This window comes from Spirosoma fluviale, assembly GCF_900230225.1.
GTDB classification, from domain to species: domain Bacteria; phylum Bacteroidota; class Bacteroidia; order Cytophagales; family Spirosomataceae; genus Spirosoma; species Spirosoma fluviale.
The window spans coordinates 172,409-230,079 of sequence record NZ_OCNH01000002.1; the positions used below are offsets into that span (position 1 = coordinate 172,409).

46 protein-coding genes (2 of these 46 running past the window's edge) are annotated in these 57,671 nt (G+C 48.1%); 24 read left to right on the plus strand and 22 right to left on the minus strand.

Going from position 1 to position 57,671, the window contains the following annotated elements:
- The 4 genes from CRO74_RS11610 to CRO74_RS11625 all read right to left on the minus strand — a co-directional run.
- Nucleotides 1-299, minus strand: partial view of a phytoene/squalene synthase family protein gene (locus CRO74_RS11610; protein ID WP_097126235.1) — the beginning only. Its footprint begins 538 nt before the window's first position; the window shows 299 of its 837 coding nt (coding positions 1-299); it begins with the start codon at nt 297-299; its stop codon lies beyond the left edge, outside the window.
- A gap of 95 nt (nt 300-394) precedes the next feature.
- Nucleotides 395-1,867, minus strand: a complete 1,473-nt coding sequence (locus tag CRO74_RS11615; protein WP_097126236.1) for a bifunctional phytoene desaturase/3,4-desaturase — start codon at nt 1,865-1,867, stop codon at nt 395-397.
- A gap of 339 nt (nt 1,868-2,206) precedes the next feature.
- Nucleotides 2,207-2,722 (minus strand): RNA polymerase sigma factor, encoded by a 516-nt coding sequence (locus tag CRO74_RS11620; protein WP_012930413.1) that lies wholly within the window; start codon nt 2,720-2,722, stop codon nt 2,207-2,209.
- 350 nt (nt 2,723-3,072) lie between these two features.
- Complete coding sequence (locus CRO74_RS11625) at nt 3,073-4,041, minus strand: KpsF/GutQ family sugar-phosphate isomerase (protein ID WP_097126237.1); 969 nt, start codon at nt 4,039-4,041, stop codon at nt 3,073-3,075.
- A 107-nt stretch (nt 4,042-4,148) separates the two neighbouring features.
- On the opposite strand from CRO74_RS11625, the gene recQ reads away from it, so the two are divergent.
- The 3 genes from recQ to CRO74_RS11640 all read left to right on the plus strand — a co-directional run bounded on the left by recQ (nt 4,149) and on the right by CRO74_RS11640 (nt 9,008).
- Entirely contained in the window at nt 4,149-6,359 is a 2,211-nt protein-coding gene (recQ, locus tag CRO74_RS11630; RefSeq protein ID WP_097126238.1) for a DNA helicase RecQ, read from the plus strand.
- An 83-nt stretch (nt 6,360-6,442) separates the two neighbouring features.
- Entirely contained in the window at nt 6,443-7,729 is a 1,287-nt protein-coding gene (gene purD / locus CRO74_RS11635; protein WP_097127076.1) for a phosphoribosylamine--glycine ligase, read from the plus strand.
- 82 nt (nt 7,730-7,811) lie between these two features.
- Nucleotides 7,812-9,008 carry a PSP1 domain-containing protein gene (locus tag CRO74_RS11640; RefSeq protein ID WP_245877825.1) on the plus strand — a complete coding sequence of 399 codons (1,197 nt, stop codon included), beginning with the start codon at nt 7,812-7,814 and terminating at the stop codon, nt 9,006-9,008.
- A gap of 39 nt (nt 9,009-9,047) precedes the next feature.
- Here the strand turns inward: CRO74_RS11640 and CRO74_RS11645 are convergent, their stop codons facing one another.
- Genes CRO74_RS11645 through CRO74_RS11655 form a run of 3 tightly spaced genes read right to left on the minus strand, consistent with a single transcriptional unit; the run spans nt 9,048 to nt 11,932 of the window.
- Nucleotides 9,048-10,007, minus strand: a complete 960-nt coding sequence (locus tag CRO74_RS11645; protein WP_097126240.1) for a hypothetical protein — start codon at nt 10,005-10,007, stop codon at nt 9,048-9,050.
- 9 nt (nt 10,008-10,016) lie between these two features.
- The gene (locus CRO74_RS11650) at nt 10,017-11,567 is read right to left on the minus strand and encodes a M56 family metallopeptidase (protein WP_097126241.1); all 1,551 of its coding nucleotides are present in this window, start codon (nt 11,565-11,567) and stop codon (nt 10,017-10,019) included.
- A 5-nt stretch (nt 11,568-11,572) separates the two neighbouring features.
- The gene (locus tag CRO74_RS11655; protein ID WP_012930420.1) at nt 11,573-11,932 is read right to left on the minus strand and encodes a BlaI/MecI/CopY family transcriptional regulator; all 360 of its coding nucleotides are present in this window, start codon (nt 11,930-11,932) and stop codon (nt 11,573-11,575) included.
- Nucleotides 11,933-12,043: 111 nt separating this feature from the next.
- On the opposite strand from CRO74_RS11655, the gene CRO74_RS11660 reads away from it, so the two are divergent.
- The 3 genes from CRO74_RS11660 to CRO74_RS11670 all read left to right on the plus strand — a co-directional run bounded on the left by CRO74_RS11660 (nt 12,044) and on the right by CRO74_RS11670 (nt 15,173).
- Nucleotides 12,044-12,520: a gliding motility lipoprotein GldH gene (locus tag CRO74_RS11660; RefSeq protein WP_097126242.1), complete on the plus strand. Its 477-nt coding sequence runs from the start codon at nt 12,044-12,046 to the stop codon at nt 12,518-12,520.
- A 17-nt stretch (nt 12,521-12,537) separates the two neighbouring features.
- A complete protein-coding gene (locus tag CRO74_RS11665; protein ID WP_097126243.1) occupies nt 12,538-13,176 on the plus strand; it encodes a phosphatase PAP2 family protein in 639 nt (212 codons plus the stop codon).
- 104 nt (nt 13,177-13,280) lie between these two features.
- Entirely contained in the window at nt 13,281-15,173 is a 1,893-nt protein-coding gene (locus CRO74_RS11670; protein ID WP_097126244.1) for an amidophosphoribosyltransferase, read from the plus strand.
- Between the two features lie 94 nt (nt 15,174-15,267).
- Here the strand turns inward: CRO74_RS11670 and CRO74_RS11675 are convergent, their stop codons facing one another.
- Complete coding sequence (locus CRO74_RS11675; RefSeq protein ID WP_245877826.1) at nt 15,268-16,536, minus strand: vanadium-dependent haloperoxidase; 1,269 nt, start codon at nt 16,534-16,536, stop codon at nt 15,268-15,270.
- 320 nt (nt 16,537-16,856) lie between these two features.
- Here CRO74_RS11675 and dnaG point away from each other — a divergent pair, with 320 nt between their 5' ends.
- Nucleotides 16,857-18,956, plus strand: coding sequence for a DNA primase (dnaG, locus tag CRO74_RS11680; RefSeq protein ID WP_097126246.1), 2,100 nt, complete (start codon nt 16,857-16,859; stop codon nt 18,954-18,956).
- Nucleotides 18,957-19,022: 66 nt separating this feature from the next.
- On the opposite strand, the gene CRO74_RS11685 is transcribed toward dnaG, so the two are convergent.
- Entirely contained in the window at nt 19,023-19,574 is a 552-nt protein-coding gene (locus tag CRO74_RS11685) for a hypothetical protein (protein ID WP_245877827.1), read from the minus strand.
- A 61-nt stretch (nt 19,575-19,635) separates the two neighbouring features.
- On the opposite strand from CRO74_RS11685, the gene CRO74_RS11690 reads away from it, so the two are divergent.
- On the plus strand, nt 19,636-20,331 hold the full coding sequence (locus CRO74_RS11690) for a LuxR C-terminal-related transcriptional regulator (RefSeq protein WP_097126247.1): 696 nt from the start codon (nt 19,636-19,638) through the stop codon (nt 20,329-20,331).
- Here CRO74_RS11690 and CRO74_RS11695 read toward each other — a convergent pair.
- Complete coding sequence (locus CRO74_RS11695) at nt 20,315-21,337, minus strand: LytTR family DNA-binding domain-containing protein (RefSeq protein ID WP_097126248.1); 1,023 nt, start codon at nt 21,335-21,337, stop codon at nt 20,315-20,317. The two genes, CRO74_RS11690 and CRO74_RS11695, sit on opposite strands and share 17 nt — an antisense overlap.
- 158 nt (nt 21,338-21,495) lie before the next feature.
- On the opposite strand from CRO74_RS11695, the gene CRO74_RS31540 reads away from it, so the two are divergent.
- Together CRO74_RS31540 and CRO74_RS11700 are read left to right on the plus strand one after the other, a co-directional pair.
- Nucleotides 21,496-21,660 carry a hypothetical protein gene (locus CRO74_RS31540; protein ID WP_179830176.1) on the plus strand — a complete coding sequence of 55 codons (165 nt, stop codon included), beginning with the start codon at nt 21,496-21,498 and terminating at the stop codon, nt 21,658-21,660.
- Nucleotides 21,661-21,672: 12 nt separating this feature from the next.
- The gene (locus CRO74_RS11700) at nt 21,673-22,788 is read left to right on the plus strand and encodes a lysophospholipid acyltransferase family protein (protein ID WP_097126249.1); all 1,116 of its coding nucleotides are present in this window, start codon (nt 21,673-21,675) and stop codon (nt 22,786-22,788) included.
- A 90-nt stretch (nt 22,789-22,878) separates the two neighbouring features.
- Here the strand turns inward: CRO74_RS11700 and CRO74_RS11705 are convergent, their stop codons facing one another.
- The 3 genes from CRO74_RS11705 to CRO74_RS11715 form a co-directional block, all read right to left on the minus strand.
- Entirely contained in the window at nt 22,879-24,441 is a 1,563-nt protein-coding gene (locus CRO74_RS11705) for an Rne/Rng family ribonuclease (RefSeq protein WP_179830177.1), read from the minus strand.
- A 375-nt stretch (nt 24,442-24,816) separates the two neighbouring features.
- The gene (locus CRO74_RS11710; protein WP_097126250.1) at nt 24,817-25,701 is read right to left on the minus strand and encodes a tetratricopeptide repeat protein; all 885 of its coding nucleotides are present in this window, start codon (nt 25,699-25,701) and stop codon (nt 24,817-24,819) included.
- Nucleotides 25,702-25,756: 55 nt separating this feature from the next.
- Complete coding sequence (locus CRO74_RS11715; RefSeq protein ID WP_012930434.1) at nt 25,757-26,059, minus strand: HU family DNA-binding protein; 303 nt, start codon at nt 26,057-26,059, stop codon at nt 25,757-25,759.
- A gap of 141 nt (nt 26,060-26,200) precedes the next feature.
- Here CRO74_RS11715 and mutY point away from each other — a divergent pair, with 141 nt between their 5' ends.
- The 4 genes from mutY (at nt 26,201) to CRO74_RS11735 (ending at nt 30,405) form a co-directional block, all read left to right on the plus strand.
- Entirely contained in the window at nt 26,201-27,289 is a 1,089-nt protein-coding gene (mutY, locus tag CRO74_RS11720; protein ID WP_097126251.1) for an A/G-specific adenine glycosylase, read from the plus strand.
- A 73-nt stretch (nt 27,290-27,362) separates the two neighbouring features.
- Entirely contained in the window at nt 27,363-27,878 is a 516-nt protein-coding gene (locus CRO74_RS11725) for a single-stranded DNA-binding protein (RefSeq protein ID WP_097126252.1), read from the plus strand.
- 39 nt (nt 27,879-27,917) lie between these two features.
- A complete protein-coding gene (gldE, locus tag CRO74_RS11730) occupies nt 27,918-29,279 on the plus strand; it encodes a gliding motility-associated protein GldE (RefSeq protein ID WP_097126253.1) in 1,362 nt (453 codons plus the stop codon).
- Nucleotides 29,280-29,370: 91 nt separating this feature from the next.
- Nucleotides 29,371-30,405 carry a phytanoyl-CoA dioxygenase family protein gene (locus CRO74_RS11735; protein WP_097126254.1) on the plus strand — a complete coding sequence of 345 codons (1,035 nt, stop codon included), beginning with the start codon at nt 29,371-29,373 and terminating at the stop codon, nt 30,403-30,405.
- 64 nt (nt 30,406-30,469) lie between these two features.
- Here the strand turns inward: CRO74_RS11735 and CRO74_RS11740 are convergent, their stop codons facing one another.
- Complete coding sequence (locus CRO74_RS11740) at nt 30,470-31,579, minus strand: LBF_2804 family protein (RefSeq protein WP_097126255.1); 1,110 nt, start codon at nt 31,577-31,579, stop codon at nt 30,470-30,472.
- A gap of 166 nt (nt 31,580-31,745) precedes the next feature.
- Here CRO74_RS11740 and CRO74_RS11745 point away from each other — a divergent pair, with 166 nt between their 5' ends.
- Both CRO74_RS11745 and CRO74_RS11750 read left to right on the plus strand, forming a co-directional pair.
- A complete protein-coding gene (locus CRO74_RS11745) occupies nt 31,746-32,861 on the plus strand; it encodes a DUF3500 domain-containing protein (RefSeq protein WP_097126256.1) in 1,116 nt (371 codons plus the stop codon).
- A gap of 75 nt (nt 32,862-32,936) precedes the next feature.
- Nucleotides 32,937-34,544: a S8 family peptidase gene (locus CRO74_RS11750; RefSeq protein WP_097126257.1), complete on the plus strand. Its 1,608-nt coding sequence runs from the start codon at nt 32,937-32,939 to the stop codon at nt 34,542-34,544.
- Between the two features lie 80 nt (nt 34,545-34,624).
- Here CRO74_RS11750 and CRO74_RS11755 read toward each other — a convergent pair whose 3' ends face one another.
- Together CRO74_RS11755 and CRO74_RS11760 are read right to left on the minus strand one after the other, a co-directional pair.
- Nucleotides 34,625-37,360, minus strand: coding sequence for a S8 family serine peptidase (locus tag CRO74_RS11755; RefSeq protein WP_245877828.1), 2,736 nt, complete (start codon nt 37,358-37,360; stop codon nt 34,625-34,627).
- 131 nt (nt 37,361-37,491) lie between these two features.
- Nucleotides 37,492-41,547 (minus strand): GEVED domain-containing protein, encoded by a 4,056-nt coding sequence (locus tag CRO74_RS11760; protein WP_097126259.1) that lies wholly within the window; start codon nt 41,545-41,547, stop codon nt 37,492-37,494.
- A 423-nt stretch (nt 41,548-41,970) separates the two neighbouring features.
- Here CRO74_RS11760 and CRO74_RS11765 point away from each other — a divergent pair, with 423 nt between their 5' ends.
- The 4 genes from CRO74_RS11765 to CRO74_RS11780 all read left to right on the plus strand — a co-directional run bounded on the left by CRO74_RS11765 (nt 41,971) and on the right by CRO74_RS11780 (nt 46,252).
- On the plus strand, nt 41,971-43,407 hold the full coding sequence (locus CRO74_RS11765; RefSeq protein ID WP_097126260.1) for a DUF1800 domain-containing protein: 1,437 nt from the start codon (nt 41,971-41,973) through the stop codon (nt 43,405-43,407).
- Nucleotides 43,408-43,503: 96 nt separating this feature from the next.
- Complete coding sequence (locus tag CRO74_RS11770) at nt 43,504-44,751, plus strand: DUF1501 domain-containing protein (protein WP_097126261.1); 1,248 nt, start codon at nt 43,504-43,506, stop codon at nt 44,749-44,751.
- Between the two features lie 190 nt (nt 44,752-44,941).
- A complete protein-coding gene (gene purE, locus CRO74_RS11775) occupies nt 44,942-45,424 on the plus strand; it encodes a 5-(carboxyamino)imidazole ribonucleotide mutase (RefSeq protein WP_012930447.1) in 483 nt (160 codons plus the stop codon).
- Nucleotides 45,425-45,442: 18 nt separating this feature from the next.
- Nucleotides 45,443-46,252, plus strand: coding sequence for a LysM peptidoglycan-binding domain-containing protein (locus CRO74_RS11780; protein ID WP_097126262.1), 810 nt, complete (start codon nt 45,443-45,445; stop codon nt 46,250-46,252).
- A 254-nt stretch (nt 46,253-46,506) separates the two neighbouring features.
- Here CRO74_RS11780 and CRO74_RS11785 read toward each other — a convergent pair whose 3' ends face one another.
- Nucleotides 46,507-47,358, minus strand: a complete 852-nt coding sequence (locus tag CRO74_RS11785) for a DUF481 domain-containing protein (RefSeq protein ID WP_097126263.1) — start codon at nt 47,356-47,358, stop codon at nt 46,507-46,509.
- 107 nt (nt 47,359-47,465) lie between these two features.
- Here CRO74_RS11785 and CRO74_RS11790 point away from each other — a divergent pair, with 107 nt between their 5' ends.
- On the plus strand, nt 47,466-48,434 hold the full coding sequence (locus CRO74_RS11790; RefSeq protein ID WP_097126264.1) for a Gfo/Idh/MocA family protein: 969 nt from the start codon (nt 47,466-47,468) through the stop codon (nt 48,432-48,434).
- A gap of 244 nt (nt 48,435-48,678) precedes the next feature.
- Here the strand turns inward: CRO74_RS11790 and CRO74_RS11795 are convergent, their stop codons facing one another.
- The 4 genes from CRO74_RS11795 to CRO74_RS31285 all read right to left on the minus strand — a co-directional run bounded on the left by CRO74_RS11795 (nt 48,679) and on the right by CRO74_RS31285 (nt 51,483).
- Nucleotides 48,679-48,987 (minus strand): DUF3784 domain-containing protein, encoded by a 309-nt coding sequence (locus tag CRO74_RS11795; protein ID WP_097126265.1) that lies wholly within the window; start codon nt 48,985-48,987, stop codon nt 48,679-48,681.
- Nucleotides 48,988-49,357: 370 nt separating this feature from the next.
- Nucleotides 49,358-49,666 carry a hypothetical protein gene (locus CRO74_RS11800; RefSeq protein ID WP_097126266.1) on the minus strand — a complete coding sequence of 103 codons (309 nt, stop codon included), beginning with the start codon at nt 49,664-49,666 and terminating at the stop codon, nt 49,358-49,360.
- Nucleotides 49,667-50,048: 382 nt separating this feature from the next.
- The gene (locus tag CRO74_RS11805; protein WP_097126267.1) at nt 50,049-50,927 is read right to left on the minus strand and encodes an Rpn family recombination-promoting nuclease/putative transposase; all 879 of its coding nucleotides are present in this window, start codon (nt 50,925-50,927) and stop codon (nt 50,049-50,051) included.
- Between the two features lie 91 nt (nt 50,928-51,018).
- Entirely contained in the window at nt 51,019-51,483 is a 465-nt protein-coding gene (locus tag CRO74_RS31285) for an HNH endonuclease (RefSeq protein ID WP_179830178.1), read from the minus strand.
- A 566-nt stretch (nt 51,484-52,049) separates the two neighbouring features.
- Here CRO74_RS31285 and CRO74_RS11820 point away from each other — a divergent pair.
- The 3 genes from CRO74_RS11820 (at nt 52,050) to CRO74_RS11830 (ending at nt 57,590) form a co-directional block, all read left to right on the plus strand.
- Nucleotides 52,050-53,219 (plus strand): AIR synthase related protein, encoded by a 1,170-nt coding sequence (locus CRO74_RS11820; protein ID WP_097126270.1) that lies wholly within the window; start codon nt 52,050-52,052, stop codon nt 53,217-53,219.
- 66 nt (nt 53,220-53,285) lie between these two features.
- On the plus strand, nt 53,286-54,386 hold the full coding sequence (locus tag CRO74_RS11825; protein ID WP_097126271.1) for a T9SS type A sorting domain-containing protein: 1,101 nt from the start codon (nt 53,286-53,288) through the stop codon (nt 54,384-54,386).
- Between the two features lie 141 nt (nt 54,387-54,527).
- Entirely contained in the window at nt 54,528-57,590 is a 3,063-nt protein-coding gene (locus CRO74_RS11830) for an endonuclease/exonuclease/phosphatase family protein (RefSeq protein WP_097126272.1), read from the plus strand.
- Between the two features lie 77 nt (nt 57,591-57,667).
- Here CRO74_RS11830 and CRO74_RS11835 read toward each other — a convergent pair whose 3' ends face one another.
- Nucleotides 57,668-57,671, minus strand: the end of a protein-coding gene (locus tag CRO74_RS11835; RefSeq protein WP_097126273.1) for an efflux RND transporter permease subunit. The gene runs 3,107 nt beyond the window's last position; 4 of the gene's 3,111 nt are visible here — the last part of the coding sequence; the start codon falls outside the window, past its right edge; its stop codon occupies nt 57,668-57,670.

Genomic DNA, 57,671 nt, shown 5'->3' on the forward strand with positions numbered 1-57,671 from the left:
TGATCGATTTTGTACTCATTGACCACGAGTTGAAAGGATTGTAATATGGGATTCAGACTGATTCCTTCCTCAATGGCCTGATAAGTATCATGTTTAAAGCGCAGCAGGAGCGTCTTTTTGTCATAATCATGGAACGTGTCCACAATTTCATCGGCATATCGCACAAATCCATAGATGGCATAGATAGGTAAGTGGAATTTACGGTCAAGCGTTTTAATGCCTAACGTAAACGACGTACTGTACTGCTCAGTAATGAGTTTACTGCACTCCAGTGCCGTTTTATTGAACAATGCCATCATAAAAATTAAGCGTATAGTATTATTTAGGGTTAGAAAGAAAATTGGTGCATCGAAAAATGATTGACGACTTACGGAATCGTACTTTATGGAAGCAACTAATTAAACTCTTTAGCGACTTCGTCGGCCACAACCAGCCCTGATATGAGCGAAGGCGGGACGCCGGGGCCAGGTACGGTCAGTTGGCCAGTGTAAAATAAGTTATCAACGTGTTTGTTCTTTAGGGACGGCTTTAAAATTGCCGTTTGCCGTAAGGTGTTTGCCAACCCATATGCATTACCCCGAAATGCGTTGTAGTCCTGTTTAAAATCATTATGTGCGTAACTACGTTTAAAGACAACATGGCTGCGAATATCCTCACCCACATAAGCTTCGAGCCGATTCATGATCAAGTTATAATAGTGTTCACGAGTCGCATTGTCATCGGTTAAGTCCGGAGCTACGGGAATTAACAGAAACAGGTTCTCGTACCCTTCGGGGGCAACGCTGGGATCTGTTTTCGACGGGGCCGATGCATAAAACAAGGGTTTGGATGGCCAGCGTGGAGCCTCGTAGATTTCCTGTGCGTGAATTTTAAAGTCTTCGTCAAAGAATAAATTGTGGTGCAGCAACCGTGGCAGGCGCTTGTTAACACCCAGGTAGAACAGCAAGGAAGAGGGTGCCATTACGCGACTTTTCCAGTACGCATCGTCATAGTTCCGGTTTGTTTCGTCGAGAAGGCTTGTTTCAACGTGGTTATAATCGGCACCGGCAACGACCACATCGGTTTCGAAAATACCGTCTGTGGTGACTACACGCTGGGCATTCTTTTTCTCCACATCAATCTTTTGTACGGTCTGGTTCAGCAGAATCTTAACTCCTTTCTCTTCGGCCAGCCGGACCATGCCTTTTACGATTTCGTGCATGCCACCCATCGGATACCAGGTTCCCAGGGCCATCTCGGCATAGTTCATCAGGCTATACATGGCAGGGGTGTTTTCGGGCGTAGCTCCCAGAAACAGAACTGGAAACTCAACAATTTCCAGTAAACGAGGGTGGGTGAAGAACTTACGGGCGTGCGACGCAAATGACTGAAATACATCAAGTCGCGTAACATCGAACAACAGTTTCAGGCTTAGAAACTCCGTTACTGACCGGCTTGGTTTCCAGACGAACTTGTTCATGCCAACCTCGTATTTATAAGAGGCCTGCTTTAAGAACTGTTGTAGCCTCTTACCACTGCCCGGTTCGATTCCTTCAAACAAGGCTTCCAGATTATCCAGTCCGGCCGGGAGGTCTACTGATTCATCGGGTCCAAAAACAACTTTATAGGAAGGATCGAGCCTAACAAGGTTGTAATAGTCACTTGTCTTCTTGCCAAAACGGGCGAAATAGGTATCGAAAACGTCTGGCATCCAATACCAGCTTGGACCCATATCGAAAGTGAATCCTTCGGCTTCAAACACGCGTGCGCGTCCACCAGGTACAGAGTTTTTCTCAAGAATGGTAACATCGTAACCTTTATCGGCTAGACTGGTTGCAGCAGCCAGCCCGGCAAATCCGGCTCCTATAACAAGAACTCGCTTGGGCATTAGTACAAGAATGATGGTTAAAAAGTGGAAAAGTAATTGATGAAGAATTTTGTTCAAGCTAAATGGCCTAAAATTTCTACAAAATACCTGTCTGGAAAAGTATAAATGGAGTTATATAGTTCGGTTAACTGTTTTGGTTAAGTACTATTACTGTAGATATAGAAATGTATAGATAACAGAAGAAAACAGATATGTATGGTATAAGTGCTTGTTGGTGAAATCCTTAAAAACGAAAAAAAGTTGGGTAGAAACCTACCCAACTTTTCGAACCTTCCTCTTTTTAACCAAAAACTACTCAATCAATGAACCTTAGACGGTGGACTTTCGAAAAAGTCTCATCTAGGCATTAAAATAGGCGTAAACTTTTAGTTGTCCCTTTAACTCCTTACGGGCAATGTGAATTCTGTTTTTCACGGTTCCAATAGGAATGTTGAGTTTTGCCGCTATCTCGTGGTACTTGAAGCCACGAAAGTGCATCATAAATGGAGTCTTGTATGTGTCTTCCAAACCATTTACGGCACGGTTAATATCGTCTTGAGCGAAAGAAGAGTAAGCCAGATTATCGGTGCTGCTCTCAATCGAGTTAATGTAATGAAGATTATCAGTCGTATCGATGAATGTGTTCTTGCGCACCATCCGTTGGTAGTTGGTGATGAACGTATTCTTCATGATTGTATAGAGCCAAGCTTTCAAATTTGTACCGTCTGTGTATTTGTCGCGATTCGTAAATGCTTTCAATAAGGTATCTTGTAACAGGTCATTTGCATCTTCAACATCCTTAGTTAAACGAAGAGCAAATGGACGTAACGATTTAGACACTTTGCCAATATGGTTAGTAAATTCGAGAGCGGTCATGGCTGTTATAAGTTTTTCTGTTGAATCGATTGTACTAGCATTTAGACAAAAAGGCGACCAGTCTTCTACTTTCACCTTAAAAGCTGTACTCTCCTTATGGTAAGTAATTGTTAGTCAGTTCGTTGTATTAGGTTAAAATTAAGTTGCTGCGATAATATAGAGTGCTTACCAGTTGTGGAGTGTGGAATATTTCCCCCATTCTGTGGAATCAAAAGTGTGGATTTTGTTTAACAATCGGGATTTTATCTTCAACAAAACGCAAATAATCCCACCTTATTTCCCTTTGAATTGGGATAAGGTGGGATTATTTATCCAGAATACTGGAATAGGATAATGAAATATTGATAAAATTAAATAAGTCCTTCGCGCAACAGATCGTGCAGATGAATGAATCCAAGAACTTGTGTATTGTCGGCAACAACTAGCTGAGAAATATCTTTTTCCTGCATTAATTGTAGCGCCACAACGGCATATTCATCAGGACCTACGCACACAGGTTGGGTCGTCATGACGTCCTGAGCGCAAAGCTCCCAGAATGAGGTATGATCATAGGCCGTTCGGCGTATATCGCCATCGGTAACGATGCCTGCAAGGACACCATTTTGATCAACAACTGCTGTTGCCCCCAGTCTATTGGCGGAAATCATAAAGATAACCTCTCTGAGTGGGGTATCCGGTAGAACCCTAGGACAGGTGTTGTGTGGAAAAATATCAGCAACTTTCAAATACAGCCGCTTTCCCAGTGAACCACCGGGGTGGTAACGGGCAAAGTCCTGTCGTGTAAAACCACGGACTTCTAATAAACTAACTGCGAGGGCATCACCTATGGCCAACGCAACCGTCGTGCTCGTTGTGGGGGCTAAATTGAGCGGATCAGCTTCCACTTCCGCATACGCGTGAAGAACATGATCTGCATGCCTGGCCAGATACGAGTCGCGGGCACTAACCAGCGCAATCAGACGCACCCCTGTACGCTTTAATAAGGGAATTAAGACCTTAATTTCGGCCGTGTTTCCGCTCTTCGAGATCAACAAAACAACATCGTTGGTCTGGATCATACCCAGGTCACCATGGATGGCATCGGCAGCGTGCATAAACAGAGACGGAGTGCCTGTTGAATTCATTGTGGCTACTATTTTCTGCCCTACCAGTGCGCTTTTTCCAACACCGGTTACAACCAGACGGCCCGACGAATTAAGGATCGTTTCGACCGTTTCATTGAATTGCTCATCCAGTAAGTCAACAGCTTTACGGATTGCGTCAGCCTCGGCCAGCAAAACCGAACGGGCAATAGTCTTAGGATTTTTTATTACTTTCAACGTCAGTTTTGATAATAAGGAATGGTTTGCAGTGTATATTCGCTAACTTTATATAGCAAAGATACAGCAAGCGCATAGAGTAAAGTAACTTTTGTACGATTTGTAGAATGATGCAGGTTGATCAGTCGGTCCATTCAACTCTTAGAGAGCGGCTAAAGGAAATTTTCGGGTATAGCCAGTTTCGGGGCGAACAGGAAGCTATTATATATAGTATTCTGGCAGGGCGGAATACATTTGTTATTATGCCCACTGGTGCGGGTAAGTCTCTTTGCTATCAACTGCCCGCCATTGTAAGTGAGGGTACTGCCGTCGTCATTTCGCCCCTGATTGCGTTGATGAAGAATCAGGTTGACCAGTTAAACGCCTTTGGTATCAACGCGCAATTCCTGAATTCGACGCTCTCAAAAGCGGAGATGAACAAGGTAAAAAAGGATACGCTCAACGGCACTCTCAAGTTGCTTTACATTGCGCCTGAGTCATTGACGAAGGAAGAAAACTTGGATTTTCTGAAGAAAGCGAACATCTCATTTGTCGCTATTGATGAAGCCCATTGTATTTCGGAATGGGGGCACGACTTCCGCCCGGAGTATCGAAAAATCCGGGGAATAGTCGATAACATTGGCAACTTACCCGTCATTGCACTCACGGCAACCGCTACGCCTAAAGTGCAGCAGGACATTCAGAAAAACCTGCAGATGGAGGATGCCAACCTTTACAAGACATCCTTTAATCGGAAAAACTTATATTACGAGATAAGGCCGAAGGTTGATGCCAAAAAGCAACTCATCAAATACATCAAGCAGAACAAAGGCAAATCGGGAATCATTTACTGCCTGAGCCGTAAAACGGTCGAAGAAATTGCCGAACTGCTCCGGGTAAATGATGTAAAGGCATTACCCTACCATGCTGGTCTGGACCCGGTAACCCGGATGAATAACCAGGACGCCTTCCTAAACGAAGACGTGGATGTTATTTGCGCCACGATTGCCTTTGGTATGGGTATCGATAAGCCGGATGTCCGGTTCGTGATTCACTACGATGCGCCCAAATCCCTCGAAGGCTATTATCAGGAAACCGGCCGGGCGGGTCGTGATGGTCTGGAAGGTAACTGCCTGATGTTTTACAGCTTCGATGATATTGTGAAGCTTGAAAAATTCAACAAAGACAAGCCCGTTACAGAGCGCGACAACGCCAAGCACCTGCTCACCGAAATGGTTTCGTATGCCAACCTTGGGGTTTGCCGTCGGCGGCAGTTATTGGGCTACTTTGGCGAGTTCATGGATAAAGACTGCGGTTTCTGCGACAACTGTCTGAAATCGCCGGAGAAGTTTAAAGCCCAGCACGAGGTTGTCTTGGCTCTTCAGACCGTTCTTCAAACGGATCAGCGTTTCGATGTCGCTCACCTAGCCGATGTGTTAACGGCTACCAGCAATCAGTATGTGACCAGCTACGAACACGACCGGCTTGCTGTATATGGTAAAGGACTTGAATTTAATGGAGATTGTAACTTCTGGTGCTCCGTTATCAAGCAGATTACCATTTACGGCTACCTCGAAAAGGATGTTGATAACTACGGTATTCTGAAATTGACACAGCGTGGTCTGAATTATATTGAAGATCCTTACCCGGTTACGCTCACAAAAGATCATGATTATGAGCAACAGGGTGCCGATTTAAAGGAAGAAGAGGACAAAGACTCGGCACCATCGTCGGGTGGAATTGCCTATGACGAAGAACTGCTGGGCCTGTTAAAGGCGCTGCGGAAACGGCTTGCCAAAGAGAAAAACCTGCCTCCTTACGTTATTTTCCAGGAGACATCCATGGAAGAGATGGCTACCACATACCCCACCACGCGTGAGGAAATGGCCCAGATCAACGGCGTAGGTATGGGTAAGGTGCAGAAGTTTGGTAAACAGTTTATCGACCTTATCACCAAATACGTTGAAGATAATGACATTGAGACGGCTAAAGACGTAGTTATCAAGTCGACCGTCAACAAGTCGAAAGTCAAAATTTTTATTATTCAGCAGATCGACCGGAAAGTCGACTTAGATGAAATCGCGGAGTCGAAGTCACTGAGTATGGAAGACCTGATGGAAGAGATTGAACACATCTGTTACTCAGGTACTCGGCTAAACCTCGATTACTACATCAATCAGGTAATGGACAAAGACCGCCAGGAGGAGATCTACGAATACTTCATGCAGGCTGAGAGCGATAACATCGCCGTAGCCTTGCGTGAATTCGGAGGAGATGATTTCACCGAACAAGATCTGCGCCTGATGCGCATCAAGTTCCTGTCGGAAGTAGCTAACTAAATGATAAATAATAAATGATGAATGATGATCAGGGTAACCTAATTCATTATTCATCATTTATTATTTATCATTCATCATTATTTATGAATATACTAATACTTGGATCGGGGGGGCGAGAACATGCTTTTGCCTGGAAACTAGCGCAGAGTCCATTATGTGATACATTATTTGTAGCGCCGGGTAATGCCGGAACAGCACAGGTGGCTACAAATCTGCCAATAAGCTACAATGATTTTCCGGCCGTTGCTCAGGCCATTCGGGATAAAGAAATCAACCTGTTGATCGTTGGCCCCGAGGAGCCGCTGGTAAAGGGTATTGTTGACTTTTTGCGCAAACAACCCGATTTAGTCAGCCTTGGTATTGTTGGCCCTGATGCACAGGGCGCCCAACTGGAAGGCAGTAAAGACTTTTCCAAGCAATTCATGCTTCGGTATGGCATACCAACGGCCGCTTCACAAACTTTTACAGTCGATACACTTCAGGAAGGACTTAATTACCTGGAAAAACATGCACTCCCTATTGTTATTAAAGCCGATGGACTGGCGGCCGGGAAGGGCGTTATCATTGCCGAAACAGTAGCGGAAGCTCAAACGGCAATGCGGGATATGCTCGATGGGCAAAAGTTCGGAGCAGCGGGCAGTAAAGTCGTTGTGGAGCAGTTTCTGCGAGGCATTGAGCTGTCGGTTTTTGTGCTGACCGATGGCGTTAATTATAAAATTTTACCTGAAGCCAAGGACTACAAACGCATTGGCGAGGGAGATACCGGACCCAATACAGGTGGTATGGGCGCTGTATCGCCGGTAGTTTTTGCGAGTAAATCCTTTTTACAAAAGGTAGAAGATAAAGTCGTGAAGCCAACGCTGGCTGGGTTACAGCAGGAAGGTATTAATTATCAAGGCTTTATCTTCGTTGGTTTGATGAAAGTAAACGGAGAGCCCTACGTGATCGAGTACAATGCACGCATGGGCGACCCTGAAACGGAAGTCGTGTTACCCCGAATTCAAAGTGATTTTGCCGAACTGATGCAAGCTACGGCCACCGGTGAACTGGACAAACTTACCGTTCAGGTATCGCCACAAACGGCCGTAACAACCATGCTGGTATCGGGTGGGTATCCCGGTGATTATGTAACCGGTAAAATCATTTCGGATTTAGAACGTTTAGAAGATGTAATGGCGTTTCATGCAGGAACGCTGGAAAAAAACGGTCACGTGTTGACCAATGGTGGACGGGTGCTGGCGATTACCGCCCAGGCCAATTCGCTTGAAAACGCTGTCAGGAAGTCGCAGGAAGCGGCCCGGATAGTACAATTTGACGGAAAACAGTACCGTAAAGACATCGGGCTCGACCTGATTCGGTACTCCGACTAACTGATTTGCGAATAAAACGGTATGATTCAGGCACTATTGCCATCGTACATAGTAATTCGCAGGTCGTAAATTATATATATACATGTCCTGCAAATCTTGTGCAACCGGCGGGTGTGGAACCCAACGTGGCGCATCTGATGGCGAGAAAACAGCCACTAAAGGATGCGGTAGCGGAGGGTGTAGCACTGGAGGCTGCAATAAACTGAATTCGTTCGACTGGTTGAGTGACATCGCCATGCCGGGCCAACGATACGATGTAGTTGAGGTTAAATTTAAGGGTGGACGGAAAGAATATTACCGGAATGTTCACCTGCTCGATTTAACTACGGGCGATTATGTGGTGGTCGAAATGCAATCGGGCTTTCACATCGGCGCGGTGTCCCTTCAGGGGGAACTGGTTCGGTTACAGGTGAAAAAACGGGCCGTTAAAATCAATGACGACACCAAAGTTATTCATCGGATCGCTACGCCAAAAGATATGGAACGGCACGAACAGGCCGTTCTGCGGGATTTACCCGCTTTGTACCGCTCCCGCGAAATTGCCCGCGAGCTAAAACTGAATATGAAATTGTCGGACGTTGAATTTCAGTCCGATAATACGAAAGCGACATTCTATTATTCGTCTGAAGAGCGGGTCGATTTCCGTGAATTGATCAAGATGCTGGCCGGTGAGTTCAAGGCGCGTATTGAAATGCGGCAGATCAGCCTCCGTCAGGAAGCGGGTCGTTTGGGGGGTATTGGCTCCTGCGGGCGCGAACTTTGCTGCTCGACCTGGCTAACCGATTTCAAAAACATCGCTACCTCAGCAGCCCGCTACCAGAATCTGTCGCTGAATCCGGCTAAGTTATCGGGCCAGTGCGGTCGGTTGAAGTGCTGCCTGAACTACGAACTGGATACGTACATGGATGCGCTTCGGGATATTCCAACGATTGAAAAACCGCTGGAAACCCAAAAAGGACGCGCTTACCTGCAGAAGACCGATATTTTTCGAAAGCTCATGTGGTTTGGCTACAGCGCCGAAAGTACCTGGCATCCATTGCCGATTATCCGGGTACTGGAAATCGTTGAACTGAACAAAAAGGGCGTTATCCCTGAGTCGTTCGAGGTGTTGACTCCCATTGGAGAGAAGGAGCCGACTACGGCGGCAACTCTTAATAGCGATCTACAAAAGCTTGACGCCAAGTACACGACTCGGACACCGACCAAAAAGAAAAAGAAGAAGTCGAGAGGACCGGAGGGCGGTGCGCCAAGACCGGCCCAGAACGGTAAAGTCAATTAACTATTAAACCCCGGCCTGCAAAGTCGGGGTTTATTGTTTCTAAAAATCACCGGTATAAAACGGGCTGAAAACGTAGTAGCTACTGTCACGTTTGGCGCGCTTGGGCGTCGTTTCAATGTGTAGTTCAAAACGTGGAGAGGGAGAGTCGGCACGGAACCACTCGTAATAGGGCCGTTCTTTTGTGTAAAGCCGGGCTACCTCCCGAACATGAACGGTCTTTACATCGGCTGGTGTAACAGGCAGGTTGTTGATAAAGACCTCCACCGTAGTCTTATATTCATCATAGATCCGCAAATGCTCATCTTTAGTTCGTTCAACAAGGGCATTTTTGTTGTGGAAAAAGGTGGCTTCGAGCAGTTGGTTCATATTGAATGAAAAGGTCTCTCCTAACGGATGCTTCGACAAAGCGGCTGCCTGTAGCAAGGTGAAAAACTGTTTGCGGTAGACGTTAAAAACAACAGGTGAGGGACTGGTTTGGATCAGAATCTGATACGGCTTCGCCTGATTATCGGCATAAGCCATGTTTTCCCACTGGTGCATGATAAACAATTCGCTCACGAACTCCGGCGAGAGCTTTTCCAGAGCTTCAACGGATGCTTCTTGCCCGTCGATGTAGATTGCCGATTCGTACTTATAATCATCAGGCAGCAAAAAACGGTCATCTTTAAGCTGTAAGATAATTGGTTGGCTGCGCACCACCTCCGTACCGATTTTAGTCTGAAACAGAGCCAAGTGACGGTACCATGTCTTTTTATCTTCCAGTTCAACAACGAGCGCCCGCGTTGGACTGGTAGCCGCCAGCGTTTTTTTGCTCAGCGCCTGACCCGGTATATGAACCTGTTCCCGAACTTTGTGCTGGCACGCCAATATCATGCCGCCCATCAGCACGATCCAAAGGGCATAGCGCCACCATGCCCACGGCCCCGAGGGTTGGCTATTGATCATGCCAACCCGCTGGCGCAAAGTCGGACCGCTGAACTGGTTGGTGAAGGAATACATACAGGCAGTTTATTTATTAGGCTTATCAACATAAAAAAGCAAATATGTTATTCCCGAACGTTTGTTCGTAGCTGAATCGTACCCCAAGATTGAAACAACTGTATAAAGCTGATTTATCTTCCATTGCCGGATAGTCTCAGGCGTAGCCGGCTGGTTATTAATGAAAAGTTTTACAAAGTCGACCGCATTGTCTACAGATAATGAACTATCGGCATTGATTGATAAATGACTCTTGGGGGTAGCCTGCTTTTTGACTTCTTCTTTATCAAATCGTCGGAAGCCAATTCCTAGATAGCCATATTTCCGTTGTCCTTCCAATACCAAGCTCTCCATTTTTTTATCATCAGCTTGTGCATCGGTTAGTATCTCACTTTCATGATCTGTCGGTTCCTGGATAGTTGATTTTATCAGGTCGTTTTTCAAAGTAGCCTGAATCGAATTTGAAGCTGATAGAGGTTTCTCAGAACTAGCTGTCACATTAGCCAGAGCATCTGCCTCCATCTGTCGGTTTTTTTCAACGCTCAGCTTAGTCGTAGTTATTATAGCAGCGTGTACGAGTGCTTTTGATGACTGTTTTACCCTCGGCAGAACATCCGAAACTGGTTTAGCTATGTGTTTTGTCAATTCTTTTAGCTGGGGCCGCGCAAAAGCAGAAGCTACAGTTAAGGCCGCCAGTATAAGAACAGGGTATTTGAGCCAGCTTAATTGGGTAGATTTAGATCGGTTGAGCATACTAATCCGGGATTTGAGTTGCGACCTGTTGAAATGGTTTGTAATAGCCGATTGCCCACCGGCCAAACTCACTTTCAATAAATTATATTGATACAGTTTCGCATCGACTCCCTCCGCCAGTACAGCTCGGTCGGCGCTGAACTCAAGCGTCTGCTGAAGCAATTTTCGGAACAGATAAGCCGCCGGATTGTACCAGAAGATGATACAGACAAGCTCGGCCCCGATCATATCGAAGCTATGCCGTTCGCGCACATGAACCCGTTCGTGTCGCAGAATCTGATCTAATTCGTCGGGTGTGTGCTGGCCCGGATTAACAAATACCCAACTAAAAAAGGAGAAAGGGGACGGAATGTTGGCACCTTGTACCAGGGTAAAGTCGGTATAAGGTTCCTGTATAGATTTCCGGATAAGTTTTCGGAGAGATAATAACTGACTAACGAACCGCATAAGCAGCAACAGGACGCCAAGAAAATAAAACAGAATCAGCCCGTTTTGCCATGACCAGACAAATCGCTGCTGTTGTGCCTGAAAAGCCCGATAAGTCTTCAGGTTGGGAAAGGTAATCGTTACGTCGGGGAAAGGTGCGTACGGCTCAGAAAGTACTTTGGGTACAATAACCTGAGCCGTACGCTGCATAGCCGAGCGAACCGGCTGCGGACGCCAGTCGGGAAGGTCGATCAGTGGGAGGATAACCGCGCTGGCCAGACCCAGCCACAAAGCCAGTCGATTGGCACTAAAAAAGGTTTCCCGCCGGAGCAGTAGATAGAAGGCAACACTCACAACGGCCAGTAAACCATTGACCAACACGACGTAGCGTAGGGTTTCCATTTTCTTTATTTCTTCTCAATCATCGCCAGTATTTCCCGGAGTTCATCGGCCGAAATCTTTTCATTCTGCGCAAAGTAGCTTACCAGGTTTTTGTATGAGTTATCAAAGTATTCGTCGACTACTTTTTTCAGTACAAATCGGTTCTGGTAGGCTTCTTTGCTGATGATTGGGTAGTACTCATGGGTATTGCCATACGCTTTATGGCCGATGTACCCCTTTTCTTCGAGGTTACGCACAATAGTGGACACCGTATTGTAGTGCAGGGGCGGGTTCGTAAACTGAGGTACCATGTCTTTTACATACCCTTGCTCCATCTTCCAGAGCACCTGCATCACTTCTTCTTCTTTAGCTGTTAACTTTTCCATATAACAAAGCTAGAACTATTTTTATCGTTTGCAAACTAAGTAAGTAGTTTTTTGGCGTTTGAAAAGCCAGCCGCCCCGTTGTAGATTTGTGTACTATTTTGAGGTAGGTCTATGAAACAATTGGGATTGGTATTACTCGTGGCGTTACTGGTCGGCAGCTGCGATACAAACGCAGTTTATAAAGAATACACCGATATTGAGGATGGAAAGTGGTACATCAAAAATGCACCTTCGTTTACCTTCGAAATCACCGATACATCGGTTCCTTACAACATTTATTACAACCTCCGCAACAGCCTGTCCTACAGCTATTACAATCTTTACCTGACCCGCTACCTGCGCGATGCGAGTGGTAAAGAACTGGAATCCCGTCTGGATGAGTTAATCCTGATGGACCCTAAAACGGGAAAACCCAATGGCGATGGTCTGGGCGATCTCTTCGACCATAAGTTCCTGATGAAGCGCAATTACCGTTTTCCGAAACCCGGTAAATACACCATGCAATTGAAACAGTACATGCGTCAAGACCCGTTGCTCAACATCATGAGTGTGGGCATTACGGTCGAAAAAGCCGCTCCTTCTCATTAAACCGACTTGTGCTGCTAATGGTAATTAATTTTTTGTGTAAAAACAGGCTCTTTTTTCTTCCCTATGCTTTCCTGCTGCTGCTATTTGGTGTTCTGCAACTGATTTATTCTCAGGAGCAACTGATGCAATGGGTTAATACGCGCAATAGCCCGGCGGCCGACGCCCTTTTTCCGTACATCACGTACTTGGGCGATGGCGTATTTTTTGCTGCGGTTTGTCTGCTTCTCGTTTTTTTAAACAGGCGCATTGGGTTAATGGCCTTTGCCAGTTTTGCGCTGTCGTCCCTAACCTCCGAGTTTTTAAAGAAGGTTGTTTTTAAGGGTTCGCCCCGTCCTCTAAAATATTTTGAACATTCCAGCTTTCAATATCACCTCATCGAAGGCCTTGATATCTTCAGCTATAACAGCTTTCCATCGGGCCACACCATTACGGCCTTTGCTCTGTTTAGCCTGATGGCGTTTCTGGATGAAAATAAGAAAAGAGGCTGGGTTTGGTTGCTTTTAGGCCTTCTGGCGGGATATTCGCGGGTTTATCTGTTCCAGCATTTTGTCGAGGATGTTTTCGTGGGTTCAATGGTTGGCACTATTTCATCGGTTATTATATTTCGATTACTGTGCGGCTGGGCGACAAAAACGAAGGCACCCGGCGACGAATAGCCTGCCTTTTTTGACTACTTTTGTTTAGGGCTCTGCCGAACCATTGCCAAAGCTGAGCCGTTACCTCAATATTACCAAATCAACGTGCATCGACAAACTCCCTCATGAGCGACGCCATCAAACATGAGTGCGGTATTGCCCTTATCCGGCTGCGCAAACCGTACCAATATTACATTGACAAGTACGGTACAGCGCTCTACGGCGCTAACAAACTCTACCTGCTAATGGAAAAGCAGGTCAACCGTGGCCAGGACGGTGCCGGCATTGCCAACATCAAACTTGATGTACCCGCCGGGCACCGCTATATTAGCCGCTACCGCTCCGTCGATCAACGACCCGTAACGGACATCTTCGAGAAGGTTAACAAGAAATTTCGTAAGGCGCTTAAAGGCAACAAGGACAAAGCCAAAGACGCTAAATGGCTTCAGGAGAATATCGCCTTCACGGGCGAAGTCTGGATGGGTCACCTCCGCTACGGTACACACGGAGCTAACGAGATCGAAAATTGCCATCCCATGCTCCGGCAAAGCAACTGGCGAAGCCGGAATCTGGTCGTGGCGGGTAACTTCAACATGACGAATGTTGAAGAACTGTTCAATAAGCTCGTTTCGCTGGGCCAGCATCCGAAGGATAAGGTTGACACCGTAACGGTGATGGAAAAAATTGGTCACTTCCTGGATGAAGAAAACCAACGCGTATTCGAACGGTTCAAGGGCATTTACGAAAACCCTGATCTGTCGGATATTATTGAAGATAACATCGATTTACAGCGTGTTCTGCACCGTTCCTGCCGTGATTTTGACGGTGGCTACGCTATGGTTGGAATGACTGGCTCCGGGGCGGCATTCGTAGCCCGCGATCCGGCCGGCATTCGTCCCGCCTATTACTATGCTGATGACGAAGTTGTTGTAGTCGCGTCCGAAAAACCGGCTATCAAAACGGCTTTCAACGTTGATTATAGTGCTATACAGGAAGTAAAACCCGGTCATGCGCTCATCGTCGATAAGTACGGCGAGTACATGGAGCAGGAGTTCGTAAAACCCATTGAGAAGAAGTCATGCAGTTTTGAGCGAATCTACTTCTCGCGGGCTACCGATCCCGATATTTATAACGAACGCAAAACGCTGGGAAAACTGCTTATTCCGCAGATTCTCGAAGAGATAGATTACGACCTCGAAAACACAGTCTTCTCCTACATACCGAACACTGCCGAAACCGCTTTTTTTGGCATGGTGGAAGGACTGGAGGATTATCTGGCCAAACAACGTAAGAAAGCCATCATGGACGGTATTCTTTTCGAAGAGGAGCTGGATCGGGTGCTTTCATTCCGGCCACGGATTGAAAAACTGGTTGCCAAAGATGTAAAGCTACGCACCTTTATTGCCGACGACTCGCAGCGGGACGATATGGTATCGCATGTGTACGATACGACTTTCGAGGTGATCAAGAAAGGCAAGGATAATGTGGTTGTGGTCGACGACTCTATTGTTCGGGGCACCACTCTCGAGAAAAGTATTCTGCGGATGCTGGATCGACTCGGGCCTAAGAAAATCATCATTGTTTCCTCAGCTCCTCAGATTCGCTTTCCTGATTGCTACGGCATTGATATGTCGAAGTTCAAAGAGTTCATTGGTTTCCGGGCGGCACTTGAGCTACTTCGAGACCGTGGACAGGAGGATTTGCTGGAGGAAGTGTATGGCCAGTGTGTGGCCGCTATTGAATCGGGTAATGCCAGCAAGCAAAATTACGTTAAGGCCATTTTTGAGCCATTTACGCACGATGAATTGTCTCGTAAAGTAGCAGAAATCGTTACGCCTGCCGATCTGAAGGCTGAAGTTGCCGTTATTTATCAAACTGTCGAAAATCTTCACAAAGCCTGTCCGAATCATTCCGGCGACTGGTACTTTACCGGCGACTACCCAACTCCGGGTGGCAATAATGTTGTTAACAAGGCTTTTGTTAACTTCATGGAAGGGAAATTGGTAAGAGCCTACTAGGTTTTAGTTATAAGGTGAAGTGGGTGTAGTAAGTGAAAGCAGGTTATAGCCTATAACCCTTTCACTTACTACACCCACTTCACTTTAGAGCCATTTACTTTTGCCAGGCCAGTGCATTCACATTGGCCCCAATTTTCTTGCCTTCTGTCAAGCCTGTCTCGTTGTCCTGTTTTGTATGGATATTTCCATAGAAACGAGAATCGGCCGATTCCTGAGCTGCCTGCGTAAACGAGGTAAATGACCGCGCCTTAAACTCAACATTCCGGGTGGCATCTTTTACGCGGCTAACGTGCGAATTATCAACAAACGCAAAGTTTTCCCCATACAAAGCCGTTAACACAGTAGCTGCCGATGACGACTGAGTGGCGTGCCCGGATGGATAGCCGGGAAAAGGTGGCGCTGGCCAGAAGGGAATCCAGTTTGGGTCGATAGCCAGTCTAACGTACGTGTAAGGACGCATGTTATTGTAGGTGTACTTACAACGCCAGCAGAGTGTAAAGGCATCGGCAACGGCAATTCCTGTGCGTGCAAAAGTTTCAACCGCTTTCGCGAGATTAGCTTTGTCAGCTAATGCGGCAATCCGGGCAATGTTGTATGAGTGACCGGGAGGGGTAAACGTTTCAGCCGGGTTATCAGCCCACCAGACAGCAATTTCTTTTTCGGTCTGGGTCAGGCTTTTTGACTTGTTATAGACATCCATGTACTGGCCAAAGGTTGCCGATTTTGTATCTGTTGAGTACGGAAGGGGTTTAGGCATGGGCAGCTCATTATTGGCTTTCACGAACGTTCTGTTTTGACCCCAATAAGGTTGCATGGGTATCTTCTGCCCATTTTCGGTAGGCTGCCAAAGACCGGCACCTGTTGGCACACTGTAGCTGGCAGGAAAGTTTCGGCCATAGCCAGCGTCGCCCCCGTCGGACTTGGACCAGTCGAAAATTGCGCTAGCAATTTTCTTTCCAAACTCAATTGAACGTTGGTTAACTGTTTCGTCGGTGTCTTTAAATGCTGCTTGTAGTGCTGTTTCCAAAGAATCCAGAGTGGTCTTGTTGGCCGCACTTGTTGTTGGATAAAGGTTTCGGAGAATGGTTGCTTCGGCCGCGTTAGCACTTAACGCCCAGTTGTAAACTTTACCTGATTCTGCTTGTGGTAACGCAGTAAGTCCCTGAAGCTGGCCCACGAGTGATCTCCGGATTGTGACGCCTGGCACGACTGCTTCATAAAGAGTTAGACCAGCGTAACCATAGGCTCTGGCGGCCACTGGAGGGGTAAATCCGGCGGTTGTTTTCGTCAGTTTCAGTTGCAGAGCCGCCCATTGTGTGGCTACGTCACCCGTATATAAATCGGCCGTTTTGCCTAGTGGCATCAAGGGTTCCGGGTCTGTTGGCTGTACCCGGCAGGACTGTAATAGAAGTAAGACTATCAGGCTGAGCAGTAGACCCCACTGGTTATTTTTAAGTGCGATTGGGTAATAAAAGTCCCTGCTTTGGGAAGAGTAGAAAGAAGAAATCATAAATTCTTACGGCATAAGATGTACTACCAAATAATATGAGTCTGAGTCTCAATCAGAAATTAGCAAAAATGTTGCCAGATAGCTTAGTACGCTGACTTATCCCGGTGAGCCACGTAGACGAAAACTTAACTTTCGACGTACCTTTGATTAATAGACTAATCCATATTTATTCAATGCGTATCCCTGAAGAAACCGTCGAACGAATTCGCCAATCAGCCGACATTCTGGAGGTAATAAATGATTTCGTGTCGCTTAAGAAACGGGGTAGCAACTACATTGCCTGCTGCCCATTTCATAATGAGAAAACGCCGTCATTCAACGTTAACCCAACGCGGCAGATCTACAAATGCTTTGGTTGTGGGAAAGCGGGGGACTCCGTTCGTTTCATCATGGATATTGAAAATATCGGGTACGGCGAAGCCTTACGCTATCTGGCCAAGAAGTACGGTATTGAAATTGAAGAACAGGAGCAGACTCCTGAAGACCTGCTGCGGCAAAACGAACGTGAAAGTCTGTTGATCGTTCTAAATTTTGCCAAAACGTTTTTTCAGGAAACGCTCAAAACAACCGACGAAGGGAAAAGCATTGGTCTGAGTTATTTCCGGGAGCGTGGCTTTACAAACCCTACCATGGATGCCTTTGAACTGGGCTATACACTTGACCAGTGGGATGCGCTGCTGAAAGAAGGGTTACGCCGTGGCTATAGCCGGGATTTGCTTGAGAAAGCGGGTCTTATTCTAGTAAAGGAGGGTGCGACCGGGGGCGATAATAAAGTGTTTGACCGCTTCAGAGGGCGAGTTATGTTCCCGATCCATAACGTGTCGGGGCGGGTGATTGCCTTTGGGGCGAGGATTCTGAAAACCGATAAGAACCAACCAAAATACCTTAACTCGCCGGAAACGACGGTTTATCACAAAAGCCAGGTTCTGTATGGTATTTATCAGGCAAAACAGGCTATTCGGCAGGAGGATGTCTGTTACCTGACAGAAGGCTATACGGATGTGATCTCGCTTCACCAGGCTGGTATTAGAAACGTGGTCGCTTCGTCGGGAACCTCACTGACAACCGACCAAATTCGTCTGATTTCCCGCTTCACACCGAACGTTACTATTTTATACGATGGAGATGCGGCTGGTATCAAAGCGGCTCTGCGCGGGCTGGATATGGTGCTGGAGGAAGGATTAAACCTTAAACTTTTGCTCTTACCCGATGGGGAAGATCCAGATAGTTACGTGCATAAAATTGGTGCCGATGCCTTTAAGGCCTACATTCGGGAGCATTCTCAGGATTTTATCGACTTCAAAGCCAGTCGGTGGCTCACGGAAGCAGGCGACAATCCACTTAAACGGGCTGAAGGTATCTCTGATGTTTGTGTGAGTATTACCAAGATTCCGGATGCGCTTAAACGCCAGACGCTGTCTCAACGAGTAGCGCAGGTCTTTCACGTCAGCGAACAATCGGTCATATCCGAGATAAACCGACTGCTACGGAAGCAGCACGATCAAAGCAAAAAGGATTCCGAGCGCCAGCAGCGAACAGGCGATTCATCTGGCCGAAAGCCAGCAATGAGCCCCGGATCAGTACCCTCGGGTGAGCCTTCTCTCGATGACATAAATTCGTTGCTGGATGGCTTTACTCCCGAGCACCCCGATATGGATTTTCCGGCTGAAGCTGTTGCACCGGGTAAATTCTTCACGGACGAGCGCACAAAAGGCGTCAGAGCACCGTTATCTTATCAGGAGGAGGAATGTGTACGGTTGCTGATTAACTACGGCGTACGCGAACTGGAGCCAGGTATAACGCTGTGCCAATACGTGCTGAGTGAACTGCATGATATTGATTTTCAAACGTCTCCTTATGACCTTATTTTAACGCTCTTCAGGGAAGCGTACTCACGTGGGGATATCCTGACCGCCAGTAATTTTTTAAATCGTCGTTCTGAGGCATCAGAATGGCCGCGCGGTGCCGAAATACAAAATCAGGCAATTCACTTAACTACACCACGCTACGAGATCAGTGAAGGGTGGCTAAAGCACGAAATCTTCGTTCCGTCAGAAGAGGAGGTTGGGATTTTGGCCGATGCCGCTTACCGGAACATTCTACGTATTAAAAAACTACTGGCCGAACAACGTATGGCTACCTTGCAACAACTGCTCCGGGAGTCGGGTAACAAATCTCCGGAAGAAGCCGATCAGTTATTAACCGAGTTTATGCATTTTAAACGGATAGATATCGAAATATCGAGCCTGCTCGGAACTGTTATTTCGGGATAATGGTCATAAAAAAAGGCCCCGACTTATAAAGCGGAGCCAACCTTTATCAATAGGGAGGGGTGAACACTAAGCTTGAGCTACTGTAGAGACACCAAGTAACTCGGCATCAATTTTCCGATTCAATTCATCCAGCAAACTAGCGTGGGAGTGGAGTTGGCCTGACTTTGACAGTTGAGCCGACTTACCTGGTTTTGAACCGGACATATCCAGTAGTAAAGTCATCATAACATCGCCCATGTGCTGACGTAGTTCGATGAGTCGATTTAAGCGAGCCCGGTTTGCTGGTGTATGCCGACGGCCCATTGCCTGTAATGTAGTAATGATTCGATCCAATTTAGCGAAGCGATAATGAAATGCTTCCGTTGCCTGTGCCCACGCCAAAATGACTTTCTGGATCTCCTCTTCTGAGGCTTCGTAGCCAAACGATATTGCTGATTCTTCCTGATTCATCGCCCGATGGTCAAATATGTTTTTTGCAATTGGATAACCAAAAGTAGACCTGACTTTATGCTGAAAGCAAGCCGTTATGCGTGAAATCACCATTTTCCCGGACGAAATCACCCAAATAGTTTTATCTAATTGGTTGATTTCGTCCGGGAAAATGGTGATTTCAAACATTGAGTGTTACAGAATAGTATGCAACTGTGTTACATTGATCCATCTATACGTGAAGAATGTCATGAACCAATTCGTCAGTGATGAGGAGATCACTAAAAAATTCGCGATTCGCCGACGAGACTTTTCTATTCTCGTTGCGCAATCAGAACAGTTTAATTGTGAAGTACTGAGTCAGCTTTTAAAAGAGCAAGGCTACAACGTGGTAGGCCGCGCTGTGGAGATGGAGGATACACTCCAGCAAATTCGGGTTAAGCGCCCCCAATGCGTTATTCTGGAATCAGAGATTTCAGGGCAGCGTAGCTTCGATATCGTTGAGCAGATGCAGGAGTCGAATCAGCAGACTAAATTTATTTTATATACCCGCCATCCGGACCTGAAAGTAGTAGCCAATGCCATGAAGATTGGGTTCTTCGGCTTTTTGTACGCTACAGATGGATTGGATGAATTGTATCGGTGTTTTCAAACAGTGAGTAACGGGGGGTGCTACTACAGCAATGGCTTTATGAACTTACTCAAAAACTTCGGTTTGGAAGTAATTTCTGATAGAACGCGTGATGAACTCAGCCGATTAACGCAACGGGAACGTGAAGTCTTACGAATGATTGCTAATGGTAGTACAGCCAGTGAGATTGCCGAGAAATTAAACATCAGCTATCGAACAGCTGTAAATCATAAAGCACACATCGCAAAAAAACTAGAACTAAACAGTTGTCGCCAGTTACCAAAGTACAGTATTGCTGTCAAAAACTATCTGTAAATGTAGTTTCTAAAGGGTCTTTGCTGGAAAGGGGACGCTGATTGTTTTGAAGCCACTCTCTGAACTCCTGCATTCGGGCTCGGGGAACAATTATATCGTGTCCCTCAAGGGTGTTGAGTCTGACGATGTACTTGCCATTTTCCCAGTAAGCGTAATTTAATACCGCCTGCCGGTTAACAATATAATCACGTTTGATACGAAAGAACTGAGTGGGGTCTAGTTCCGCTTCAAGGTCATTTAGTGTCTTACTGATCAAATATCGCCCTTTGGCTAACTCAGCGTAATAAAATCGCTCCTCAATAGTAAAGTAATAAACATCGTTAACCGGGAAATCTAATTCACCAATTGAATTTTTTCCTTTTAAATAAGACAAGTATGGGGATGGAACAACTTGTTTAGGTGAAAAAGTGGCTGACAACGCCAGTGCTTCCTGAGCTACTTTGGCCGCTTCGGCCTCGGCTGCTTCAAGGGCTTCACGACGCTGTTTCAGATAATCCTGGAGCAGAGATATGTTAAGGGCTATATATCCCACCAGGAGAATTGGAAACAAATAGATAAAGTAGACCTTCCATCGAAACGTATCGACTATATACTTCTCCCAATAACCACTTAGTGAATAATCAGGAAAAAATACCAGGAGATAACGTGTGGTTTGGGTAACTGGGTTAAAAATCCAGAAAGCGATCAACAAAACTGGCAGGAACTGTAGCTGGTAATTTCCAATAGACCGCCAGTCATTTTCAATACTCCTCAGGTTGAGCCAACGATGGAAGAGATTAACAAGGGTTATGGTAATAAAAAGAGTAACCAGCTCAGGAATAAAAAACGAGCGCAGTAACAGGCTTACATAATGCAAATAGCCACCGGCTTCCTGCACTTTGTATGCCTTTATGTTATACCCAATAGACCAGGATAGAGCTTCGATCAGTAATACGATGCTCAGCAAAATCAATACGCCATTGATTGGTTTTCTTAGGAAGCCCCGCGTTAATTGAATTTCCTTCATGCTGTCTCCTTATTCAAAACTCCTACTAAGATAGTGGTAATAATTAACTAATTCCAAGCGCTAATTCGGACATTTTTCACCATTGATGACCCTTGATTAAGCCGGTAGCTTTGTATCAACAAAAAGGAACTACAAACACAAGCCAATCAATAATCATCATGAAAAAGCAATTCGCTATCAAACCAGCCCAAGTTGTAAAAGCAATCTCTAACTCAATTGCTAAGGCCGAATCAGCTAACGTTCTCAAATTCCTTGGCGACACTCCCCGTTGCTGCAGCGAATGGGATTTGGGGCCAAGTGGTAAAATAGTGGCCACCCGCTAATCTGTATATGCCATGCTAACAGCAAAGCAACTTTACAAACAAGAACTTGATTATTGCCGAGAACACTTCGAAAAGGTAGACCTTGCCAAAGAGCAAGGCTACCTCATGAAATTCACCACGTTCTCCGCCACAGTTGAAAATATTTTGCCGACAATTCCCCGACAGAAACATGCAACCATGTTCAGGGACCTATTGTTACAGCAAGTTTTCACGACCTTCGACCAGCAGTTTTTGAGTGCTGGCGATCTGGTAAAACTACGTGGCAGGCAGAAGGTAGGGAGTAAAGCAGAAGGCCCTCGCATTTATTGTACCTACCATCTCGGGTCTTATCGCTTACTCACGAGCGTACTTTTCCGGCAGGGAGTCGATTGTGTACTGCTCGTAGGTAGCAATATGAACCGAAGTCAGGGCGATGGCATGGCAGAACATATAGCAGGATTACGTAAAAAGCATGGTTTGACGAATGTATTTCGAGTCGTTGAGGCCGGTAGTCCGGCTGCAGGGTTAACCGTTCTTCGGGAGCTAAAAGCCGGTCGTTCACTTATTGTTTATGTAGATGGCAGTCCGGAAACCTTTCCTGAAGCTGGAGAAGAAGCACAATTTCTATCTGTACGGTTTGGACAACGACACATTTTAACCCGTAAAGGGGTTGGCTATCTATCTCATGCAACAGGAGTTCCCATCGTACCTGTTGTCAGTTATCGAGGTGCCGATCGTATGAACACGTTACATTTTTTAAAGTCGATTCGGCCAATTGTTCAAAGTGACCGGGAGATATATTGCCAGGAAGCTATGCAACAATTGTATGATGCATTCTGGCCTTTTTTGAACAAATATCCCGAACAATGGGAAGGGTGGAATTACATCCATCTATTTTTAGAACCTGAAAAGATAGAAAATAGGCTTTTCAGAGGGGCTGGATGCCAACCAATTTTTAACGAAGAACGATACTCGCTATGTGATCTTCAGCAGGCACCTATCCTCTTCGATAGACAGAATTACCAGACGTATGAAATAACCGAAGATTTACGAGACCTCCTCTTGAACTTGCATAAAGTAGAGTCTGTACAGGATATAGTTGGACAGGAGGTGTTCGGCGAGTTGTTAGATCTGGAAGTCCTTTGCTGATATAAGCTTACGTTTAAAAATTAACCCCCAAACCAGTTAACTGGTTTGGGGGTTAATTTTTAAACGGTATGGTAAAATTTTACTATACAATTAGGCATTATTACTAACTTCTATTTCATCTCCTGACTTATTGAAAAACTTAAAGTTAACAATACCTAAAGAGGTGTCCTTAACGATTTTAACCCACGTTTTGTACTTTACGTACCACTGCATCTGCTTTGAATAGATACCTTTGGTATAGTAAGCATATAAAAAGGGGTTCATTGAAATAGAAATGCCACGTTCGTTTTGCTTGGTTAGCATGTAATCGAGGTTGTTTTCAATAACATCGGTTACCAGAACGCTGGCTTGAATAGTACCGGTACCCCCGCAGGTTGGGCAGACCTCTCGAGTGACGATGTTCATTTCTGGCCTAACCCGCTGTCTCGTTATCTGCATCAGGCCAAACTTCGTTAGCGGAAGAATGGTAAACTTCGAACGCTCCGGCTTCATTTCATCGCGCATGATGTCTTGCAGAAGTTTCTTGTTCTCTGCTTTCTTCATGTCAATGAAATCAATGACGATAATACCACCCATATCGCGCAATCGAAGCTGACGGGCTATTTCTTTAGCAGCTTCGCGATTTACGCTAATGGCAGTTGCTTCCTGGTCTTCTTCTGAGTTTGATTTATTACCGCTATTGACGTCAATTACGTGCAATGCTTCGGTGTGTTCAATAATCAGATAGCCACCACCGGGTAAACTAACGGAACGACCAAACAACGATTTGAGTTGTTTTTCCAGACCCAATGCCTCAAAAACCTTGGTCTTGCCGGTATGGAGTTTAACGATTTTCTCCTTATCCGGGGCAATGGTATGAATGTAATCCCTGATTTCGTCGAACGATTCACGGGTATCAACGGTAATGCTCTCAAATGATTCATTGAGCATATCACGTAAAATAGACGAAGCCCGGTTCATTTCGCCCAAAATCCTGTCACGAGGTTTCGCTTCTGAAAGCGATTTAATTGCCTGATCCCATTTAGCCAGGGAATGTTGCAGATCCCGGTCGAGTTCTTCAACGTCTTTATCCTGCGCAACGGTACGAACAATTACACCAAAGTTTTTAGGCTTAAGCGACGACATCAGCCGCATGAGCCTTGAACGCTCAGCACGGTCGGTAATTTTTTTTGATAGGTTAACCCCATCCGAAAAGGGCACCAGGACTAGATAACGCCCGGCAATAGAAATGTCGCAGGAAAGGCGGGGACCTTTGGTCGAGATAGGTTCTTTGACTATCTGAACCAGAATGGGAGCGTTCTTTGTCAGTACCTTATCGATTTTCCCAATCTTATCGATAACCGGCTCCAACTGATTTTGGTTGAGCCGCCCGGTTGTGACGCGCTTGGCGATTACGTCTTTTACAAGCTTGTTGAGCGAATTGATATTCGGTCCCAAGTCCTGATAATGCAAAAAGCCATCTTTCTCATGCCCAACGTCCACAAAAGCAGCGTTGAGGCCTGAAGATAGTTTCTTGACTGTTCCTAAGTATAGATCGCCAACGGTAAAGCTGCTGTCTAACTCTTCTTCGTGATACTCCAGCAATCTCTTGTTCTGCAAGAGCGCAATCCGATCACCTTTCTGAGTCGAACTGATAACTAATTCATTACTCACAAGATGAATGTACGGTTAGAATGGCAATATAAAAAGAAAGAAGCCACGTTCGGACTTTACAGACCGGCCGAGGCTTCTATAATAAGTTTGTAGTTTGCAGTTTTCAGTTGAAGTTAGTTAATGCATTGGCTATAAGGCTATTGCACAGCGTTTAAACTACAAACCACAAACTACAAACTATTTTTTCTTGTGCCGGTTTTTTCTGAGCCGTTTTTTCCGCTTGTGTGTGGCAATTTTGTGCCGTTTCCGTTTCTTACCGCAAGGCATAGTTAAACAGTGTTTAATGGTTGAAAATACATGTCGACCGATCACCCGATCAGGCCCTTAAAATCAATGAATGATGTAGAATGAATACTAGTATAGATACTACATTATTCATTTCGAAAGCCGCTCTTCGTACTCTTGAACAGCCGCTAATATTTGCGGGTCTTTCTCCTGCTTTTTCACCTGAGCCAATACCTGTTTTGCTTCTGCTTTCTGACCGGCTTCTGCTAAACTGATACCCAGATAAAACTGTGCTTTCCGACTGGTAGGGTTATTCACCAGAATCTGCCGGAATCGCTCTATAGCCCGTTCGTACTGATTTGACCGCATGGATAACAAGCCCAAATTGAACAGAGCCAGTTCATTTGCCGGGTCCTGTTTCAATACTTCACGCAGCAGCATTATTCCCTGCATGGGCGTATCCGTATTAACATAGGTCATAGCCATGTTAGCCTTAGCCGACAGCAGATTCGGGTTTTTGGCCAGCGCCTGCTGATAAAACTCCCGGGTTTTCTGGCCTAAGAGAGCGGTTTTTTTATCATCTACCGCAAAGGTATACGCTTCGAAGTGTTCGTCGCCTGCACGTAGCAAGTTCCGCTCATTGGGTTGCGCCATTGCCACTAATCCCGCATAATGGGCCGCGCTGTCGTAGCGGGTCAGGTCACGAAAAAGGGCAATCAGTTTCTCTCCAATAGGTTCTTTCTGGGTTGGGCCTGCCGAAGCAAACTCAGTTTCCAGTGTTCGTAAGCGCTTTTGTTGCTCCGGCGATATGGGCTTCTCATGGATTACCGAGGCATCGGCTCCATTTTCTTTTCCTGTAACGTTAAGCGAATCGGCACCCGACTGCGCAACTGTGGGCGTTTGCGTCGCATGACCTCCCTCGCTGGATGCACTAAGCTGCTTATTGTCATTACGCACAACCACTTTCGGCAGGGAATACAACCCGGCCGTCAGGGCCGAAGCCAGTACGATAACAAACAACACAGATTTATTCATTGGGTAAAGTCGTCATGATGCAAACGCCCAGACTTGCTCTGGTTTCGTTAATTGATTACTCAGCTGCTACTTTAGCTTTGTCGCTGGTTTTCACCTGCTCAACAAATACTTTGGCGGGCTTAAAGCTCGGAATGAAGTGCTCGTCAATTACCATAGCGGTGTTTTTCGAGATATTCCGGGCTACTTTCTTAGCTCTTTTCTTATTGATGAAGCTGCCGAACCCTCTCACGTAAATGTTCTCTCCCTCGGCCAGCGAGTCTTTAACTACTGAAAAAAAAGTTTCCAGTGTGTTGGTCACTTCTGCCTTGTCAATTCCGGTCTTATCGGAGATCTCGGCAATTACATCTGCTTTCGTCACGACTTCTTAAACTTTAACGTTTACTGTATTGTTGAAAATTGGGCTCTCAAAAATGGGAGCACAAAGGTAGGGGTTTCCCATAAATTATAAAACCCTGTGCTTCCGTTTTTATAAGGTAACGTCTTATTTTTCCTGTTTATTTTGGATTGGCAATCAGACTCTAACGACATCGAAACCACTTTTGCTCCAACACTTGAGCAGTGGTACACAATCCACAAACGTGACCTTCCCTGGCGTCATACGGTTAATCCTTATTACATCTGGTTGTCTGAAATTATACTCCAGCAAACCCGTGTGGCCCAGGGTAGGCCGTATTATGAACGCTTTGTGGCAGCCTACCCGACCATCTCGGATATGGCTACTGCCGATGAACGTGAACTACTTCGTCTCTGGCAGGGACTAGGTTATTACTCACGGGCTCGGAATCTTCACCAGACTGCCCGCCACATAACGGAGAAATTGGCCGGTAAGTTTCCGGATACGTATCAGGACTTGTTGAAAATGAAGGGGATAGGCGCTTATACAGCCGCTGCTATTGCTTCTTTTGCCTTTGGAGAGCGTGTACCTGTTGTTGATGGAAACGTGTACCGGGTGCTGTCCAGGGTGTTTGGCATCACAGAAGACATTACTACAACAACGGCAAAAAAAACGTTTGCCACGCTAGCCATGCGGCTCATTCAGGCGTCAGTAGACCCGGCTACCTATAATCAGGCTATTATGGAGTTTGGGGCGATCCATTGCACACCCGTTGCACCCGACTGTTTACTGTGCCCTGTTCAGCAACAATGTGTTGCCTATTTAACTGGTCGTCAGCATCAATTACCCGTTAAATCAAAAAAGGCTCCGGTGCGGGAAAGATTCTTCAGTTATCTGGTTTTTCGGCAGAACGGACGTCTGGCACTTCACGAACGAGTGGATCGTGACATCTGGCAAAACCTGTATGATTTTCATTTGGTGGAAACCGATGAACCCAAAACTGCGTTGCGAGATATACCTTTAGCCGAACCCATCAGTAGTTTAGTAAACACGGGGAGGCTGCTCGATGCGCCAGTTGAAGCTGTACAGCTACTGTCCCATCAGCGAATACGGGCTACGTTTTTTCTGATTGAGTTGCCGGAAAAGGTAGTAGGCAGTTTGCCGATTGATTTACAGTGGTATTCAATGGATGAGATAAGTATACTACCTAAGCCCGTATTGATTACAAACTATTTGGCGAAACAGTTTGCATAAGCCGGTATATTTCAGTATCTTTAATCTTCTTTAACACTACCCATTTTCGTAGATAACCAACAAAACCAAGAGCATGGCAAGTCTTAATAAGATGACAATCATCGGCAATTTAGGGGCCGATCCTGAAGTACGTTATCTGGACGGTGGTGCTGTTGTCGCGACGTTTAATGTGGCAACAACCGAAAAATATACAAACCGAAACGGCGAGAAAGTAGAGCAAACCGAATGGTTCCGGGTTGAATTATGGAATGAACAGGCTAAAGTTGCCGAAAAATATTTAAAGAAAGGAAATTCCGTCTACGTTGAAGGTCGCCTGCGAACTGAATTATGGACGGATAAAGAAGGGAAAGAGCGGACTTCCCTGCGGGTACGGGCTAATACCATGCAGCTTCTGGGAAGCCCTAATGAAGGGCGCTCAGAGGAACCTGCTTATGAAGCTCCGCGCCAGCAGGCGGCTCCGGCACAATCCGCTTCGCGTCAGCAACCTGCACCCCAGGCGGCTCCCCGTCAACAGGCAGCTCCGGCCCGCCGAGAGCCTGAACCAGTACCGTTTGAGAGCAACAGTGGTGATGACGACTTACCGTTCTAATCTACGTAGCGCTCAATTGTTGAACGAGATTTGATATACATGGACCTTAGTGATCCTCTTCCTCGACAGGTGCTCCTGGCCACAGACGGCTGGGGCACCTATTTTGATTTATACGGCCCCTACACGGCCTTAATCTTATTGCTGCTTACACTGGCTGGTTTGGTATCAGCCTCGGAAGCTGCTTTCTTCTCGCTGTCGCCCGATGATCGCGCCCAATGTCGCGATAGCGCACAGGTTGCCGATCGTCGTATTGCCACCCTTCTCGAACGGCCCAAACGACTTCTGGCCTCACTGGTTATCTTCAATAATTTGCTGAATATTGCGATCGTCGTCATTGTTACTTACCTGACCTGGCAATTTTCCCAAACGTCTCGGGCAGAAAATTGGATATTGCCTGTTGTTACTCTGGTGACTACAATTGCTATTGTACTTTTTGGTGAAATAGTCCCGAAAGTATACGCCAGTCAAAACAACCTTACAGTTGCCCGAAAAACGGCATCGCTGGCCCAAATTGGTTTGATGGTCTTTCGTCCATTGGCTATGGTGCTGGTTAATTTGAGCAATCAGGTTGACAAACGGATTGAGCGTAAAGGATACAAGCTGTCCGTCGAAGAACTAAGTCAGGCGGTCGAGTTGACGGGCACCAACGCGACCGTTGAGGAAAAGGAGATTCTTAAGGGAATTGTTAACTTCAGTAACCTAACCGCACGGCAGGTGATGCGGGCCAGGCTGGATATTTCAGCCGTGGAAGATGATCTGACGTTTAGCGAACTGATGGAGCAGATTAATCTATCAGGTTATTCTAGAGTGCCCGTTTATAAGGAGTCGCTCGACCAGATTGAAGGTATTCTCTACATCAAAGACTTACTGACCCACATTCATGAAGATGATTCTTTTCATTGGCTGTCATTGCTAAGGCCCGCGTTTTTCATTCCTGAAAATAAGAAAGTTGACGACCTGTTGCAGGACTTCCAGAAGAAGCGCGTTCACATGGCGATTGTCGTTGATGAATACGGAGGGACGCGCGGTCTGGTGACGCTCGAAGATATAATCGAAGAAATTTTTGGCGACATTAACGACGAGTTCGATGATGAGACACCGCTGGGTTATCGTCGGGAAGACGAACACACAGTGGTATTCGAAGGTAAAATGCCGCTTACCGATGTATGCCGAGTATTGAACGTGGATGCCACTACTTTCGAAGCGGTGCAGGGAGAGAGTGAATCGCTGGGCGGATTGTTGCTTGAACTATTCAACCGGTTGCCTAAATCGGGCGAAGAAGTGATTTATGCAAACTTTACGTTTCAGATCGTAGCGGCAGACGACAAGCGGATTAATGAAGTTCGTGTCCGGAAGGACGACACTGTTAAACAGGAGCAGGTTCTGGTACCATCCAGATAACTGAGTGCGCTTAATTTGTTAGAATAATGTATACTGTTTGTGGTGTTAGTTACTATTAGCTAATTTGACGCCCAAAATTTCGTACCTACCGATGACTACTTTCATAGCTCAGTTAAAATCCGTTGTCAAGCGTGTTATTGCGCCTGTGACGCAACCTAAACCACTCACGAAGTTTGAGTATAGCACACTACCCTGGATCGATAAAGACGATGCCGATGTAGACGCGTTCGTTAGACAGAATCCGGGGCACAAAGACCTATCCTACGATTTAGCCGAGAAAATGAAATTCTGGCGTGAGAACGGCTACGTAATTCTGGAGCAAGCGCTTCAAACAGAATGGCTCGATCAGCTATGGCTGGAAGCAGAGGAATTGATTGAAAACCACGAGAAATACCAGACGCTGGTGCGCGTTGATTTGCCCAGTTATCAGAATAGCCCTGTTCAGCCAATTAAGAACATTCCCAAATCTATTTTAAATGGGCCATACATTAAGTTCAATGATTTTCACGATAACTCGGTAATCGGCAAAAAACTGATGCTTCACCAGAACATTGTGTCTTTCTTAAGCGCGATATTCGATGATAAAGTAATCGGTATGCAAAGCCTGCTTTTTAAATATGGTAGCCAGCAGGCAACGCACCAGGATTTTGCCTACGTCGTTTCTGAAATCCCAAGTCACCTGGCGGCTGCTTGGATACCATTAGAAGATGTACATGCTGATTCCGGTCCCTTGTTTTACTACCCCGGTTCGCATAAAATAGATAAGTTTAACTTTGGGAATGGCATTTTCTTTAACGACAAATCGACGTTAAATCCAGGCGATTTTGCAACGTACCTGGACGAAACCTGCCAAAAGGCTGGGCTGGAGAAAAAAACACTCCTTATTAAGAAAGGAGACGTATTAATATGGCATGCTGCCCTTGCGCATGGGGGCGCGGAGATTGGGAATCCGGAACTTACCCGTAAGTCATTTGTATGCCATTACTCATCCGGCAAAGCATACCAGCATCATAGGCAAAGTCCAAATGCTGAACCCATAAGGCGCACAATTAATGGGGCCGATGTATTTGCCAGTCCGATTATGCCCGATCAGGAAGATATTTTCGATGCTGGGAAAACAATGTAGGTAATTTAAGGCCTGGAGAATACAGAAACTATTCGGTTCTGATATCTTCAGGCCTTAAACTTGGTTATACCCAGAGACCACGGCCCATATTATAATCATCGCCAATACGCTTAATTTCCTCGGCTGAATAAGATAGAAAACCACGCTTACGCAATTCGCTAAGCCGCCGTTTTTCGAGAAATGATAGCTTTCCATCTACCAGTACGCCAAAAACTACCAGTCTTTCTAAACTACGTTGTACTGAAGCGGGTGCTTTTGCTACTTGTTCCAGAAAATTTCCCGTTATTGAAGGATGCGCTTTTAGAGCGAATCGATCGACGAGGGTTTCGGTGAGAAGGAAGTGAGCATAATTGTATTGTCGTTTTAAAATAGCGACGTATTGCAGAGCTTCCAGAATCAGCGGGCTAAATTCATCATTTTTTCCCCATTCTTCGTGCAACTCATGCACGAACTCGCGAATAGTGGTGGGGGCCATTACCCGAACCTGGGCTTCATGAAGTACATGCCAGGATGCCCACGCATTCCAGAACGCGTAAATAGGCATTCCAGCCAACTCCGTTACCTGCCGCAGAGCGTAACGGCCTAAAAAGCGTTTCAGAATAAATTTCAAGGCAACGTTGCTGAGCGCTGCTTTAGCCATATTTAGCAGAAAAAATAGGGTAAGACCCCAGCGGGGCATATTTAAATAAGGGTTAATACCAAAACGCATAACACCTCTATTCTTCTTTTCGAGCGCAGCGTTGGCTAATGCCTGCAGGTGTCGTTCGTACTGTGCATCGTGAGCGTTTGGAAACTGACAAACGTGCATGATCATTTTAACCCCCCGCAGGTTGAGTGCAACCAGCAAATACACTTCCAGATACACTAAAAGCAAGCCGTACAGAATGGTGACCAATGGTAGGTCGAAGACATTACCAAAAAGTCGAAATGTAGTGTTGGTGAAGAAATAGGGCCACATATACTGAGGGCCATATAACAATAAAACACCCATTATCCCTAGCAAAGAAGCCATGGTTAGGGTAACGATCTTCGTTCGACGAATAACACGACTTTCAACAGGGTTCAGTACGTATGGCTCGTCGGCTGGGTGGGGTGTATCGAGGGACTGGCGCAGGTAGCGTAGCGCCAGGTGATCGAGTGGACCTAGGCTATCATTGGGTGGCCGAGTTGACATATTCTTAACGTTGACAGTGAGTTAGACTGTAAACTGCGAAAGAGCTACGGTTGTTACCAAAAGGAACGCTAATCGTTGAAAGCAATTGATTGAACGGTAGTTACAACTTGATAAGTATATGTTTTAGGGATGCAGCTTTGTAAAGCAGATATTAAAATGTTTCCCTATGAAACGGTTCCTTTTCTGCTGCCTGATTGCAGGACAAGCAGTGGCTCAGCAGGTAGCCCCATCGCCTAAAACTACGCCAGCCCAACAGCGCGTTAAAGATGAAATGCTCGATGCGGCAACGGCATTCGTAACCTTGCTCTCTGCCGATCAGCGAAAACAGGCAACCTTTCCGTTCGACGATAATGAGCGCTTTAACTGGCATTTTGTTCCGCGCGAGCGTAAAGGCTTACCCCTGAAGCAGATGAGCCCGGAACAATGTCAGGCTGCCATGGCAATGCTTAAGACAGGGCTCAGCCAGCAGGGGTACGATAAGGCAACGTCCATTATAGACATGGAAAACGTACTTCGTGTCATTGACAACCGGCCGCCGAATGATGTTTATCGTGATCCGGAAAATTATTCGTTTACTATTTTCGGCGAGCCGGATGCCAAAACTCCCTGGAGCTGGCGTATTGAGGGCCACCATCTGTCTTTGCAGTTCATGTCGCTAACCGGTAAGGTGATTGCGCAGACACCAACGTTTTTTGGAAGTAATCCTGGTGTGTTACAGTACGATACCAAAATGGCCGACAAGCGGATGTCTGACCCCCGCGTAAACGACCTGCCCCAGAAAGGAAGATCTATATTGAAACAGGAAACCGAGCAGGCTTTTACGTTATTGAAATCGCTCAGTGAAGAGCAACGGAAGAAAGCGGTAATTGCTCCTGTGGCTTATCCCGATATTGTGACCAGCAACAAACGGGTTGCCTCGCTTGACAAAATGGACGGGCTGATGGTGTCTGAACTGACACCCGATCAACGGAAGCTGTTCATGAATTTGCTACAGGCCTACTTAACTAATTATCGGATTACGCTGGCAAAGCAACAAATGGATAAGTTAACAAAAGCCGGATTAGATAACCTGCACTTTGCCTGGGCTGGCGACCTTACGCCTGAGTTGGGCGATGGTAAAGGCTGGTATTATCGGATTCATGGCCCTACCATTCTAATTGAGTATGACAACACCCAAACGAATGCCAACCACATACATACAGTAGTTCGGGATTTGACCAATGACTGGGGTGAAGATTTATTACGGCAGCACTACCAGAATAGCCACGCGAGCAAACCCTAAAGGTCATTTAACAAATTTTAAGCAAAACATAAGGCAGTTTCTTCGTAATTTGTGAATATTTTTTGTTCATAATTCATGAAGAAACTCCTTATCAGCGCGTCGGTCTGTCTGCTTTCTGTAGCAGCGTCGGCGCAGGAAACGCAGTGGTATCTGCGTGATAAAACCGATAATACTGCCGGTATCAGTGTTGAGCGCACTTACCGCGAGCTCCTCAACGGTCGTAAACCAACCCCCGTTATCGTTGCCGTTATTGATGGTGGAATTGATACAACACACGAAGATTTGCGTCGTGTGTTGTGGGTGAATCCTAAAGAAATTGCCGGAAATGGAAAAGACGACGATAAAAATGGTTACGTGGACGACATTCACGGCTGGAATTTTATCGGCGGCAAAGATGGGCGTAATGTCGATTTTGAAACCGCCGAAGTCACGCGTCTTTATGCCCAGCTAAAGCCAAAATATGAAGGGAAAGACCGGAAAGCCCTGAAGCCCGATCAGCAGAAAGAATACGATCTGTACGTAAAGACAAAAGCGGAGGTTGAAAAAAACCAGACCAAATACAAAACAGAGTATCAGGGAATCAGCCAGTTTTATAAACAGTATTCAGAAGCTGTTGCCACGCTGAAAAAAGCCCTTAATGTATCCAAACTGGATACAACTACCTTGAGTAAGGCGGCTGATACACTGACCGATGTATCCCTGAAACGGCCTGTGATGGGAATACTCCGGTTGCTGCGCCAGCAGAATGCCCCGAATACCGATGTTGTAATGGGTGAGTTGGAAAAATACAATGACCAACTCAAGTCACGCGCCGAGTACAACTACAACCCTGATTTTAACAGCCGGACGATTGTGGGTGACAATCCGGACGATATGAACCAGCGCGATTATGGTAACCCTGATATTGCTGGCCCCCGTCCTGACCACGGTACGCACGTTGCCGGTATTATTGGTGCCGACCGTACCAACAACCTGGGTATAATGGGGATTGCCGATGCGGTTCAGATTATGGGTGTTCGTGCCGTTCCAGACGGCGATGAGCGCGATAAAGATGTAGCCAATGCCATTCGGTACGCGGTTGATAACGGTGCGAAAATCATCAACATGAGCTTCGGTAAAGATTACTCGCCCCAGCGCAAAACCGTTGAAGATGCCGAACGATATGCCCTTTCGAAAGGTGTTTTGATGATTCATGCCGCCGGTAACGATGGAAAAGACATCGACACCGCAGCCAATTACCCCGCTCCTCGATTCATCGACGGGTCGGTTATTCCGAACGTGATTACGGTGGGGGCCAGCGCCGAGTCGAACACTGCCGAGCTGGTGGCCAGTTTCTCAAACTATGGCAAGCAGAATGTCGACGTGTTTGCGCCCGGTAAAGACATTTATTCGACGGTGCCGGGTAGCAAGTACGAAAATAATAGCGGAACCAGCATGGCGTCGCCCGTAGTGGCTGGCGTAGCGGCTGTTCTGAAATCGTACTTCCCCAAACTGACTTACGCCGACATTAAACGGATTATCATGGAGTCGGCAACGCCTTATAAAACCAAAGTAACGAAGCCGGAATCGACGGATACCGTCGACTTTGCGTCGTTGTCTAAAACCGGTGGTGTTGTAAACCTGTATGATGCGGTAAAATTAGCTTTGGCGCAGGACGCAGCTGCTTCAGGTAAAGGAAAGTAGCCTTTAAAGGAAGCTGAAGAAGCAACCAGTAGATTAACATAAGCAGCGGGAGTTCCTAAGCCATTGGTTAGGAATTTCCGCTACTTTTTTATGAACCGCTCCACCTGGGTAGAATGGCCATCGGTAAGCCGAAGGATGTAGGTTCCCGGCGCTAAACCCAGTACCGAAATGTCTCCTTCAAACTGCCCATTTTGGGTCTTCAACGAAAAGGGTGGCTGTTGCAAAATGCCCCGCAAGTCGTATAAGCGTACCTGAGCCTGTTGGGCTACCGGATTAATGTACCGGATTGAGAGTGTATGCTCAACTGGGTTAGGGTATATAGTAAATGGCCCCAACGGGTCTAGGGTTGGGCTTGTTGGAACAGTAGTCTGTATCAGTCTGCTCGTTGACCAACCTGTACATTTATGCTGGGTTATGGCCACTTTGTACGTGCCTGCCTGAGTGACCGATAATCTGGAGTCGCGGGCGTTTGCCAGGCTTTGTTCGTCTCGGTACCACTGGTAGCTGTATGATGTATCGATAGGAGCTTTCAACGTAACGGAGGCTCCCTGCGGAAGAATAAGATCTGTTTCTTCGGGTAAGATACTTATCTCATTCACGGATGAAAGGAGCACCTGAGCTTGTGTTGATACATATTGGCAGCCGTCCTTTGTTAAACGTACCTGATAGGTGCCGGGCTGGGTTACGTTCAGAATGGCTGAATGCGCATCGGCAATAAGCTGATTATTGCGTAACCAGTCAATGACGGCATTATCGGCAGTCGTGAGCTGGCTTACGTCAGCAAGGCGTAACGGGACTGGGTCGCGGGTATTGCAAAGCCACTGTGGATTACCCGGTGTTAGCGTTAAGTTCAACGAGCGAATCTGAACGTCAATGGGTTGTGAAACAGCCGAACAGCCGTTAGCGTCGGTAATTCGTACCAGATAAGAACCAGCCTGATTTGTCTCGTACGCATCCGATTTTGCATTGGCAATGACCACGCCGTTGCGTAACCATTGATACTGTACCCCAGCGGATTTAGTTGAAGACGATAGCACTATGGACTTACCCGCACAAATGGTTGTGTCTTTAGTTGGCCGAATTGACGTAGATAACTGGCAATTAACCCGGTACAGGCCGCTTATAACCACCGAAAAAGGCTGACTGGAATAGGTCATTGATCCTTTATGGGAAACAACCAGAGTATACGTTTGGCCTGCTACCGGATTGGCTATGTAAACCTGCTCTACATTATCCCGGTTATTATCTCCGCGTTTGGCCGCCTGTTCCGGGCGGGTGGGATCAAGAATAAAAGGCAGGTTGATTTGTTGGCCACTATTGACCCGCAAATCAAGATCGTTGATAAGCTTAGGGCTTCTGTTGTTGAGTGAACTGCTCGACAGACTCGATGCCGTTGCTTCGGGATCGGTCCAGGAAAGGGTTATGACTAGCGGTTCGCCACCCTGCGCGACAACGGATTGGGTAAAGGTACCTCCAGTAACCAGCGATTTTTCCAGAATGAGGTGCGCCATATCCTGATTGACTAGCACACGGGCGGCTGCTTCTGTGTTAAGTAAACCCCATCCTTGCTGATAATTAGGCCCCGCTGCGGGACTAGGCCGGGTGGCGGTGTGCAGGGCCAGTCCTTTCAGCGTTGCGGCTCGCATAAACTGCGCGCTGGTGGGCATACCTGGTCCTCGTTTGGTAGCGTATAATTCCTGTAGTAAGAACAAGGACCCGGCTACATTGGCAGAAGCCATGGAGGTACCGGTATAATTTCCGTAAGTCGTGTCGCTGGCAGACAGCGATGAAAAAATACCTGATCCAACGCCTAATAAATCTGGTTTTATACGGCCATCGTCTGTAGGGCCCCAGCCGCTGAAAGGTGCCGAACCCACTAAGGTGGGCTTACCCTGGTCGGTAAACGATAGATTGGCAGCCCCTACAGTCAGCACGTTTTTGGCCGTAGCTTCGCCTGGAATCACGTCGTACGCGTCGTTTCGGCTACGGGGTAAGTCACTTTGAACGGATGTATTTTTCAGGAAATAAGGTGTTCCCGCGGGAGGACCGGTTTCGCCACGCTTATTATCCGCCGAACGGACCATCAGGAAAAACGGGTTGTTATACGAAATTCGGTCCAGATCGCTGGCTTTTGTGGTATAAAACCCGAAGAGGTAATCTTCTGTAGAGCTAATGGTCGTATTACCCCACCACTCCCATTTCAGATCAGGGTTAGTGCCGGGCCGGGTGTCGTCATATACCCAACCGGCAACCGGCCCGTAGGAGTGGTTGGAAACCAGTAGGCCAGGGGCCGCCGTTGTTAGCTCGGTGATGTCGTTCGTGTAATCCCAGACCGTCAGTTGAGCACCAAAAGCCATTCCTTTGGCCTGTTCGCGAACGCCTTTACCGATCAGGGTTCCGGCCAGGTGAGTGGTATGGTCGTTTAGGGCTGTCGTATTATCCTTCTGAACAATTCGGCTGCTGCCCGTTGTAGTACCCCCAAATTCCTGGTGCGAAGCCCGTACCCGCCCGCCATCCCACAAGCCAAGCCGACCGTTGATAACTGCGCTATTGCCCGACAGCGCAATTGACAAAGAGCCTGCACCATACAGCGCCTGAGTTTGCGTTCCCCTTGCTGCTTCTGCATTATGGAGCGTATAATAAATAGGTTGCCCAAGTGCATCCACTTCCATTAAGGTTAGCACTCGTTGATTGGAATAGTTTTTGCTAAGGGGCCAGTGATGCTCCTTTGCCAGTTGATAGGTGCGTTGCTGCAAACGGGCGTAGCGTTGAGTTAAGGTCCGCTGCCACGTTAACGTAGTTTTCTGACTAGACATCTGTGCATAAACCGGGTTCGTAAAAATAGACGTAACCCACATCGCAAGTACCAGAAAAGCCCTGATACTGCGTTGTAGATTGCGTCTATTGATGAAACTGTATGTCTGTAGCGGTTGCAGAAAAGTAGACGTTATTGCTTGCGAATCCGTTTCACCCGAACGTTTTGCGCCCGGTCGTCTTCTACAATTACAAAAAACGTACCGCCCGGTAAGTCGGCAACATCAAAAATTGTTGAATAACTTTTTCCGTCCCGTTGAAGGGTTCCCGTACGAACAGTTTGGCCCGTCAGGTTCGTCAGGCGTACCGTGGGTGCTTTGGTCGAAACGGAAGCATCTGTCAGCGAAACAGTGATTTGCCGCGTGGCCGGATTTGGATACACGCTCAGGTTAACGTCGTCCGTAACAGGCTCGGCTGCCAGAATGGTTAGATAAACATCCCCTGAAATCAATTCACCACATCCGTTGACACTGCCTCTTACGGAATAGCGACCGGTTTTCACCACCGTAAAAGTAGGAGAGGTGGCACCGGTAATAGGTACGCCATCGAGCAACCACTGTATATTGGTTGTTGCGTTTGACGTGAGTGTAAACCCATTGGCCGTAATGGTGGGCGTTTGCGCTGTCTGTAGTGTGATGGCCACCGCTGCCGAATTAACCGGCAGGCAGTTATTGGACACCTGAACAATGTAGCTTCCGGCCGTAGCGGTCAACAGTGTACTGCTGGTGGCACCCGAAATAGCCTGTCCGTTTCGGTACCATTGATACGTGAGCCCAGTTCCTGTATTCGCCTGCAAAAGAACACTGGCACCCTGACAAACGCTGGTTGAACCGTTGGGCGTTATCGTTGCGGTAGTACCCGTACCCGCTGCCGGGGTGACCGCAACGCGTTGCGGACCGGGGCAGTCCAGCGATCGGACGCTCATGTTATAAAAATAATACCAGGCCGTTTTTAAGGTATCTGTCGATGTACCGCTATTAAACAACGCCCCTTTGATGCTAACGACCGGCTGACCGCTTTGCGTATTTAGCTGATAAGGTAACCCCGTAACGGCCGAATTACTGCGAAAAATAGACGCCCCATCCCCGTAATCAATCGTGATCTTGTAGTCGCCAGCCGATGGAATTCGCAAATTCAGCGGGTAAATAGCACCCTCATCATTTGGGTCGTCGGGATAGGTACCGCCAGTGGATGTTGTCAGACTTTGGGTGCGGGTAGGCGTTACATCCAGCGTCACGCTCGATACCGCCGTGTTGTCATATTTTCGAACCGTGAACGTAATCGTGCCCGCCGAGCCGATATACAGCCGGGCACTTTCAATCAGGAGCGGCACCTGTGTGGTAATGAGTGGGGCAGGCTGGAACGCCGTACCGTACGACCCACCCTCGAACGCGTTTTTGTTGACCGGTCCGATTGTGCCCGAAAACGTGTTCAGTGAAGCATAAAACTGACCGCTGGCAGGAATTGACTTAACCGCTACCTGGTTGCCTGCTGCCAGCAGATTGCCCCCTGTTGGGGCGTCGTACCAGAAGGCCGTTCCTTCGCCGATATTCCGAAGTGAAATGGTTGTATCACTGCCGCAGCGGGTCACCGAAAACACCCCGTTCGATGGAGCGAGGGCTGTCGAACGGGTTACCGTAAGGCTGTTGTTTGCTACATTCTGGTCGGTGCCAAGGCCCGACGAGATAATGAACTGGTATGTTTGGGCGGGAGCCAGTACAACGCTTGCCGGTAATTGCAGCGAAACGGTGCTCTCCCGGAAGGCGGTGAGCTGAGGAACGATACCGCTCAGGGTCGTAACCGTGTTGTTGTTGGCATCCGTGATACGAACATTAACCGGCACATCGGTTTGGTTTGCCGTACCATAATTGTGGAGCCGGACAGATACCGTAAGGTTAGAACCCGTCTGGGCGCAAAAGTTCGACTCAGGCGAAACAAGTGCCGTTACGCCTACATCATTTGTCGTCTGGATTACATTCAGAACATAGTCCTGTGTTTCGCCATTGCCGTAACTGCCACACGCCACAACGGAAGCGGCATTTTCGGTTTCGACAGCTACAATCCGAAAGCGTACATTCTGGGCCGTCTGAACGTTGGTGGGAATTGTTACCGTAGCGGTAAACTGAGCCGAGTTCGACAATACCCCCGACACGGCCACGGTTTCGCCCGCGTCGTCGAAGCTCCCGTTCTGATTCCAGTCGGCGAAGGCTTTCACGATTACGTTTCTCGTCGCGCCACAGGTACCCAGGGATACGGTGAGCGGAATCTGCTGTCCAATTTGTACCGTGCCAACAGCCTGTGAGAAATCAGTATAGGACGTACAACCGGCTGCACCCGACTGGTTGATGTTGCTGAATTGTACCTGATTTATTTTGGTGTCGGCCGTTGAGGTAGCGCCCGAGGTACAATACGCTTTACCACCAATGCCGCTGACGAGCAGGGCATAATCCTGCTTGCCTCCGCCCAATGTACCCTTGCTGGTGACGGTAATCGTGTACGACCGGCCCGGTATGGGGTTGGCAATCAGCACTTGCTCCACGTTATCGCGAATGTTATCACCCCGCGTAGCCGTTGCCGATGGGTTGTCAGGGTCAAGCACCCAGGGCAGGGAAGTATTGGTGCCATCACTGATGCGTACGTCGAGATCATTGACGAGCTTTGGTGTCCGGTTATTCAGGTTGGCGGCCGAAACCGTGCTGGCAGTACCGGCGGGGTCTGTCCAGCAAATGGTCGAAACCAGCGGTCCAAGTCCGGATGCCACCACGGTTAGCGAGTAGGTTTCGGCCTGATTGAGGGTACGCTCATCGAGCAGGTGATTCTGGTTGGTGTTTAAAATGACCCGTCCGGCCTGTTCCGCGTTTAACAAGCCCCAGCCGTATCGATAATCGGGACCGGGTGTACTACCCGCTTCATCGGCGGTATGTAATGCCAGCCCTTTCAGGGTCGACGACCGCATAAACCTGCCGCTGTTTCGTTGCGAATACAATTCCTGCAAGAGCAACAGAGTGCCCGCTACATTGGGCGTTGCCATGGAGGTGCCGTCATAAACGACATAGGCGCTGTCGCTTTCCGAACTGGACGACAGGATGCCAACGCCAATGCCGGAAATGTCGGGTTTGATACGGCCATCGTCCGTTGGTCCCCAACTGGTAAAATCGCTCAGCGGAACATCTGCCGATTGGTTATAGCCAAAATTCAGGTTCCCTACGGCCGCTACGGTCAGGATGTTTTTAGCATTGGCGTACGTACTGATCTGGTCGTACCCTTCCTGATCATTACGGACCTGCGTACTGGTATTCCGGCTACTGCCGAAGTAATAGGGTTGTCCGACACCGGGGCCATTGGAGCCGTGGTCATTTCCGGCGGCCTTCACGATCAAATAATAAGGAGAATTTTGGGCGATCCGGTCCCAGTTGGCTGTTGTGGAGTTATAAAAGCCAAATTTATAATCTTCGGTTTTACTGATGGTTGTGTCGCCCCACCATTCCCATTTTGTAGTACCACTGCGGGAGTCGTTATACACCCAGCCCGCATTGGAGCCATAGGAGTGATTTGATATGAGCAGGTTAGGAGCCGCGGCACTCATCTCGGTCACATCGGAGTTAAAATCGTAGGCGCGTAAGTTGGTACCAAAAGCCATGCCTTTTACCTGTGGGTTAACGCCGGCAGCCATCATAATACCCGCCACGTGGGTCGAGTGACTGACCAGCGTAGCTGATGAATCGACCTGAACAACCCGGCTACCCGTTCCATTCCGGAACTCAACATGACTCTCTCGCACTCTGCCACCATCCCAAACGCCGAGTTTATTTGTCAGTGTACTTCCCGAGAGCGAAACACCCAGGCTCCCACCGGCATACAGCGAATTGGTTCGGGTACTTATGCCCGCTTTGGTGGTGCTGTAGGTCGCATCGTAAATAAGCTCTCCGGTAGCCGTAATCTCGCGCAGCATCATAACCCGTCCGGAGGGCGAGATTTGTTTGACAGGTCGGTTTAGCCGCTGTGCTGCCGACAGGGCTGTGCGGTAGTTTTCGGTTTGGGCCTGCTCAATCGTTTTTCTGAGTTGGTTTTGTTGTACCCGCTGAGGGGCACTGTACTGAGGCAGGGATTGAGCAGTTAGAAGTGAGGAAGCGGTCAACCCTAAAAGGACGGTTGACCAGCCTGTGCGAGACCATAAACGTTGAGACATAAAAAAGTAGAGTAAAGCTGATGCAGCACTCAATGAAATACGTATAATCTTTACGTAAGACAGCGTGGTTCTGTTGCGTAACCGTTTGGCTGTATCGGTTGTTTTATCGACTTTTTAATGTACAATGACGTTTAGTTCTTCGACTAGGGGCGGTATTGCCTTCACATGGTTCTTCAGGTAAGGAAACGGAGCAATCAGTCAGGGGAGTTGTCATTGTGTAGACGGATACTCTGATTACCTCCGTAGATTTACGAAGTTCGATACTGATAAAAAGCGTTCTGGCTCGCTGATCTGCCCGACTCAACTGGCTGAGCTCGCTCACTAACGATTGTAGTAAGTTTGCCGTCAATTTTAATTTCTTCCTGATTAAACGCTTCGTTACTTATCTTGTCATACCCCCATAGCCAACAACGCTTCCTCACCATGGACAAACTCACAAGACAGCAACAAACCCGTCATCTGTTCGCACGGGCGGCTTTTGGAGCAACTCCCGCCGAGTTGACCGAAGCCGACCAAAAATCCCTGCGAAAAGTAGTCCGTCAACTGTTTCGGGATAGTGAAGCTGTAACGGAGTTACGCGTTGTAGAGCCCGAGCAAAACGAAACGAAGCAGCAGTTGAAAGGCATGGTGCGCGATGGTCAACTCGACAAAGACATGCTCAAAGAACGCATTCGGGAGAATGCTGAAAAGGTGCGCGACCTCAATCTATTGTGGATCGACCGGATGGCAACCGGCAAAGGCGCATTGCGCGAGAAGATGGCGCTGTTCTGGCACGGTCATTTTGCCTGCCGGGCTCAGGGCCGGAATCCGCTGCTTATGCAGCAGTACGCCAACACACTTCGGCAAAATGCTCTGGGTAAATTTGGTGATTTACTGATGGCGGTCTCCAAAGAGCCAGCCATGCTTCAATTTCTGAATAACCAGCAAAACCGGAAAAATGCCCCGAACGAGAACTTTGCCCGTGAGGTGATGGAGTTGTTTACGCTGGGTCGTGGCAATTATTCCGAACATGACATTAAGGAAGCTGCCCGCGCTTTTACGGGCTGGCAGTTTACGCCCGAAGGCCAGTTTGTGTTTCGGGAGCGGGTTCATGACGAAGGTGAAAAGACGATCTTTGGTAAAACAGGCCCTTTCAAGGGCGAAGACGTAATTGCGATGTTGCTCGAAAACCGGCAGACCGCCCGCTTCGTCACGGCTAAGATTTACCGATTTTTCGTCAATGAGAACGAAGACAAAAAGCGGGTCGATGAACTGGCCGATCAGTTCTACAAGAGCGGCTATGACATTACCGGGCTGATGGAGCAGATCTTCAGTGCCGACTGGTTCTACGATCCTAAAAATATCGGGGCGCACATTAAATCACCCGTTGAGCTACTGGCCGGACTGCGTCATACCCTGGGTGTGCAGTTCGATCAGCCTCAGCCGCAGATTTTTGTTCAGCGAACACTGGGTCAACTGCTGTTTTATCCGCCCAATGTAGCGGGTTGGCCGGGTGGTAAAAACTGGATCGACTCATCGAGCCTGCTATTTCGGATGCAGTTGCCAAATTACGTCCTCAAAGCCGCCGATGTACTGGTGCGGCCTAAAGAAGACGGCGATGTGAACACCCAGTTGTTGGCCCGTAAAGGGAATGCGAAGTTTCGCACAACCGTCAACTGGGCCGACTTTGAGAAGGCTTTTATCAATACACCCGATGCCGGGCTAACGAATGCACTGGCTGAAACACTGCTGCCCTTTCCGCTGCGTCCAGACCAAAAAACTGTACTTGAGAGTCAACTAAAACCCGGCCAGACCCGCCCCGAACGCATTCATACGCTAACGGCTGCCATTATGAGCCTGCCGGAGTATCAACTAACTTAATTTTGAATGAGTGAATGCTAGAATGGGTGAATAGAAACGTCAGCCGATTTTCCATTCACTCATCGTATCATTCACTCATTCGCTCATTGCAAAATCATGAACCGTAGAAACTTCCTCAAACAGTCGGCGTTTACAACGGCGGGAACGATGCTGATTCCGCATTTCCTGAAGGCGTATGAGTCGCAGATGCTGGGCATGGGACCGGCCCCGACCGGTAAAATTCTGGTAGTCGTACAGTTGTCGGGTGGTAACGACGGGCTCAACACCGTTATCCCGTATCGGAATGATATTTACTACCGGGAGCGCCCAACCATTGCCATTCGACCTGACAAAGTGCTTCAACTGAACGACGAAATCGGGCTTCATCCGGCCATGGGTCCGTTGAAGGCGTTGTATGACGAGGGGCTGCTCACCGTGATCAACAACGTTGGCTACCCAAACCCCGACCGGTCTCATTTTCGCTCGATGGACATCTGGCAAACCGCCAGCGATTCCGATAAATACGTAAATACCGGTTGGGTAGGCCGGTATTTAGATGCTGCCTGTGCCGGGAAAGCCCAACAACCGTATCGTACCATTGAGGTCGATGATACGTTGAGTCTGGCTATGAAAGGCAGTGAACTCAATGGCCTGGCGGTGCTGGACCCGAAAAAGCTGTACAACCAGACCCGAAGCAGCCTCGTTACGGGGTTAAGCAAGGAGAGAGTACAAAACCATGACGCGCACGAGCCCGAATCCGTGTCGTATCTGTACAAAACCCTGGCCGAAACGGTCTCCTCTGCCGACTATGTCTATGAAAAAGTAAGCCGGACGAGCCAGCCGATCAGTTCGGTACCCGCCGGAACTGTGCTCACAACGTATCCGAACAACGAGCTGGGAAACCGGCTTAAAACCGTATCGAAGTTAATTCAGGCTGGCGTCGATACGAGCGTTTATTACGTGTCTATTTCCGGGTTCGACACACACATTAACCAACCCGGCCAGCAGGAGCGGCTTTTGGGGCAATATGCCGAATCCGTTGGGGCGTTTATGGCCGATCTAAAAATTGCCGGACGTCAGAATGATGTGATGATGATGACTTTCTCGGAGTTTGGTCGGCGGGTGAAGCAGAACGCCAGCAACGGAACCGACCACGGTACTGCCAATAACGTGTTTCTGATTGGTGGCGGACTGCCCGCCCGGCGCGTCCTGAACGAAGCGCCCAACCTGACTAAGTTAACGGACGGCGACCTGACCTATTCAGTCGATTTTCGTCAGATTTATGCAACCTTACTACACGACTATCTGGGTGCCGACGATGTGGCTATTTTGGGTCGAAAATTCGATGGCGTTAAGATCGTATAAGTGAGGAGATGTTCCGGCGTATCGCTACGAGGCAGCTTTTCTGGCTTTTTCTAAACTGAAAGTACAGTATAGGGTTAGGACATAGAATAAGCCGACTGATTCGGGACCGGAACAAAAAAAACGATGAAATACGGGCAGAATGTGCCATAAACTCTGTTATTTCGCAGAGAGTCAATTGATAATCTTCTGAATGGTAGGTATAATTATGGGGAGCCTCTCCGACCGCAAGGTCATGCAGGAGGCCGCCGACGTGTTAACAGAGTTAGGGGTAACGTGGGAAATGGACATTGTGTCGGCCCATCGGACACCCGAGAAAATGGTCGATTACGCGAAATCAGCCCGCGACCGTGGGTTGCGGGTTATTATCGCCGGGGCCGGAGGTGCTGCTCACCTGCCGGGTATGGTAGCCTCGCTGACAATACTACCCGTTATTGGCGTTCCCGTCAAATCCAGTAATTCAATTGATGGCTGGGACTCTGTACTGTCTATTCTTCAAATGCCCGGTGGCGTACCAGTAGCTACAATGGCGCTGGATGGGGCTCGAAATGCCGGTATTCTGGCAGCACAGATCGTTGGTACCTTCGATGAGGCCGTTGCCCGCAACCTGAGTCAGTTCAAAGAAAATTTAAAGGAAAAAGTGGCCGACATGAGTCGCCAGTTAACCAGACCCTAACCCAATCCTGTTTTCGTTATGGATGCCGACAATAAATCCGCCAATCCTCGTCCGGCTGGAAATTCCAGTTTACCCGCTATTACGCTCGTTGTGCTGGTGGGCCTGATTGCCGCGTTACTTTACGTTGGTTACGGCTACATCACCGACGACACCAATGGTTCTGATGAGTTAACCAACGTTGCGCTCGATACGGTCACGCAGCAGCCAGTGGCCCAAAACGAACCGGAAATGCTGATGACGCCCCAGGAACAGGATACATCGTCGCAGCCTGCCCCCGTCGATTTATCGCAGGCAACACCTCCGGCCGATGCCCCCGAAGCCAACGCAAAAGCGGAAGAAGTAGCCGAAGACAATCGGGAAACAACCGGTGGCAAGCCCGGCCCTGAAGAAAAAGCGGCTGAAAAACCGGAAATGGAGCGCCCAAAAGCGGAGAAGCCTGTCGAAAAACCGAAACCTGAAAAGCCCAAGCCAGATGATGCCGATAAAGCTAAAGTAGAGCGTGTGGCAGTCAAACCCGGTGGCGTATCGAGCACGTATACCGTTGGTGCCGGAGAAACCTTTTACGGTGTTGCCAATCGGTATAACATGAAGATCAATACCCTGAAAGAGCTGAACCCCGGCGTATCGGAAAGCGATATAAAAGCGGGCGTTACCAGATTAAAGGTGAAAGCCATGGCCGTTCACACGGTTGGTGCGGGCGATGTATTGCGGGTGGTAGCGCAGAAATACGGCGTGAGCAAGGAAGCGATCATGCGTGCCAATAAAAAGAACAAGGACATTGCCGTAAGGGGCGAAAAACTAATCATTCCCTTTCCCGAGAAACAGTGATGTTTTTAGTAGTAGGAGTGAGGAGCGAGGAGTGAAGAGTTGCTGACGCGAGTGAGCTGGCGCGGGTATTTACCCGTGCCTTTTTATTTCGTCAGTATTTACTGACGCTTTGTTGACTACCGCCAGCGAACCGGGACGCCGGACCGGCTGGCTAGATAAAAAAGCACGGGTTCAACCGGAACGCCGGATCAACCCGCGCCAGCCTCGTGCGCGTCAGCAACTCCTCGCTCCCAACTCCTCACTCCTTAAAAAAATCACTTCCGCTCGTACACAAGCCCCAGCGTAAACCGGAAATCGTTGTTTTGCAGGCCGGGACCAACCAGGCTTTCGTAGGCATTGGCAACCGTTGAGCGCAGACTGGTTGTTGAGGTGAGTTTAATTTGCACACTTAAGCTGGCATTCCATCTTACATTGTACTGCCCGAGGGCGGGTTGGTAAAACGTGGTATGCGTAATCTTGAAGCGGTCCTTATCGAAAGAGTACTCGCCAAACAAACGCAGTGAATTACGGACGATGGAAATATCGTTGAGTTCGATAAAATCGGTTCGCTCATGCATCACCACATCCGTAATAGAAATATACGCTCGCTGGCGATTCAGGAGTTTGTACCCCAGTCCACCGGCTGCCGTCCAGCGGTGGTTGATCTGCCGAAGGTTACTCCGCTCATAGGAACCAAAAGCTAGGTAATACAGCCGCTTTTGGGATCGGTAGGTCGTGCGAAAATCGCCAAACCACTCCCGCTCGGCCAGTAGCTTATTCTGCTTCCCATACACAAACGACGGATTGCTTGATAGCTTAAAGTAATTGCTTAGCTGGTAGTCGAAGGAACTGGCTAATTGCAACAGCGTACGGTCTACATTGCCTGCGGTTACGGTGCCGTCTGCACTAAAACGGTATCGAAAGATGCGGGTTACGGGCTTTGGCAGCTTCGCAGAATCTATTTTGGGCTGGGTAGCAGCGGTTGTACTTGAGTCGGTTTTACTGACTTTGCTGGAATCGGGGGTTGACGGACGTAGTGGGTCCGGCTGCTCAACGATCTGAGCGTATGAGCTAATATAAGTGAGTAGAAATACGAATAGGAGAACGATTAGCGGGAAGTTTTTCACAGAAAGCTGAGATGTTGAGGGCGCAACTTAGAAAAAAAAGATACATTTGACGACCGACCGATCGGTCAAATTATCCTATAACCAACTACTCCGTTACGCCTTTTACCATGACTCGCTGGGGAATATTAGGACCGGGCCGCATTGCCCATAAATTTGCACAGGACCTGCTTACGCTGCCCGATGCTCAACTGTATGCCGTTGCATCAACAAACCTGCAACGCGCTCAAGAGTTTGCCAGCCAGTACAATGCCCCCCATGCGCTGGGCTCGTACGAAGAACTGTTATCGCTTCCGGATCTGGACGTGGTTTACGTGGCTACTCCGCACACGAAACACCACGAAAATGTGCTGATGCTGCTAAATGGAAAAATTCCTGTACTAGGCGAAAAACCATTTGCCATGAATGGCGAGCAGGTTCGGGAAATGGTCGATCTGGCCCGAGAAAAGGGTATATTCCTGATGGAAGCCCTATGGAGCCGGTTCATGCCGGGTGTGGTGAAAGCGCTGGAACTGGTTCAGTCGGGGGCCATTGGCAAGGTGGTTTCGGTAAAGGCTGATTTTGGGTTCAAAGCGCCTTTCTCGCCCGAAGGCCGTCTGTTCGACAAAGCGCTGGGCGGTGGCTCGCTGCTCGATATTGGTATTTATCCGCTGTTCTTTTCCTACCTAATGCTGGGCAAGCCCCAAACCATCAAAGCCTCCGCCATTTTTGGCTCGACCGGTGCCGATGAACAATGCGGTATGGTGCTTACCTACGCCGATGGACAAATCGCCCTGCTGGACAGTACCTTGCAGGCAAAAACGGATTGTGTCGGACTGATTCAGGGCGAGACGGGCCAGATTCGCGTACACGGCCGTTTTCACGAAACGATGGCTATTTCGCTGGAACCAGCCGAAGAGCAGCCTACCGTATTCAACTTTCCCCGCACTACGCACGGCTACGATTACGAAGCTGCCCACGTGATGCAGTGTCTGGCCGAGGGAAAAACCGAAAGCCCGCTCTGGTCGCTCGATGATAGCCTGAACCTGATGGAACTGCTCGACGCCGTGCGGGCCGAAGCCGGTATTGTTTATGAATGATGGGCTATAGGGTTCGAAATTCAGGATTTTGAGTGCCATAGACACAATATGTTTGTAGATAAAGTGCCCCTGTGAGCTAATCAACGTGCCGTAGATACGCGACCTGTACCGATTGTTGCGTACCTACGGCACACTCGTTGGGTCAGAGGGGCACTTATATCTACAAACACCGAGCGGCAACGGACGACCGTCGCTACGCGGCCATCAATCCCTTTTCTCCTTTGCAGCATGACAGATCGATATTTCATTTCAAGTAACGTTGCATGCCAGCTAAAGTAATAGACATACTCAACGAAGTCAAAACCATAAAAAGCACCACGGTAATCAGACCTGCGTTTTTACTATCAAAGCTATAACTGACTAAGCCCAGCAGCCAGGCCAGTAGGCCATTGGCCATTAAGCATTTTCCTGTCCACTCAGCTAATTGTTCAGGGTCTTTGACTTTTTCCGGTTCATAACCTGCAATCAGCCCTGCTAAATGGAATTTCCACATCAAAAAGCCTAAGAGCAGCATCAGCAACCCAACGAATCCTAAAATGACTACCGTAAACATAGGGGTTGAGGAATATAAAATTGTTCATTTGTCTTACTAGGGCGTTCGACCCTGTCAGCCGAGGCCCAGAAATTAAGGCCTAAACCTGCCTTGGCGAGGTGTTCAACCTGTCGCCCGACAAGCCCGAATTTGAAGCTAATTTATAGACTCTCATCCAACGACCGGGAAGGCTGATGGTGAGCATAGCGAGACATTTACACATATGGGAGGATGTATGCAATGTTTTTAACGGACTGATAATCAACAGACCAAAACATTGCATTTGCCGGGGGTTTGTTCGCCAGAACACGGTGGTGGTTGGGCTGCCGACTTTCCTATGGGACGTGCACCTTGTCATCAATAGGTTGCCTGCGCGAAGCAGACAACTGTGTTACTTTTTGCGTTCTCGAATTGATACTACTGTGATAGCATTTTGTGCCTCACCACATGAACCACCACGTTTAAAACGAATCCAAACGGAAGCGGGATACTTGATGGCCTCATAGCTACCATATGGTTCAGGAAGCTGATCCAACGAGCGATATCTACCTAAATCCGTTTCAATATCGTATCCGCCCATACACGCAGCAACAGCAATGTTAAAGCTAATGATTGTAGCTTTGATTTCGCCAGGTTCGGGTTGGTCTTTCTGACAACTACTCACAAGTAGAATTGCACAGAAGAGGTAAAGAGCTTTCATACTGGTAAAAGTTTTAGTGCCAACTATCTGTACTAAACGGACGCATTCCCCCTGTCGCCGGGGCAGTGGACGTTGAAGCCTAAAGCCTGACTTTCTAGAGCGTTTTTCTTGTCGACTGAACCTGCCCAATCAAACTTTCACCTGGCTAATCGGGGCGTTCGCCCTGTCAGCCGAAACCCGACAAAAGAGCAAAACCGCTTGTCTGGCGAGATGTTCGCCCTGTCGCCGATAACCCGCCTTACACGCCCATTTTGTTCGGTACACCCAACGCCACCATGGGATGATGACGAGCGTAGCGAGACATTTACACACATGGGATGTTGGGCTGTCAATTTTGACCTCGGGACGAGCGGCCTGTCACCGGAGACCTGCCTTATGGGTGTTAGGTTAACCCTCGTTGAATTTTAAGGACAAAATCAGAAGAGACTCCATTGTCTTCAGCTATTTCTTCAATTGTGAGTTTTCCACGATTGAGGGCTTTTTTTACTGCTTCTGCTTTTACTGCCGTTTCTTTTCGCTGCTCGGCTTCATGAATCTTCTTATTCTCATTCTCAACCGCCAACGCATTAGCCGAAAGGGTCATTTCGTAAGCCATCCGCTTTTCGGGAGTCATAGCCCGTGTGTCCAACTCTTTGATGGCCGCTTCTAACCACTCCTCATTCCAGAACTGGGGATACTGCTTGGGTTTAGTAGCTTTATGGATAGTCTTCATCGTATAAATGAGTTTGTCCAAATCGGTTTGAACGTTGGCTAAACGCTTTTTGAATTTAGCCAATTCTACTGTAATAAACGTAGTCTGATCGTCAATCAGTTCGCCTTTCTCATTTTTCAGAACAGCAACGTTATGGTAATCAGCGATGTGTGGAAATATATTTACAGCCAAAATGCCAATGCAGTAAATCTTGGGCAAACCTTCAAATCGGTATTTGCCTTTCCGAATTAACGTATTCAAACGGTAAAATGAGTAGAATTTCATGCGTTGAATGAAGTCAGGGTACTTGCTCAACTGCATTTCAACAATGAACTGATTCCCTCGCTCATCTACACAAGCTATGTCATAAACTCCGCTCCGGCTGTCTTTAGTCAGGCCTAGAATCTCGCTTTCAATAAACTCTACTTTGGTAATCGCTACAGGGGACTGGATAAGAGCCTGTAATGATCTGCGCAAGAACCGCGTGTCGGACTCATTGCCAAAGGTCACTTTGAAGCCGTAATCGGAGAGAATCGAGATAAACCGCTCATTGTCGTTGTACAAATCCATGTAGCAAAGTTACTCACGCAATGCCTAGGTACCGTCAACTAAACGGACACGGATAGAGATTAGACTACGTAAACCCATTTTTACAATGAAATTAACCATACTTTGTTTTATGAATTTTCTTGAACTCAAGTAAGCAAGCTATAAAACTTGATAGAGGCCTCGAACCGCCTACGATAACTGAATTCTCTCTATAGTATTCCTTAAACTCTTTCATCAATAGTAACTTTGAGTCATTTTCTTCTGGTAAATAGTTGAGTAAAGACATTACATCTTTAATTTCTTGAGAAAAGACCTTCTTTTTATTTTTCACCCAATTAACAAAATGGATAGGGTCTCTTGTATCTGGGCTTGATTGGTGGCATCTGCGACATAAAAGAACAAGATTAGCTTCGCAATTACATCCCCCAAATGCTTTCGGAACAATATGACATCTTTGCGAATAATCATGATTCGCCCAATTTTTAAAAATTTCAAAATCTTTTTCATCTGAGACATCCACATCTAATAAGCCAGCAAAAATCCCGCATGCCCAACATGATGGTTCGCCCCAATCCATGAGATAGTCGAAGTATTGGTATGAGCTTTCTTTCCAGTAATAGGCAATCTTTGCCCTACTTGGCATCCATTTTTTAACACCAATACATGAGGTATTATCTATTACATGAGGTATTATCTATATGATTCATGTTGTAATATAAAATATCACGGTTAAGGGCGTTCGCATTGTCAACCGGAACCCGGAAATAGAAGCCTAAACGCTACCTTGTCAGGGCGGGCGTCCTGTCGACCGAGATCCGATCAACGAGCAAAAAAGCCTATCTGTCCGATACGTGTAGCCTGTCGCCGAGACGCTGGCAAACAAGCACTTTATGGCCAGTTCACCCAACATGTTAAAGGGCGTAAAGTCACTTAATGACTTTCGGCTGATAATCAATTAGATATAGTTAAGTGTGTGAGTATATAAACTTTAACTATAATGCGAGTGATTATGTAGCAATTCTAGGTAATTGAGTTTATTTAAACAAGTGCAATAGGTCGTAAAACGTTTATTTATTCGGTTGTCGAAAAATAGGATATCTGGAAGGGATGAGGGTATGGGGCTTTTCTCCTTACCTTTGCGGCATGACTGACCGTTATGCCCAGCGCGGAGTTTCCGCCAGTAAAGAAGACGTTCACAACGCCATTGCCCAGCTCGATAAGGGGTTATTTCCCAAAGCTTTCTGCAAAATTGTGCCCGATACGCTGGCGGGTGACCCGGATTTTTGTACCATCATGCATGCCGACGGAGCCGGTACGAAATCGTCTCTAGCTTACTTATACTGGCGCGAAACCGGCGATTTGAGCGTCTGGAAGGGCATCGCGCAGGATGCTGTGGTAATGAATACCGACGATCTGATCTGCGCCGGAGCTACCGGACCCATGCTGCTGTCGTCGACCATTGGCCGTAATAAAAACCTGATTCCCGGCGATGTCATTGCCGAAATCATCAACGGCACCGAAGAGGTTCTCCAAATGCTTCGCGATCACGGCATCGAAATTTATAGCACCGGGGGCGAAACCGCCGACGTTGGTGATCTGGTTCGGACCGTTATTGTCGACAGTACGGTCATTGCCCGGATGCGTCGCGATCAGGTGATCAGTAACGACCGGATTCAGGCCGGGGATGTTATCGTTGGTCTGGCGTCGTTTGGTCAGGCAACGTACGAGACAATCTACAACGGCGGGATGGGAAGTAACGGACTCACCTCGGCCCGCCACGATGTACTGGCTCACTACCTGGCCGGGCAATACCCGGAAAGTTTTGATCCGTCCATTGATAAATCATTGATCTATAGCGGTTCGAAACGATTGACGGACGTCGTCTCGACCGGAGATACGGACACAACGGTTGGCCAGCTTATCCTGTCGCCCACGCGTACGTATGCCCCCGTTGCCAAAAAGCTGCTGGATGAACTCCGGCCGCAAATTCACGGGATGGTTCACTGTTCGGGTGGGGCGCAAACGAAAGTGCTACACTTTATTGACAACCTGCATATCATCAAAGATAACCTGTTCCCAATTCCGCCCCTGTTCCGATTGATTCAGTCGGAGAGCGGTACGAGCTGGCAGGAAATGTACAAGGTTTTCAATATGGGGCACCGATTGGAAATCTATCTGCCCGAAGCTCATGCACAGCAGGTTATCGAGATTTCACAATCATTCGGTATCGATGCGCAGGTAATTGGGCGGGTTGAAGCCTTTGCCGGAAAACAGGTAACCATACAAAGTGAAGTCGGTGAATTTGTGTATTGAGTGACTTATTGATTTTATTGATACCTTGCAGGAGCCTTGATGTGATAGACACATTGAGGCTTTTGTATGAAGAAAGGTGTCTGTATTAGTCTGCTCTTCTTGTGGTGGCCAATAGCGTTTGTTTGGGCGCAGACAACACCTTTTACGGCCTCCTGGACATTTGAAGGAAACGATAACGGCAACACATCGAGCGGATTGGTCGCGGCATCCAGCGTTACGTACACGGGCGTAAATCGGCTGGGGATAAATCCGTTCACCAGTGGCTATGTCAACCTGGGCGTTAACGTGCAGAACTGGTCGACTTCAGCTTGCAACCAGACCGAATACGTCCAATTTTCCGTACAGCCCCTTGGTACCGCCAGGCTTACGCTGATGTCCCTGTCCTTCGCCTTTGCCCGTTCAGATCAGGGACCGACGCAGTTGACCGTACGGTCGAGTGCCGATGGGTTCGGCAGTAATATTCACTCGCAGGGCATCAATACAAATTTTCAGGTGGCGTCTATATCGTTAAATGGGGCAGGGTTTATCAATCAGTCGGGTGCCGTAACATTTCGTATTTACGCCTGTAGTCCGGCTGCTGGGGGCGGTACACTTAAGCTGGATGAGATTCAACTGAACGCCAATGTGCTGCCCGTTACGTTACTTTCGTTCAGCGCAACCCCCAAAGGCGACCGGGTTCAACTGGCCTGGCAAACGGCTAGTGAAAGCAACGCCAGCCACTTCAGAATTGAGCGCAGCCTGGATTTAAGAGAGTTTTTTACCGTTGGTAAGGTCGTTGCCGGAGGTACCACCAACGAGCGGCAGTACTATGGATTAACGGACAGTAACCCCCATCCCGGTATTAACTATTACCGGCTGAGCCAACTGGATTTTAATGGTACCGTGCATACCTATAAACCCATATCCGCGATTGTCAGTCTGTCTGACCCGGTAGTGACGGTGTACCCGAATCCTGCCAGTCCCAACCGTATCCATATCCGGCTTTGGAATGCCGATGTAACAGCCATTCGGTTGCTATCCGGCACAGGTCAGCCACTGGAAGGGCGGCTGGAGCGTGGGTTGGGTGAGGCCGACCTGCTCTTCGCGCATCCCTTGCCAACGGGGGTATATACGTTGGAAGTACGGCTAGATGATAGAAAGAAGCTGGTTAGAGTTCTTATTCTGTAAGCCTTTATTAGCACATTATCCCCACAAAATGACCGGATAGTCGGTTTTTCGGGTAAAAGGACGTCAAAGCAGAAACTTAATAATTACTTAATTGGTGAGGATGTATTTTTGGTAGGTCAAGGTACTTAATCACACTCAACGATGAATCGAATTTTACAGGTGCTGCTAGCTGCCTCTTTGTGGCTGATAACCGTTGCTGGCTTTGCCCAGACAACGCTGGTTCAATGGAATTTTGAAGGGACACCCGGTTCGCTGACTGCCGCTGCCGCGTCGACAATTACTGCCGACAATGCCGCTTTTGGCTCGGGCGTAACCAGTGTTACGTTCGTAGCGGGCAGTGGAGGAGGACGAGCCTACACCGGAACGGGCTGGAACGTAACAAGCCCGGATGCCAACAAGTACATCCAGGTTAGTCTGGGGCCGGTGGCCAGTTATACCATGGCATTGTCGCAGCTAAGCTTCGATGAACAGCGTTCCGGTACGGGTCCAACGACCTGGACGCTGCGATCCAGTCTGGACAACTTTGCCACGGACATCAACACCACGCCCACCTCGACCACGTCGCCTACCTCAAACGGTTCATTTACGTCGCGGGTGGTGTCGCTGAGCGCCAATGCAGCCTTTCAGAATTTAAGTGCGCCGGTAACGTTCCGGATTTATGGCTACGGGGCCAGCGGCTCGGGCGGAACCTGGCGATTTGATAACATTACCGTAAATGGTACGGTTGGTCCCCTCGATCCAACAGCACCTCTTATATCGGTTAATCCCGCTTCGCTATCAAACTTTGCCGCCGTTCCCGGCACGCCTTCATCGGCTAAATCCTACACAGTTTCTGCTGTCAACTTAACGGCCAGCCTCGTGCTAACAGCGCCAACCGGCTATGAGCTTAGTAAAGACAACGGTACCTCGTATGCGGTAAGCCAAACGCTGACCCAGTCCGGGGGTACGGTTGCCGCTACTGTCATCAATGTTCGGCTAACGGGCGCTGGTAGCGGAACAGTTAATGGGGCCATCACGAATGAAAGTGTGGGGGCAACTACGCAAAATGTGGCCGTCAGTGGAACCGTCGATGTGGCGAATGGCCCAACGCCTATCGCTACAGCCCGCGGGCAAGTGGGCACAAGCGTCACCATTCAGGGGCGTGTAACGGTGAGCAACCAGTTTGGTGGTAAGCTGTTTTATATACAGGATAACACCGGCGGTATTGCCGTCTACGACCCTACCACAAGCTACGGCAATCAAGTCCAACTCGGCGATCTGGTGCAGGTGAGTGGACCAGTAGCACTTTTTCAGGGGAAAAAGGAAATTAATGGCGTTACGGCGTTTTTAAAGGTCAATGAGACAAACCAGCCCGTTACACCCCAGGTCATAACAATTCCGCAGCTCACATCCGGTACTTTTGAAGGACAGTTAGTAACGGTACAAAACGCTACCATTGGAGGATCGGGTGGCACGTTTCAAGGGGGAGCTGCTGGGACATATCCGCTCACAACCAGCGATGGTGCCGCCGAGTTGTTTGTGACAAGTGCCTCCGATCTGGTGGGCGCAACGAAACCTACGGGTACGCTGTCTGTAACGGGTATTGCCGATCGCTACATACCGACGGATGCGTCGAAGAATGTCATTCAACTTAACCCCCGCGCCATATTTGATATTCCGGGTTCGGAGGTGCCACCGCCACCACCAACCATTACGACTTGCCCAACTACGCGCGATATTTCCGACAACGACCAAACGTTGAGTCTGGTAAGCTGGAACCTCGAATGGTACGGTTTTGATGGCGGTTCGTACACCTGCACCAATGGCTCCCGAACGTATGCGGATAATGGCCCAACGAACGAAGCTCTCCAGGCTCAGAACGTTCGGTCGGTGATGGACGCCTTCAACGCCGATATTTACGTGCTGCAGGAGGTGAGCGACAAAAATCTGCTGATCGCCAATCTACCGACGGGTTACGCCCTTAGCTGTTCGGATCAGTACACATCGTACTTCTTTCAGGATTTGTGTGATGCCGGTGGGAATCCGCAGGGATTCAACCCGACAAGCCTCAACCAGAAAGTCTGCGTGATGTATAAGACGAGCGTTGTCTCGATGATTCCCGCCGAGAGCAAGCCCTTGCTGGCCGACAAATACAATTACACCGCTACGCCCCGCAGCGATGCCTGGGCGTCGGGGCGACTGCCTTATCTATTTGTCGCCAATGTAACGGTAGCCGGTCAGACCCGGAAACTGCACATCGTGGATATTCACGCTAAGTCAGGCTCGGCTCAGGCTGATTATAACCGTCGGAAACAGGATATTATCGACCTGAAGGCTGAATTGGATGCTACTTACGGAAGCGCCAACCTGATTATTGCCGGTGATTATAATGACGATGTCGATCAGTCCATTGCCGCCGGTAATCCGTCGTCATACGCCAACTTCGTGAGCGATGCCACGAACTATACGGTTGTTTCCAGCGAACTAAGTACAAACGGGTGCAACACCGACGCCAATTTTACCGACGCTATCGACCACATCATGGTCTCGAACGAACTGGCGGCTGCTTACATTGCCGGATCGGTGGCTTCTGTACGGCCAGCCGTTGTTAACTACGCGCTTACTACCTCAGACCACTATCCAACGTTCGCCCGCTTTAATTTAGCGAATGCCGGAGCCCCTCTACCCGTTCGCCTGTCGTCTTTCGGAGCCAGGGCCGTTGGCGAGCAGGTCGCTTTGTCCTGGACTACGGCCAACGAAACGAACAGTGCTTATTTCGAGGTCGAACGGAGTATAGATGCGCGTGAGTTTGGGGCTATTGGCCGCGTGGCGGCTGCGGGCGATGCAAAAACTACGAAAACCTACGGCCTGATTGATGAACGACCCCTGAGCGGTACCAGCTACTACCGGTTAAAACAGGTTGACCTTGACGGGCAGACGGCTTACTCGACCATCGTATCCGTCGTGATGGACAACCTGACACCCGCCATGGAACTGCTTGGCAATCCGAGCGAGAATCAGGCTATTCGGGTGGCTATTCGCAACCTGCCCAACGCTGTCTATCGCTTAACGACCTTCACCGGGCGTGAGCTTCCTGTGCAGAGCCAAGCTCAGGCAGACGGATCGTTGCTGTTCACAACCGCCCAGACGCTTAGCCCCGGCGTATACCTGCTGCGGGCCGATTCAGGAACTACCCGCATTGTTCGGAAAGTAGTGGTGAGGTAGATTGTAGTGCAGACCGAGACGGTCTGCACTACAGGACAAGGCGTGCCACGGTTCCAACCTTGGCACGCCTTGTCTTTTCAT

Bases quoted from the DNA above. Each gene is read 5' to 3' on its own strand.
- CRO74_RS11615 (WP_097126236.1), bottom strand. From the start codon at position 1,867: ATGCCCAAGCGAGTTCTTGTTATAGGAGCCGGATTTGCCGGGCTGGCT.
- CRO74_RS11620 (WP_012930413.1), bottom strand. From the start codon at position 2,722: ATGACCGCTCTCGAATTTACTAACCATATTGGCAAAGTGTCTAAATCG.
- recQ (WP_097126238.1), top strand. From the start codon at position 4,149: ATGATGCAGGTTGATCAGTCGGTCCATTCAACTCTTAGAGAGCGGCTA.
- purD (WP_097127076.1), top strand. From the start codon at position 6,443: ATGAATATACTAATACTTGGATCGGGGGGGCGAGAACATGCTTTTGCC.
- CRO74_RS11640 (WP_245877825.1), top strand. From the start codon at position 7,812: ATGTCCTGCAAATCTTGTGCAACCGGCGGGTGTGGAACCCAACGTGGC.
- CRO74_RS11645 (WP_097126240.1), bottom strand. From the start codon at position 10,007: ATGTATTCCTTCACCAACCAGTTCAGCGGTCCGACTTTGCGCCAGCGG.
- CRO74_RS11650 (WP_097126241.1), bottom strand. From the start codon at position 11,567: ATGGAAACCCTACGCTACGTCGTGTTGGTCAATGGTTTACTGGCCGTT.
- CRO74_RS11655 (WP_012930420.1), bottom strand. From the start codon at position 11,932: ATGGAAAAGTTAACAGCTAAAGAAGAAGAAGTGATGCAGGTGCTCTGG.
- CRO74_RS11660 (WP_097126242.1), top strand. From the start codon at position 12,044: ATGAAACAATTGGGATTGGTATTACTCGTGGCGTTACTGGTCGGCAGC.
- CRO74_RS11665 (WP_097126243.1), top strand. From the start codon at position 12,538: ATGGTAATTAATTTTTTGTGTAAAAACAGGCTCTTTTTTCTTCCCTAT.
- CRO74_RS11670 (WP_097126244.1), top strand. From the start codon at position 13,281: ATGAGCGACGCCATCAAACATGAGTGCGGTATTGCCCTTATCCGGCTG.
- CRO74_RS11675 (WP_245877826.1), bottom strand. From the start codon at position 16,536: ATGCCACTAGGCAAAACGGCCGATTTATATACGGGTGACGTAGCCACA.
- dnaG (WP_097126246.1), top strand. From the start codon at position 16,857: ATGCGTATCCCTGAAGAAACCGTCGAACGAATTCGCCAATCAGCCGAC.
- CRO74_RS11685 (WP_245877827.1), bottom strand. From the start codon at position 19,574: ATGTTTGAAATCACCATTTTCCCGGACGAAATCAACCAATTAGATAAA.
- CRO74_RS11690 (WP_097126247.1), top strand. From the start codon at position 19,636: ATGAACCAATTCGTCAGTGATGAGGAGATCACTAAAAAATTCGCGATT.
- CRO74_RS11695 (WP_097126248.1), bottom strand. From the start codon at position 21,337: ATGAAGGAAATTCAATTAACGCGGGGCTTCCTAAGAAAACCAATCAAT.
- CRO74_RS31540 (WP_179830176.1), top strand. From the start codon at position 21,496: ATGAAAAAGCAATTCGCTATCAAACCAGCCCAAGTTGTAAAAGCAATC.
- CRO74_RS11700 (WP_097126249.1), top strand. From the start codon at position 21,673: ATGCTAACAGCAAAGCAACTTTACAAACAAGAACTTGATTATTGCCGA.
- CRO74_RS11710 (WP_097126250.1), bottom strand. From the start codon at position 25,701: ATGAATAAATCTGTGTTGTTTGTTATCGTACTGGCTTCGGCCCTGACG.
- CRO74_RS11725 (WP_097126252.1), top strand. From the start codon at position 27,363: ATGGCAAGTCTTAATAAGATGACAATCATCGGCAATTTAGGGGCCGAT.
- gldE (WP_097126253.1), top strand. From the start codon at position 27,918: ATGGACCTTAGTGATCCTCTTCCTCGACAGGTGCTCCTGGCCACAGAC.
- CRO74_RS11735 (WP_097126254.1), top strand. From the start codon at position 29,371: ATGACTACTTTCATAGCTCAGTTAAAATCCGTTGTCAAGCGTGTTATT.
- CRO74_RS11740 (WP_097126255.1), bottom strand. From the start codon at position 31,579: ATGTCAACTCGGCCACCCAATGATAGCCTAGGTCCACTCGATCACCTG.
- CRO74_RS11745 (WP_097126256.1), top strand. From the start codon at position 31,746: ATGAAACGGTTCCTTTTCTGCTGCCTGATTGCAGGACAAGCAGTGGCT.
- CRO74_RS11750 (WP_097126257.1), top strand. From the start codon at position 32,937: ATGAAGAAACTCCTTATCAGCGCGTCGGTCTGTCTGCTTTCTGTAGCA.
- CRO74_RS11755 (WP_245877828.1), bottom strand. From the start codon at position 37,360: ATGTCTAGTCAGAAAACTACGTTAACGTGGCAGCGGACCTTAACTCAA.
- CRO74_RS11760 (WP_097126259.1), bottom strand. From the start codon at position 41,547: ATGTCTCAACGTTTATGGTCTCGCACAGGCTGGTCAACCGTCCTTTTA.
- CRO74_RS11765 (WP_097126260.1), top strand. From the start codon at position 41,971: ATGGACAAACTCACAAGACAGCAACAAACCCGTCATCTGTTCGCACGG.
- CRO74_RS11770 (WP_097126261.1), top strand. From the start codon at position 43,504: ATGAACCGTAGAAACTTCCTCAAACAGTCGGCGTTTACAACGGCGGGA.
- purE (WP_012930447.1), top strand. From the start codon at position 44,942: ATGGTAGGTATAATTATGGGGAGCCTCTCCGACCGCAAGGTCATGCAG.
- CRO74_RS11780 (WP_097126262.1), top strand. From the start codon at position 45,443: ATGGATGCCGACAATAAATCCGCCAATCCTCGTCCGGCTGGAAATTCC.
- CRO74_RS11790 (WP_097126264.1), top strand. From the start codon at position 47,466: ATGACTCGCTGGGGAATATTAGGACCGGGCCGCATTGCCCATAAATTT.
- CRO74_RS11795 (WP_097126265.1), bottom strand. From the start codon at position 48,987: ATGTTTACGGTAGTCATTTTAGGATTCGTTGGGTTGCTGATGCTGCTC.
- CRO74_RS11800 (WP_097126266.1), bottom strand. From the start codon at position 49,666: ATGAAAGCTCTTTACCTCTTCTGTGCAATTCTACTTGTGAGTAGTTGT.
- CRO74_RS11805 (WP_097126267.1), bottom strand. From the start codon at position 50,927: ATGGATTTGTACAACGACAATGAGCGGTTTATCTCGATTCTCTCCGAT.
- CRO74_RS31285 (WP_179830178.1), bottom strand. From the start codon at position 51,483: ATGGATTGGGGCGAACCATCATGTTGGGCATGCGGGATTTTTGCTGGC.
- CRO74_RS11820 (WP_097126270.1), top strand. From the start codon at position 52,050: ATGACTGACCGTTATGCCCAGCGCGGAGTTTCCGCCAGTAAAGAAGAC.
- CRO74_RS11825 (WP_097126271.1), top strand. From the start codon at position 53,286: ATGAAGAAAGGTGTCTGTATTAGTCTGCTCTTCTTGTGGTGGCCAATA.
- CRO74_RS11830 (WP_097126272.1), top strand. From the start codon at position 54,528: ATGAATCGAATTTTACAGGTGCTGCTAGCTGCCTCTTTGTGGCTGATA.